The following is a 57,671-nucleotide window of genomic DNA, read 5'->3' as shown; positions in this document are numbered from 1 at the left end:
TTATTTTAATATATTTAATTATGGGCATTAATATTTATGTATCAATAAATTTGAATTAATATAGATAATAGATTAAAATATACATATATCATTGGCATATAGGAGGTAATAATGGATATAGATTCACTAAACCCCGCCCAAAAGGAGGCGGTTTTAAAAACGGAAGGTCCTGTACTTATATTAGCAGGTGCTGGATCAGGAAAGACAAGAGTTTTAACTACGAGAATAGCTCATCTTATGAAAAATAAAGGAGTACATCCTAGTAATATATTAGCAATAACATTTACAAATAAAGCTGCAAATGAAATGAAGGAAAGAGTTGAGGAAACTATAGATTCAGATGTTAAAGACATGTGGATAACAACTTTCCATTCATGTTGCGTTAGAATGCTTAGAAAAGATATAAATAGAATCGGATATAATAGATCATTTGTAATATATGATAGTTCTGATCAAGTTACCTTAGTTAAGGATTGCTTAAAAGAGCTAAATCTTAGTGATAAGACATTTGAACCTAAAGTAGTTATAAGTTATATATCAGGAGCTAAGGATAAACTATTGACTCCAGAACAGTATAAAGATATGCATAGAAGTGATGCAAGAATGAGTAAGATTGCAGCCGTGTATACTTTATATCAAGATCGACTAAAAAGAAATAGTGCCCTAGATTTTGATGATTTAATAATAAAAACTGTAGAGTTATTAAAGAAAGAAGAAAGTGTACTAGCATATTATAGAAACAAATTTAAATATATAATGGTTGATGAGTATCAAGATACGAGTAAGGCCCAATATGAGTTTATAAAGCTTTTAGCAAAAGAACACCAAAATATCTGTGTTGTTGGAGATGATGACCAAAGTATATATGGTTGGAGAGGTGCAGATATAAGAAATATATTAGAGTTTGAAAGAGACTATAGTGATGTTCATGTTGTAAAGTTAGAACAAAATTATAGATCTACTCAAGTTATACTAGATGCTGCTAATACTGTTATTTCTAATAACATAGAAAGAAAAAGAAAAAAACTTTGGAGTGAACAAAAAGAAGGTGAAAAGATAAAGATTCAAGTTAATGCAGATGAAATTGAAGAGGCTGATTTTGTTGCAGATAGTATATGGAAAATACATGAGAAAGAAAATAAGCCATTTAAAGATTTTGCAGTATTATATAGAGCCAATGCACAAGCACGTGCCATAGAGGATGCTTTAAATAGAAGTCAGATACCATATAACATATATGGAGGAACTAAGTTCTATGAAAGAAAAGAAATAAAGGATTTAGTTGCATACTTAAGAGTTCTTCAAAATGTTCAGGATGATATATCTTTAAAAAGAATAATAAATGTTCCTAAGAGAGGTATTGGGCTTAGAACTATAGAAAAAATAGAGGATAGAGCAAGTTTAAAGCAAGAAAGTATATTTTCTGTACTTTTAGATGTTGATACTAACTCGGATATATCTACAAAGGCTAGAGCTAACATAAATGGGTTTGTAGATTTAATAGGTACACTTAGAGTAATAAAAGATGCATATTCTGTGAGTAAGCTTATAGAAAGAGTGTTAGATGTTACAGGATACCTAGATGAGTTAGAAAAAGATAAAAGCGAAGAATCTCAAGATAGAATAGACAACTTAAAAGAGTTTATATCTATTGCTATAGAATTTGAAAATAGTAGTGAAGAAAAAGATTTAGAAACATTTTTAACTAATGTTGCTCTTACTTCTTCAGAAAGTGGAGAAGAAGAGGATGATAGAGTTTCTCTTATGACTATACATACATCAAAGGGACTAGAATTCCCAGTTGTATTCTTAATTGGTATGGAAGAGGGGTTATTCCCTATCTCAAGAGCCGTAAGATCTATGAGTGAATCTGATATAGAAGAAGAAAGAAGACTTTGTTATGTTGGGATAACTAGAGCTAAAAAAGAGTTATATATGACACTTACAAAGAAAAGAACTCTTTATGGAAAAACTAATCCATCTATACAATCAAGATTTATGGAAGAGCTTCCTCAAGAATGTATAGAAAAACTTAATGAAGAAGTGCATGAATTAAGTTACTCTAAAGCGAACTACAATATACTAGATAAATATAAGCAAAAATATATGAAATCTATGAATAAAGCTAGTGTAGCAACAAAAGTAAATGCTACTATAAAAGAGAGTAAGCCTGAATCTAATGTTGATGATATTAAATTGGGATCTAAGGTGCATCATCCTAAGTTTGGTGTAGGAACTGTTGTATCAGCTTCTGGATCAGATTTGACGATTGCATTTAATAATCAAGGAATAAAGAAAATAAATAAAGAGTATACAACATTAGACTTGCTATAAATTTTAAGGGGGATTGAAAAATGAATTCAAATGAATTTGCAAGAAACTTAATAGGATTTATACACAATAGTCCAACAGCTTTTCACTCAGTAGAAACGTCTGAAGAATTATTAAAATTAAATGGATTCGAAAGATTAGATTCTAGAGAGAGATGGACTTTAAAAAAAGGTGGAAAATATTATACTACTAAAAATTCATCAGCTATAATAGCATTTACAGTAAATTCAGAAGATGTTAAAGAAGATGGTTTTAGAATAATTGGGTCACATTCAGATTCGCCTGCTTTTAGGATAAAGCCAAATCCAGAAATGGAAGTTGAGAAAACTTATTTAAAATTAAATACAGAGTGCTATGGTGGTCCTATATTAAATACATGGTTAGATAGACCTTTAGCTATAGCAGGTAGAGTAGTTTTAAAAGGAGACTGTGCCCTAAGACCTATTGAGACATTAGTAAATATAAATAGACCTATCTGTATAATACCTAATCTAGCAATACATATGAATAGAGAGGTTAATGATGGATTTGCTTTAAATAAACAAAAGGATATGTTACCTTTAGTAGGATTATTAAATGATACTTTAGAAAAAGATAATTTCTTAGTTAAGACTATTGCTAAGGAATTAGGTCGTAAAGTAGATGATATTATAGACTTTGATTTATTTTTATATGAATATGAAAAAGGCATGTTAATAGGTGCAAATGAAGAAATGATATCTTGTGGTAGATTAGATAATTTATCAATGGCTCATGCGAGTTTACATGCTCTTATAAATTCAAAAGGATCAAAAGGAATAAATGTAGTAGCTGTATTTGATAATGAAGAAGTAGGAAGTTCCACTAAACAAGGAGCTGATTCAAATATGTTGATAAATGTATTAGAAAGAATTTCTATATCTTTAGGTCAAGATAGAGAAGACTTCTTTAGAAGTTTATATTCTTCATTTATAATATCAGCAGATCTTGCACATGCTGTTCATCCAAATGTACCTGAAAAGCATGATCCAACTAATAGACCTGTTATGGGGAAAGGTCCAGTTATAAAAATAAATGCAAATCAGGCTTATACAAGTGATAGCCAATCTATAGCTGTATATAAAGCTGTATGTGAAAAAGCTGGTGTAAACTGTCAAGAGTTTGTTAATAGATCTGATGTAAGAGGTGGAAGCACTATAGGTCCTATATCATCTACTCATATAGATATACCATCAGTTGATGTTGGTAGTCCGATACTGTCTATGCATTCTATAAGGGAATTAGGATGTGTAAAAGACCATATGGATATATATAAGACGTTTAAAGTATTTTATGAGTTATAAAATATAATTTATATTACATTTATGGGGGATGTATAAAAGTATATAAACTTTTTACATCCCCTACAATTATTAATAAATTCAATTTATAAAAAATTAAAAGTTAGAATAGGAGTGATTCAATATGAAATTAGGCTTATGTTTAGCTGGAGGTGGAGCTAAAGGGGCTTTTGAAGCAGGAGTTATATATGGACTTTATGAAAGAAATTTAAAATTTGATGTTATAGCAGGTACATCGATAGGTGCAATAAACGGATATTACATATACACAGAAAATGTTAACAACTTAAAGGATATGTGGATAAATATTCAGACAATTGGTGAAAACGGTATCAAAATAGTTGATAACACTGTGGATAACTCTTTGGCAATAGACATCTTAAAATCATTAAAAAACAATTCAAATAGTAAAAGACCATTTTATGTTAATTATGTTAATATAAATAATTCAATAATGACAGAAAAAGTTGTAGATATATCTAAATTAAGCTATGAAGCGGGATTAGAGGCTATAAAATATAGTTCATTACTTCCATTTAGACCATCAAAAGATCTTAAACCTTCAGATCAATTTAAAAAGGATTTAGTAGAAGGTTTATATGATGGATACAATTTAGATGGAGGAATGTTAAATAATACATTATTAAAGCCTTTATTAGATGAAAATGTGGATAAAATAATAATAATAACTATGAACTTCGACTTTGAATTACCTGAATATATAAAATCAAACTATAAAAAAGAAAATATAATTATAGTTAAGCCGGATAAAGCATTTGAAAAAAATGCTACATTGAATTTTAATGGAGAATTTTGCAAACAAACATTTAATGATGGATATGAAATAGCAAAAAGATTAACTATTAATGTATAAAATTAATAAATAACTTGAAAATGTTGAATAAATTAGCGTATGTTAGTATAATAAAAAGGTTCTGATTTTGAAATAAAAAGTATGGAGTTGATATAAATTATGGCAACTAAGAGAATCGCTGTACTAGGTGGACCTAGATGTGGGAAGACAACATTAATACAACATTTATATGTTGAAATGAAAATAGCTGGATTAGATGTAGGATATGCTTTAGAATATTCTACTGAATATTTAAGAGATAAAGGAATGATCGAAACTATATCTGAACAGTATGGTATATATTTAGGTCAAAAAAAGATAGAGGATGATTTATCTGGATTTGATTATGCACTTACAGACTATGCTACATTTGTACCTTACATATATGGAAGATTCATGTTAGGTGATAGAAAAAGAACTAACAAAGAAATACAAATATTAAAAGATTTATACTGCTTAGCTCTAGAAGATATACAAAATTATGATATGATTGTATATGTTCCAAGACAGTTTGGATATGTTAAGGATGGAGTTAGATGGCAAGATGAAAGCATAGCTATTCAAATTGATGAGGCTATATTAAGCTTTTTAAAATCTGAAAATATAAACTTTGTAGAGGTTTCAGGATCTACAAAAGCTAGAGCTAAACAAATATTAGAATTATTAGATATAAACTATAATGAAACTGAATTACTAGATGAAAAAGATGAGAAATAAGCTACCAAAATAAGTAGCTTATTTTTGTGATTTTTTATTATTATTGGTATATAATAAAAAGAGAATATAAAACTAGTAAGAAAGGAAGTACATAAAATGGAAAATAAAAACCCAATAGTAACAATAGAAATGGAAAATGGAAAACAAATAAAAATAGAGTTATATCCGCATATAGCTCCAAATACAGTAAAGAACTTTGTATCTTTAGTACAATCAGGATTTTATGATGGATTAACATTCCATAGAGTTATACCTGGATTTATGATACAAGGTGGATGCCCTAATGGAACAGGTATGGGTGGACCAGGACATACTATAAAAGGAGAGTTTACTCAAAATGGACACACTAACAATCTAAGACATGAAAGAGGAGTTATCTCAATGGCTAGAACTATGGCTCCTAATTCAGCTGGATCACAATTCTTCTTAATGCATGCAAATTCACCACACTTAGATGGTCAATATGCATCATTTGGTAGAATAATAGAAGGTCTGGATGTTGTTGATGAAATAGCTTCTGTTAAAACAGATAGAATGGACAAGCCTCAAACTCCACAAGTAATGAAAAAAGTTACTGTAGAAACATTTGGAAAAGATTATTCTGACGTAGAAAAAATGTAATTAAATTAATTTATTTCAATATAGAATGAATTAAAACCTCAATAAGCATAACATAAAAAAGAGATTCTTAAATTTAAGAATCTCTTTTTATTTTTAGTATTTTAAATATAATTTATATATTCTTTTTAACAGATTCACTTAAATTTGGAACTAATTGTTTCTTTCTAGAAACAGCTCCTTCTACGAATACTCCTTGAGAAGCATTTACACCAAAAGCATCTGATATTAGTTTGTCTTCAGCTTTGTATATTAAATAAGAACCTTCTTTTATTATATCTGTTACTGCTAATAATAACATATCAAAATCAGTGCTATTTATATAACTTAAAAATTCATCTTGCTTATTAAGAACAGCATCTATGTCTAATGTGAACACTTGTCCTATTCCAACTTTTTTACCTTCCATATCGAATGGTTTAAAGTCCATATTTACTATTTCTTCAACTGTGAAACCATCTAAAGATGTTCCTGCTTTAAACATATCCATAGCATATTTTTCTATATCTACATTTACTATTTTGTTTAATTCTTCAACAGCTTTTTTATCCATTTCTGTAGTTGTTGGAGATTTGAATAATAATGTATCTGATAGGATAGCTGACATTAAAAGACCAGCTATTTCATATGGTATTTCAATATTATTTTCTTTAAACATTTGAGTTATTATTGTACAAGTACATCCTACAGGCATTAATCTCATTGATAAAGGTGTATCAGTTTTCATACCACCTAGTTTGTGATGGTCAACTATTTCAACTATTTCTGCATTTTCTAATCCATCTATACTTTGTCCGTATTCATTATGGTCAACTAATATAACATTAGCTTTTCCATCTAGTAATAAGCTAGCATCCTCATTGCATATATTTGATATAGAAGTTAATACAGTTGGAGCATCAACTTTAAAGTAATCTAAAACAAATTGAGCTTCTTTTCTAACATCTCCTAAAGCATAAGCTTTAGCTGTTTGTCCTAGTTTGTTTTTTAAGTATGTTAATGATATTGATGAACAGATTGAATCTGTATCAGGGTTTTTATGACCAAAAACTAATAAAGTCATTTTTAAGTCTCCTTTCATGTTTCAAAAATTTATGTATCAATTTTCTTTTTTATACAAATTAAAAACTTTACAATCGCAACTTATATTATATCAAAAGGAGGTAAAATTTTGCTACAAAAACGAAAAAAATTTAATAATAATAAATTAGTAATTCTATTTATATTTTTAGGTATCACTATAGGAGCTATATTATGTTCAGGAATGATATTTACTAAAAAACCACCTAAGGATACATCAAAAGTACTAAATACTATAGAACAAGTAGTAGAACTATCAACATCAAAATATAATTATAGTGATATTATAACCATTAAAAAAGATAAAAGTTTTAAAAATATAAAAATACCATTTACTGAAAAGTCATTTATTATAAAATACAATGGCATTATAAAAGGGGGCGTAAAATCTAAAGATATTAATATTATTAACAACACATCTAATTCCATAATTATAGAAATTGAAAAGTGTAGTATTATAGATCATTACATAGATGAAAGTAATGTATATGTATATGACATAAAAAATGCATTATTTAATAGAGTAGATGTAAATGAAGTTATAGAAGAATTATCTAATGGAAAGAAAGCTTATGAAAATAAAATTATAAAAGAAGGGTTCATTAAGGAGATAAAAGAAAGTACAACTAAAAGTCTAAAAAGTAGTTTAAAAGAATTAGGATATAAGGATGTTGAGATAAATTTTAAACAGTAAAAATAATACTATCTAGAATTTTCTAGATAGTATTATTTTTGTTTATATTAAAAGTAAATTTAAAAAATAATTTTAGAAAGATAAAAATTTAACGAAAAAGTGTTGACAAAAATTTAACGCAGGCATATTATATAAATATAGAGATTGTTAAATAACTAACATTGAAATAAATTAATAACGTCTTGGGAGGATTTGAAAATGAGTAAAGAAGCTAAAAAAGTAGTAAATATGGATATTAAAAAAGAATTAACAGCAGAAGAAAAGGTAAATATATTAGTAGAAAAAGCTAATAAGGCTAAGAATGAAATGCTTAAGTTAGATCAAGAAGCTGTAGATAAGATTGTTAAAGAAATGGCAAAAAAAGGCCTTGATAAACATATAGAGCTTGCTAGATTAGCTGTAGATGAAACTCAAAGAGGAGTTTTTGAAGATAAAGTAACTAAGAATATATTTGCAACAGAGTACATTTATAATAGTATAAAGTACAATAAAACTGTTGGAGTTATAGAAGAAAATGAAGAAGAAAATTATAAATTAATAGCAGAACCTATAGGGGTTATAGCTGGAGTAACACCAGTTACAAATCCAACTTCAACTACAATGTTTAAATCAATAATAGCTATGAAAAGTAGAAATCCAATAATATTTAGCTTCCATCCATCAGCTCAAAAGTCTTCATCTGAAGCTGCTAAAATAGTTAGAGATGCTGCGATAGCTGCTGGAGCTCCAAAAGATTGTATTCAATGGATAGAGGAACCTTCAATAGAAGCTTCAAATGCATTAATGAAAAATGATGGAATATCATTAATACTAGCAACAGGGGGACCTGGTATGGTAAAAGCTGCATACTCTTCTGGTAAACCAGCATTAGGAGTTGGAGCAGGTAACGTACCTTGTTATATAGAAAAGACTGCTGATATTAAGCAAGCGGTAAACGATTTAATACTATCAAAAACATTTGATAATGGAATGATATGTGCTTCAGAACAAGCAGTAATAATAGATGAAGAAATATATGATGATGTAGTAGATTTAATGAAAGCTTATAACTGCTACTTTGTAAATAAAGAAGAAAAGAAATTACTAGAAGGATTAGTTATAAATAAAGAAACTTGCACAATAAATGCTAATATAGTAGGTCAAAGTGCATATAAAATAGCTGAAATGGCAGGAATAAAAAATGCTCCAAAGGATGCAAAAATACTAGTTGCAGAATTAGAAGGAGTGGGATATGACTATCCTTTATCTAAGGAAAAATTAAGTCCAGTATTAGCTTGTTATAAAGTTAAAGGCTATAAAGAAGGAATAGAAAAATGCGTTGAAATGACGGAGTTTGGAGGTCTTGGACACTCTGCTGTTATTCACTCAAATAATGATGATATAATATTAGAATTTGGTAAAAAAGTTAGAACAGGTAGATTACTTGTTAATGCACCATCAACTCACGGTGCTATAGGAGATATATATAATGTAAATATACCATCATTAACGTTAGGATGTGGATCTATGGGTAATAACTCAACAACAGATAATGTATCAGCAGTGAATTTAATAAATGTTAAAAAAGTTACTATGAGAAGAAACAATATGCAGTGGTTTAGAATACCTGAAAGAGTTTACCATGAATTTGGTTCAGTAAGCTATTTAGAAAAAATGGCGGATACTAATAGAGTGATGATAGTTACAGATAGAATGATGGTTCAGTTAGGTTATGTAGATAAGTTAATTTACCATTTAAGAAAGAGAACTAATCCAGTAATGATAGAAGTATTTTCAGATGTTGAGCCAGATCCATCGGTAGAAACTGTATTAAATGGTGCTAATGTTATGAGACAATTTAAACCAGATACAATAATAGCATTAGGTGGAGGTTCAGCAATGGACGCAGCTAAAGGAATGTGGTTATTCTACGAAAATCCTGAAGTTGACTTTGATGACTTAAGATTAAGATTTATGGATATAAGAAAAAGAGTATTTAAGTTCCCTAAATTAGGAAGACAAGCGAAGTTGGTGGCTATACCAACTACATCAGGAACAGGTTCAGAGGTTACATCTTTTGCAGTTGTAACAGATAAAGTTAATAATGTTAAATATCCTTTAGCAGATTATGAGTTAACTCCAGATATCGCAATAATAGATCCAAACTTTGTGATGACTGTACCAAAATCTGTAACAGCAGATACAGGAGTAGATGTATTAACTCATGCTATAGAAGCTTATGTTTCTGTAATGGCAACTGATTACACAGATGCATTAGCAATAAAAGCAATAGAAATGGTATTTGAATATCTTCCAAGAGCATATAAAGATGGAAGCGACAGAGAAGCAAGAGAAAAAATGCATAATGCATCATGTATGGCAGGAATGGCATTTGCAAATGCATTCTTAGGTATAAACCATTCATTAGCTCATAAACTTGGTTCAGAATTCCATATACCACATGGTAGAGCAAATGCAGTTTTATTACCTTATGTTATAAGATACAATGCTACTAAGCCAACTAAGTTCTCTGCATTCCCTAAATATAAATCATTTGTAGCTGATAAAAAATATGCAGAAATAGCTAAGTATATAGGTCTTAAAGCTAATAATACTGAAGAAGGTGTAAATAATTTAATAGATGCTGTAAACAAGTTATTAACTGAATTAAATATACCTAAAACTATAGCTGAATGCGGAGTAAGTGAAAAAGATTTTATGGCATCAGTTGATAAGTTAGCATTAGATGCATTTGATGATCAATGTACTCCAGCTAACCCAAGATATCCATTAGTATCTGAATTAAAAGATATATACCTAACTGCATTTGGAAAGTAAGATAAAAGAGTAGGAAAAATTAGAATTTTCAGAAATAGAACTTGACTGAGAATATTTGATGTAATATACTTTGATTAAGTAAATAAAAATAAATAGGGGCCTATTAAGGCCCCCTTATTTATTTACATTATAATTCCAATTTTCTTTTACTAAAAACAACTTTTTCATAGTCGTTTTTAATACATATAATAGCATTAGAATGATCTACTTCGAAGTTTGCAAAAGCAGAAAATAAATCTATATCTCTCATAAAATGAACGGTCATTAAATTAGTAGATTTATTAAATCTTAAAATTATAGATCTAACAAAAGGAAATTGAATTCTAGAAGCAAATAAATCATTATTACTACAGTCTACGTCCACACTTCTGTAATTGATATCTATAAATAAATCTATATCTTCATCTTCTTCTCTTATAATTCTATATTCAAAATCTGAGTCTAAATTTAGGTTACCTATTTTAAGCATATAAACATCTCCTTAAAATTATTAGTTAATAAACTATTATACCCTAAAAAATTAATATATAAATAGAATATTTTTTATAGGAAAAAAGGAAATTATATTTACTTAAAATGTAGATTTTTTTATGAATAAAAAAAGAGCCTTCATCGGGGGAACGAAAGCTCATAAATGGGGGAGATTGAGTTAAATATTATTTATATATTACTATTATTACCTGAATGTGAAATTTTATAACAATAAAAATAAAAAAATCCCCCTAAAATTTATATTAGAGGGAAGGATCTATTTTTTATTTATAAACTTAGGTCCTAAGTATTTTTTTATATCTTCTTCTGGAGAAAAATCATCAATTAATATTTCTCTTCCACTATCTTCTAATATAACTAGAACTTCACAATCACCTTGTAAGAAAAATTTTCTAACTGTTTCTTCTCTTACTTCTCTAACTTTAGTTACATTTTTTTTCTTTTTCTCATAATCTTTTGTGTAGTAACTTTCCATCATGTTTATAACTTTAGTATATCTATTCATATAAAAGTACCTCCTAATAAGTTTCAAAAAAATATGTTATAATTATTGTTTGTATTAACTTAATAATTATAACAAGGAGTAATAATAATGGCTACCCTAAAAAAGATTGATATAAAAAAAGGAATTCAATTTGCAAGAGAAGTTAATTTATTTGATGAATTAAATAACATATATAACAATTTACCAAGTGGAGATTGTACAGGTTGTGGAAAGTGCTGTATGGAATCAGTAGGTACAAACTTAATTGAGTTTTTAAATATATATAACTATTTAGAAAACAATAAAGCCCTAAGAGATAAATGTTTAAACAAAGTAATAGATTATTACTTCTTAGAATATATAAAAAAGAGTTCATGTCCATTTAAAGATGAAAATAATAAATGTTTAATATATCAAGTTAGACCTTTGAATTGTAGAATTTATGGACATTGGACTAAAGAAGATTATAATTTGAATTTAAGCAATATAAACAATAAAAATAATGAATATTCTAGATTAATAAAAGATGAATATGGGTTTGAAATTAATGAAGAAGTAGTTAACTTTAAAATTAATTATTGTGAGGATTTTAAACCAGAAAATAGGTATTTAAAAAAATCTGAAAGATTAGAATTTGCTGACTCTCTAATGATACTTGATTCTAAGTTATACTCAAGTGGAGTTATAGATATAGAATTTAAAGATAGAGGAATAGTTGAATATTTTATAGAATCATTACTTTTTGAAAATGTAGCATATAATATAAAAATTAATGTTACCAAAGATGAAATGGTTAGAAATATAGCTTTAAAGAGATTAAAGTCAATTATATTATAAGGTGATTAAAATGAAGATAATCAATATAAAAGGGAACTCTTTTTTCGCAAGAGGCGGGACAAATACAGGTATCTATTTATTTGATGATAATAGTGCTTTAATTATAGATCCAGGACTTCCTGGAGTAAGACCAAGAAACTTAATGAAATATTTTGATGAAAATGGAATAATTCCAAAATGGATAATTAATACACATGAACACAATGACCACTATGGAGCAGGATATCAATTTAAAGAAAAATATAAAGATATAGTAAATATGTCTAGTGAATTTAGTAAGATTTATATAGATAACCCAGTATTATTTTCTTCTTATATAATGGGAGGGGAAACTAATGCTATATTTGACAAAATTCTATTGAATAAAAATATGGAACAAGTTAAAATTGATGAGGTTATAAAGGAAGGAAAAATTAATATAAATAATGAATATATAGAAGTGATAAGTTTGGTAGGACACACTATAGGATCTATAGGAATAATGACAAAAGATAAAGTATTATATTTAGGAGATACTTTAATAGGAGAAGAGCTTTTAAATAAGTTCGAATTACTTTTTTTATATGATATAGAAGAATATTTAAAGTCATTAGATAAAGTTAAATATCTAGACTTTGAGTATTGTGTTTTAGGACATTGTAAAAGACCTATAACAAAAGAAAGTACATTAGAGCTTATAAGTAAGCATGAGGAAAATGTAAATGAATATTTAAAACAAGTAAAGACTATAGCTAAAGAACCTAGCACACTAGAATACATATTAAAAACAATAATAAATGATAATGAATTAAGTTATAACTATAAAGAATATCACTTTTTTAGATCAACGCTAGTTGGAATGATAAGTTATTTAATTAAACTAGGTGATATTGATTGTCAATTAAAAAATGGAGACGTTCTTTATTATACAAAACAACTATAAATTATGTTAAAATATAGAAGTTGACAAATATGAAAACAAAGGGTGAGAAATAATGGAATACGAAAAGTGGGATAAGATACTTGTTCCTTATGAACACGCTGTAGAAGAACTTAAAGTAAAATTTAAAAATATAAGAAAAGAATTTCTAAAAAGAGGAGAGTATTCTCCAATAGAGTTTGTAACAGGAAGAACAAAAAAAATTTCGTCCATAATATCTAAAGCAAAACGATTAGATATTTTAGATATAGAAGAAATGGAAGATATAGCTGGGATAAGAATAATGTGCCAGTTTGTTGAAGATATATATACAATTGTCGAACTTATAAAATCAAGAAATGATATGGCGATTATTTATGAAAAAGATTACATAGCAAATTTTAAAGATAGTGGATATAGAAGTTATCACTTAATAATAAGATACCCTATAAATACAGCTCAAGGATATAAGGAAATTCTATGTGAAATACAGATTAGAACATTAGCTATGAACTTCTGGGCTACTATAGAGCATTCCTTAAAATATAAATATGAACATTATATACCAGAAGACTTAGCGATGAGATTAAGAAGAGCAGCTGATGCAGCATTTTTATTAGACCAAGAAATGAGTGAAATAAGAGAACATATAATGAAGGCTCAGGTTATGTATCAAGTTAAATCCATAACTGTAAGAGATGTTTTAGGCAAGATACAAGAGTTATATGACTTAGGTGAAACTCAAAAAGCTATTATTTATCAAAGAAGATTAGATCGAATTGATAATGAAAGGGATATAACTGAAATTATTGCCCTAAAAAGTGAAATAGATGCTTTACTTGAAGGGTATAATAAGAAAAGAAGAGGGTAAATCTCGCTTCTTTTTTTAGTTTTTAAATAGATATAGAAAGGAGATTGTTATGAGTTTATATGCAATAGGAGATTTACATTTTTCAACGGCAGTTAATAAACCTATGAATATATTTGGAGATAACTGGGAAAATCATGAAAAAAAGATAATAGATAGTTGGAATAGTAAAGTAAATAAAAATGATACTGTACTAATTGTAGGAGATACTTCATGGGGGATTAATATGGACGAAGCTACTTTTGACTTAGATATAATACATAATCTTCCTGGGGAAAAAATATATGTAAAAGGAAATCATGATTATTGGTGGACAACAGTAGCAAAGTTAAATAAGCTTTATGAAGATATGAGTTTTTTACAAAATAACTTTTATTCTTATAATGAATATGCCATATGTGGAACAAGAGGTTGGATATGTCCTAATGATGTAAAATTTACCGAAGATGATGAGAAAATATATAAAAGAGAAGCCCATAGGTTAAAGTTATCTTTAGATGCAGCAAAAAAAGCTGGATTTGAAAAAATAATAGTAATTACTCACTATCCTCCAACTAATGATAAGTTAGAACCATCTTTATTTACAGATATATATGAAGAATATAAAGTTGAAAAAGTTATATATGGACATTTACACGGTAAAGAATCATTTAAAATGGGATTAGAAGGCATAAGAGAAGGTGTTGAGTATAAATTAGTATCTTGTGACTATGTAGATTTTAATTTAGTAAAAATTATGGATTAATTAATAAAATATGGTAAATAATATAAGATATATTTAATCTAATATGAAAACCTTAGATAAAGGAGTTGTTAATGTGAGGTGGATATTAGTAATTCTAATCTTATATGTATTACCAATAGGTATTTTATTTAAAAATAAAGAGAGTTTTAAAAGAGCAAGTATATATGGTAGTATGTATACAGTTGTAGTTACTGTTATAGTTATAAGCAATATATATATAAGTACTTTAAACAAAATGGAAGTTTTCCTTAATAACAAATATACATTTGATGAAAAGTATGAAGCTAAATCTAACGAAAGCCATAAAGAAGAAATAAATAGAGAAAATGAAAATAAGAAAAATAAAGATAAAGTAGATATAAGTGTAAAAGAACAGAAAGATATTAAGGAAAATGAAAAAATTAAGGAAAATGAAGTTATATCCATAGAGCTAACGGATAAAGAAATTGTTAAGAACTTTAAAGAGGAAATTTATGATATAGAAAGGCAGGCACTAGTTCCTATGAGGGAGTGTATGCCTGATTTAAAAAATTTAAAAGTTAACCTTCAAACAATAAAAGATGCTAAGAAAGATGTTTCGTATGCTAAAAGTATGTGTGAAAAAGTTGTAAAAACCTATGAAGCTATGGATGTTCCAAAACTTAAAAATGAAGAAAATACAGCTATACTAAATGATGCTAAAAAATGTGTTCAAAAGGCATATATTTTAAGAGGAAAAGCTATGGACTGTGCACAAGAACTATTAAATAGCAAAAACTTAAAATATGTATCAGAAATTAAGGAATATTTAAGGCTATCTGATTTGGAAATTGAAAAATTTCTCAATAACATGAAGCAGTTATAAGACATAGGTTTTACGTGAAACAAAAAAGCTTGTATTTTTGCAAGCTTTTTTATTTTATCTACATATAATAAGAATGAGGGTATTTTGATTTATAATATTTATTATGATATAATATCTTAATTGTACGAATATAAAGGTATTACCTGGAGGTAGAGATTATGAAATTAAATATATGTATAGATATAGATGGAACAATAACAAATCCATATCATTTCATACCTTATTTAAATGATATGTATAATAAACAAATAACTGAAGCTGAATGTAAGACACACAAATTAGAAGAGTTATATGAAGTTGAATTAGACGATTTATTAAAATCTTTTCATACAGATTATATACATGCATATAAAGAAGCTAAATTAGTAGAAGGTGTAAAAGAAGTACTAAAAGACTTAAATGAAAATCATAATTTATATTTCGTTACAGCTAGAAGTGAGCATTTAGAAGATATAACAAAAGTATGGCTAAAAGAAAATGAACTAGGGCATATAGATGTACATTTATTGGGAAGCGACTATAAAGTAAATAAGGCAAAAGAATTAGAATGTAATATTTTTATAGAAGATAATCCGAGTAATGCTATACAATTAGCTCAAGAAGGGTTGACTGTATTATTAGTAGATAACAATTACAATAAAGACATTGATAATGAAAATATAATAAGAGTTAATACTTGGAATGATATAAAGGAGTTTATATCAACTTTAAAATAAAGCGTTAAATGGGGGGAGGTAAATAATTGAGAGAAGTAAAATTAAATATAAATAAAAATATTTTAACAGTAAAAAGTAAAGATATAGTTAGTGTTTTAAATGAACGAGAAGATTTTATAAGTGTACAAGATATATCTGAAAATATAAAAGAAGATAGCATAATGGCTTTTGACTGCAAATTAGATGATAGTATATTTTCAATAGAAGAAATAAATGATTTACTAGAAGAATTGGGAGAAGATGCAAAACTAGATGATATTCAAATTTTATTTGACGATGTAAGAGCTTTTGTAAAAGATGCAACGGATGAAATAGAATCTGACCTTAGAGAAAAATACTCTAATGATAATATAAGATGCTTCTTTAATGTTTATAGCGTAGATGAAACATTTACAGACTTTAAATTAGTATTTGTAATAAGCTTTAAAGAAATAGGAATAGCATCCTTAACTAGTTTAACTGAGATTCTAGGTAAAAAACAATTAAATGGATCATCTAAGTTTTATAGTTAATATAAAATAGACATTTTTAGGGATGTCTCAAAAGAATAAGTTTTGAGACTCCCTATTTTTATGTATTAAGTTAGATAGGTAAATTGTAATAATTAAAAATTAAAAGTATAATAATACCTATATTAAATAAGATTAAAATTAAAGAAAGGATGATGTATATGCCACAAATAAAAATAAGAGGAATAAATGAAAATGATATATGTAAAATAAGTGAAAAAATGATAGATGATTTAGTAGATGCAGTAAAATGCCCAAGAGACTACTTTGAAATAGAATGCATAAAATCAGTAGCTATAAGAGATGGAAAGATATCAGCTGTATATCCATTTGTAGAGGTAGCTTGGTTTGATAGAGGACAAGATGTTCAAGATACTGTAGCTAAAATAATAACTAATAGTATAAGAAACAATCTAGATGTAGAAAGTATGGACTTAGCATTTACTGTATTTGAAAAAGAGAAGTATTATGAAAATGGAGAGCATTTCTAAAAAGGTAGGTAACGTTTATGGCTAAAAAACAACGCTTAGATAAAATACTTTCAAATTTAGGATATGGAAGTAGAGCTGAAATAAAAAGAGATTGTAAAAAAGGATTAGTAACTGTTAATGGGAAAACTGAAAAAAATCCTGGACTGCAAGTGGATACAGATAAAGATGTAGTAGTATTTAATGGTGAGACTATAGAATACAAAGAATTCATATATTTAATGCTAAACAAGCCAGATGGATATATTTCAGCAACTTTTGATAAGTATGACCCTATAGTTCTTGATTTAATAGATTCTAAGTTTTTAGCTTTTGATCCATTTCCAGTAGGAAGATTAGATAAAGATACAGAAGGATTATTAGTTTTAACTAATGATGGAAAACTTACACATAGAGTTTTATCTCCAAAAGGTCATGTTCCAAAAACTTATTTTGCAAAAATAGATGGATTTGTAGATGAAACTGATGTAAAAGCTTTTAAAGAAGGTGTTGAATTAGATGATGGATATAAAACTATGCCAGCTAATTTAAGAATAATTGAAAGCGGAGAAACTTCTGAAATTGAACTTACTATACATGAAGGTAAGTTTCATCAAGTTAAGAGAATGTTTGAGAGTGTAGGTAAGAAAGTTACTTATTTAAAAAGATTATCTATGGGAAGATTGCATTTAGATGAAAATCTTAATTTAGGTGAATATAGAGAATTAACAGATGAAGAGATAAAACTTATAGAAGAAAGATAGTATTACACACGGAGGAAAAAATAGTGAAGAGAAGAGATATTATAGAATTTGAAGTTGATAAGATGGAGTTTGGTGGAACTTCTGTAAGTCGTCTAGGAAATAGAGACATATATATGAAAGGTGGAATAACGGGCCAAAAGGTAAAAGCTTCAGTTAAGAAAACTAGAAGTGGAAAAGCTGATGTAAAAATGTTAGAGCTATTAGAAAACTCACCATTAGAAACAGAGATTCCATGTAAACACTTTAATCAATGTGGAGGATGTAGTATTTTATCAGTTCCATATGAAAAGCAAATTGAAATAAAAGAAAGACAAGTTATGGACTTATTTTTAGAACAAGATATATTTGGATTTAACTTCCAGGGGATTGAACGAAGTCCAAAAACAAAAGAATATAGAAATAAAATGGAGTATACATTTGGAGATGAAATGAAAGATGGACCTTTAACTTTAGGTCTGCATAAAAAAGGTAAACATATTGATATTATAACTGTTGATGGATGTTTCTTAGTTGATGATGACTTTATAAAAGTATTAACTTCAACAGTTGAATTTTTCAATGAAAAAAAACTTCCATACTATAGAAATATGAGCCATAAAGGTTATTTAAGAAATCTTGTTGTTAGAAAAGGTATAAATACTAATGAAATGATGGTAAATATAGTTACATCATCTCAAGAAGATTTTGATATGACAGAGTATAAGGAGATGTTACTAAATTTAGATTTAAAATGTGAATTAGTAAGTATACTTCATACTATAAATGATGGATTAGCTGATGCTGTTAATTGTGATGAATTAAGAGTTTTACATGGAAGAGATTATATACAAGAAGAACTTTTAGGACTTAAATTTAAAATATCTCCATTCTCGTTCTTCCAAACAAATACAAAAGGTGCAGAAGAATTATATAAAATAGCTAGAGAGTTTGTTGGAGAACATAATAATAAAGTTATATTTGATTTATACAGTGGAACTGGGACAATAGGTCAAGTAATGGCTGAAAAAGCTAAGAAAGTATATGGTATAGAGTTAATAGAAGAAGCTGTAGAAGCTGCTAATAAAAATGCTAAATTAAATGGATTAACTAATTGTGAATTTATAGCTGGAGATGTAGCTAAAACAGTAAATAAGTTAAAAGCTAAACCAGATATAATAATAGTAGATCCACCAAGACCTGGAGTTCATAAGGATGCGATAAGAGATATAGCTGGATTTAATTCTAAGGAAATAGTTTATATATCATGTAATCCAAAAACATTAGTATTAGACTTAGTAGAATTCAAACATTATGGATATGAGGTAGAAAAGGTTAAGTTAATGGATATGTTCCCAAATACTCCTCATGTTGAAACTGTAGTAAAATTAAAGCGTGTAAGAGACTAGAAAAATTTTATAATCGTAAATTTTATATAAACATAAAGATATAGACGCTCTAATTGAGCGTCTTTTTTTATTTAAAATTAGTTTATACTCATTGATGCCAATACATTATTAGCACTATTGCCAGTATTTAAGACATCTTTTACACAGTCTAAACTTATACTTACTATATTATCAACTGCAGTAGTTGTGAAATAACCTATATGATGAGTAAATAACACATTTTCCATATTTAATAATTTTTTTATTTGAGGATCAGTAAGGTCATGATGAGGTATTACTTGATTTAAGAAGGCACCTTCAGTTTCAAATGTATCTAAAGCCGCACCAGCTATGATACCGTTTTCCAAAGCTTCGATTAAATCATCTGTATTAATAATTCCACCTCGTCCAGCATTTACTAAGTAGGAATTTTTTTTCATAAGCTTTAAATTATCTTTGTTTATCATATGTTTTGTTTCTTCTGTAAGAGGAGTATGTAGGGATACAACATCAGATTCTTTAAGAAGATCTTCTAAGGTATCTTTATAAGTCAAAATATCTTTTAAGGATTCATTTTCATAAGCATCAAAAGCTATAACATTTGCACCTAAGCCCTTGAATAATTTAGCAGCAGTTGAACCTATTTTACCTGTACCAACTATACCGACTGTAATAGATCTAACCTCTCTAGCTATTAGATTTGCTGACCATCTAAAGTCACCAGCATGAACATTTCTGTATATAAGATGCATATTTCTAAGTAGATTCATAGTCTGAGTTACAGCAAGTTCTGCTACTGAGTTTGGAGAATAAGCAGGTACGTTTGTTATAATAAGATCGTTTTTAACAGCTTGGTCTAGATCAATCATATCAACTCCAGCTGTTCTAGAAGCTATTTGTTTTATTCCAAATTCCTTTAATTTTTCATATACTATTGGTTCATTAATTAAATTAGTTTGTTGGATTGAGATTCCATCATAACCTTTGGCTTTATCAACGGTTAATGAGGATAAACCTTCTTTAATTGTATCGACTTGAATATTATTTTCATTTTCCTCAATCCACTTTGATATTGCAGGCAATTCATGTTCACGTGCACTAAACATCAATATTTTCATATAAAGCCTCCTTGTTTTTCAATAGACAAGCTATTATACAATTAAAAAAGTAATATAAAAAATAGATACTATAACAGTATATTTATATGATTAGCTTATCTATTAATTATTAAAAATAAACATAGCTACAAAGGGCATATTAAAAATTAAAAAATTAACTAATAATATGCCTTGATGATTAAATCATAGCATGCAATTGTTAATTATACAACAATATAAATTTATCATTTTAATAAAATGTTATTATTTTTAGACTTAGATAAAATTTAAAAATACGTAAATCATTGCATTATGCAAGAGTAGTGTTGGATTTTGCAATAAAAATAAATTTTAATAATATCTGTGATTCGAAAAAGAAACACATTAAAATGTGTAAAAATTAACGATTTAAAAAGAAAAATAAAAGTTGGCACGATAAATGCTTAACAAAATATAGTATCAAATAAAATTTCAATTCAAAATTTATAAAAATTATTTTAAAAAATTCTTAGTTACTAAATTCAAATTATAAAATTTACAATTTATAGGAGGTTCAGTTATGGATAATAGAGCATTACTAAAAGGTGTTAGAGTTGTTGAATTATCAAGCTTTGTAGCGGCGCCTTGTTGTGCCAAATTACTTGCAGATTGGGGAGCAGAGGTAATTAAAATCGAACCACTAGGTGGCGATGGCATAAGAGTTATGGGTGGAACTTTTAAATCTCCGTGTACTGATGATGAAAATCCAATGTTTGAATTAGAAAATGGAAATAAAAAAGGTATAAGTGTAAATGTTAAAACAAAAGAGGGAGTTGAAATACTTCACAAGCTCCTATCTAAATCAGATATATTTGTAACAAATGTAAGAGAGAAAGCTCTTGCTAAGATGGGGCTTACTTATGATCAATTAAAAGATGATTTTCCAGGACTTATACATGCTCATATTTTAGGATATGGAGAAGAAGGTCCATTAAAAGATAAACCAGGATTTGATTATACAGCATATTTTGCTAGAGGTGGGGTAAGTCAATCCCTTATGGAAAAGGGAACTTCACCATGTAATACTGCTGCTGGATTTGGAGATCACTATGCAGGAATATCATTAACAGCTGGTATATTAGCAGCTCTTTATAAAAAACAAATTACAGGTGAAGGTGATAGAGTAACAGTAAGCTTATTCCATACTGCACTTTATGGAATGGGAATGATGATTACAACATCTCAATATGGAAATGAAATGCCTATATCAAGAACAGAACCAAACAGTCCACTTATGACTACTTACAAGTGCAAAGATGGCAAATGGATACAACTTGCTTTAATTCAATATAATAAGTGGCTTCCAAAATTCTGTGAAGTTATAAACAGACCAGAAATAATGAAAGATGATAGATTTAATGATATAAAAGTAATGCCAATGCATGTTGATGAAATGGTAAAAATAGTAGAAAAAGCAATGCTTGAAAAAACATTAGATGAATGGTCAGCTCTATTAGAAGAAGCAGATCTTCCGTTTGAGAAAGTTCAAAGTTGTGAAGATATCATTAATGATGATCAAGCTTGGGCAAACGATTTTCTATTTAAAACTACTTATGAAAATGGAAATGAAGGTGTGTTAGTAAACGGACCAGTTAAATTTAAAACTATGGGCATTAAGGAATACGAGCCAGCACCTAGACTTGGTCAACATACCAAAGAAGTTCTTAAATCTATAGGATACACAGAAGAAGAAATATTAGATATGGTTAATTCTCAAGCTATTAAATTAGATGATGCAAAAGAACTAGTCTAGAGATATAAAGGGGAGACTAAAAAATGTACACAATGGGATTAGATATAGGATCAACTGCATCTAAAGGAATCATCTTAAAAGATGGGAAGGAAATAGTAGCTTATTCTACAATACCCTCAGGTACAGGAACTAGCGGTCCAGCTAGAGTTCTTGAAGATTTGTATAAAAAACTTAGTATAACAGAAGATGATATAAAAAATACTGTAGTAACTGGATATGGTCGTATGAAATATGCAAATACTCATAAACAAATAAGCGAGTTAAGTTGTCATACTAAGGGTGTAAAGTTTTTGATACCTACAGTAAGAACTGTGATAGATATTGGAGGGCAAGATGCTAAGGCACTTAAGTTAGATGAAAATGGGATTTTGTTAAATTTCTTGATGAATGATAAGTGTGCAGCAGGTACAGGCAGGTTTTTAGATGTAATGGCAAAAATTGTTGAAGTAGACGTATCAGATCTTGGAGATATATCTATAAAATCTAAAAATGAAGTATCTATAAGTAATACTTGTACAGTTTTTGCTGAATCAGAAGTTATATCACATTTGTCAAATGATATAGCAATAGAAGATATAGTTGCAGGAATTCATACATCAGTTGCTAAAAGAGTCGCAAGCCTTGTAAAAAGACTTGGCGTGAAGGAAGATGTAGTAATGGTTGGGGGAGTTGCAAAAAATTCAGGGGTTGTTAAAGCTATGGAAAAAGAATTGGAAACTAAAATTATAGTTCCTGACATACCTCAACTTACAGGAGCCTTAGGAGCAGCTATATATGCTTATAATGAAATAAAAAAATAATGGTAAAGAGGGATGAAAATGTCTGAAAAAAAAGATGCTAAAACAGTAATTAACGAGCTCTTAGCTGAGCAGTATGCAAATGCTTTTAAAGCTAAAGAAGAAGGTAGACCAGTTGGTTGGGCTACTTCAGTATTTCCACAGGAATTAGCAGAAGTATTTGACTTAAACTTATGTTATCCAGAAAATCATGCAGCAGGAGTAGCGGCGAAAAAAGAATCCTTAGATTTATGTGAGAGAGCAGAAGCTAAAGGATATTCTATAGATTTATGTGCTTATGCTAGAGCCAATTTTGGATTTTTAGAAAAAGGAAAAAGTGATACTTTAAATATGCCTACACCAGACTTTTTGCTATGTTGTAACAATATATGTGATCAAGTTATAAAATGGTATGAAAATATATCAAAAGAATTAAATATTCCTATGATTATGATAGATGTACCTTTTAATAATGAAGATCATGTTACAGATGAAAGAGTTGAATACATTAAAGCACAGTTTGAAGAAGCAATAAAAGAGCTTGAAAAAATATCAGGCAAGAAATTTGATCCTAAAAAATTTGAAGAAGTAATGAAGATATCAGCAGAAAACGGTAGACTTTGGAAATATTCAATGAGCTTGCCTGAAGGATCAGACCCATCTCCAATGAACGGATTTGATTTATTTACGTATATGGCAGTAATAGTATGTGCTAGAGGTAAAAAAGAGACTACTGAAGCATTTAAAATTTTAATAGAAGAATTAGAAGAAAATAAGAAAAATAAAATATCTACATTTAGAGGAGAAGAAAAATACAGAATAATGATGGAAGGAATACCTTGCTGGCCTACTATAGGTTTTAAAATGAAAACACTAGCAAAATATGGAGTGAATATGACAGGTAGTGTTTACCCACATGCTTGGGCACTTCAATATGAAGTTAATGATCTTGATGGAATGGCAAGAGCTTACAGTGGAATGTTTAATAATGTTAACTTAGATAAAATGACCGAATTTAGAGTGAACTCTTTAAGAGATGGTAAATGTGATGGAGCTTTCTATCATATGAATAGAAGCTGTAAACTTATGAGTTTGATTCAGTATGAAATGCAAAGACAAACTGAAGAAATTACAAAAATACCATCAGCTGGGTTTGATGGAGATCAAGCTGATCCTAGAGCATTTACTAAAGCTCAATTTGAGACTAGAATACAAGGTCTAGTTGAAGTTATGGAAGAGAGAAAAAATCTTAATAGAGGTGAAATATAATGGAATCTATTTTAGCAACAATGAAAGAAGCTGTTGAAAATCCAAATGAAGCTGTAAAAAATTTTAAAAAAGATACTGGAAATAAAGCTATAGGTTGTTTTCCTGTTTACTGTCCAGAAGAAATAATTCATGCAGGAGGTATGCTTCCTGTAGGAATATGGGGTGGACACACTGAATTAGATTTAGCAAAACAATATTTTCCAGCGTTTGCATGTTCAATAATGCAATCATCTTTAGAATTTGGTCTTAAAGGAGCTTACAACGAACTTTCAGCTGTTATAATACCAGGAATGTGTGATACATTAATTTGTTTAGGCCAAAACTGGAAAGTTGCAGTTCCTAAAGTGCCTTATATAGCATTGGTATATCCTCAAAATAGAAAATTAGAATCAGGTGTGAAATATCTAGTAAATGAATTTAAAAATATTAAAAAAGAGTTAGAGAAAATATGTGGTCATGAGATAACAGAAGAGAAATTACAAGATAGTATAGATGTTTACAATGAGCATAGAAAAGTAATGCAAGAATTTGTAGCATTATCTCCTAAATATCCAGAAACTATAAAACCTTCAGTTAGAAACTTAGTTATAAAAAGTGGATTCTTCATGAGAAAAGAAAAGCATACTGAATTAGTTAAAAGTCTTATAGCTAATCTTAAGAAAATGGAAACTGAAGAATGTATGGGAAGTAAAGTTATACTTACTGGGATTTCATTAGACTCAAAAGATATTTTAGATATTTTAGAAGAAAACAATATAACTGTTGTTGGAGATGATTTAGCTCAAGAGTCTAGACAATTTAGAACTTTAGTGCCAGAAGGAAAAGATGCTTTAGAAAGACTTGCAAGACAGTGGTCAAACATAGAAGGATGTTCATTAGCTTATGATCCAGAGAAAAAGCGTGGATCTATGATAGTGGATGAAGTAAAAGCTAAAGGTGCAGATGGAGTAATATTCTGTATGATGAAGTTCTGTGATCCAGAAGAATACGATTATCCAGTGGTTAAAGGAGATATTGAATCAAAAAATATACCTACATTATATATAGAGGTAGATCAACAAACATCAAATAATGAGCAAGTAAGAACTCGTATTCAAGCCTTCTCTGAAATGCTTAGCTTCGCCTAAATTTATATTTGCAACAATCGAAATCTATATAATCACTATTTATAAAGATTTCGTTTTTATAATATCTCATATCAAAAATATTAGAATATAAAAATGGAGGAGAATATGATATTTAATAAAGAGCAAGAACTTTTAAGAAAAGCTGTAAGAGATTTTGTAAGCAGAGAAATGGCAACTTTACCAGAAGAAATTGATAAAACTGGAGAAATGCCTAGAGAATTATTAGATAAAATGGCTCAAACAAAATATACAAGTGTTACTATACCTCAGGAATATGGGGGAGCAGGTGCTGATTACGTATCATATGCAATAATCATGGAAGAACTTAGTAGAAGATGTGCATCCACTGGAACTTATGCAACTGCAGCAGCATCTTTAGTATCACTGCCAATACTTAACTATGGGACTGAAGAACAAAAACAAAAATATTTAAGAGGTATCGCATCAGGTGAAATGATAGGTGCTTTTGGGTTAACAGAACCAGGAGCAGGATCTGATGCTTCGGCTCAACAAACAACAGCAGAACTGGATGGGGATTATTATATATTAAATGGAAGAAAAACATTTATAACTAATGCACCTATATGTGATTTTGCCATAGTAATTGCAGTTACAGATAGGTCAAAAGGATTAAAGGGAACAACGGCATTCATAGTAGAGAGTAATTTGGAAGGATTTTCTCATGGAGCGCATGAAGACAAAATGGGTATTAGGGGAACTCAAACTTCAGATCTAATATTTGAAAATGTTAAAGTACCTAAAGAAAACTTATTAGGAAAAGAAGGCATAGGATTTAAAATAGCAATGAAAACTCTTGATGCTGGTAGAATCGGAGTTGCAGCTCAAGCTTTAGGAGTTGCTCAAGGTGCCCTTGATGAAGCTATCAAATATACAAAAGAGAGAGTTCAATTTGGTAAAACTCTTTCTAAATTCCAAAATACTCAGTTTACTCTAGCTGATATGGAAACAAAGGTAAATGCCGCTAGATGGTTAGTTTATGATGCAGCACAAAAGAAAGATGCTGGAATGAATATGACTAAAGAGTCAGCTATGGCTAAATATTATGCAGCAGAAATAGCTAATGAAGTTGCTTATAAAGCCCTACAATTACATGGTGGATATGGATTTATAAAAGATTATCCAATTGAAAGAATATATAGAGATGCAAGAATAATGTCTATATACGAAGGTACTTCAGAAGTTCAAAAAATGGTAATCGCTTCAAGCATTTTAAAATAAACTAAACCTTTAAAAATATTTTATACTAGTTAAATGGAGGTAAAGACTTTGAAAATATTAGTTTGCGTAAAACAAGTTCCAGATACTAATGAAGTTAGAATAAATAAAGAGACGGGAACTCTTATAAGAGATGGGGTTCCAAGTATACTAAACCCAGATGATGCAAATGCATTAGAGGAAGCTTTAAAATTAAAAGATATACATGAAGGATCAACAGTAACCGTAATAACTATGGGACCGCCTCAAGCTGATTTTATGCTTAGAGAATGTTTAGCCATGGGAGCTGATGAAGCTATACTTCTTAGTGATAGAGCATTTGGAGGAGCTGATACTTGGGCTACTTCAAATACAATTGCAGCAGGAATTAAAAAAATTGGAGACTATGATATAGTATTTGCTGGAAGACAAGCGATAGATGGAGATACTGCTCAAGTTGGTCCACAAATAGCTGAAAAACTTGATATACCTCAAGTTACTTATGTGCAAAAATTCTCCATAGATGGGGATACAATAACGGTACAAAGACAATTAGAGGATGGATACGAAGTAATTAAAGTTAAAAAACCTGTTCTTTTAACAGCTGTTAAAGAATTAAACGAACCAAGACATATGTCTGTTGATAAAATAGTAAAAGCTTTTAAAACAGATATAAAAGTTTGGACAATAGATGATTTAGATGTAAATAAGGATGAAGTTGGACTTAAAGCATCGCCAACTAAAGTATTTAGATCATTTACACCAGAGCCAAGAGGTAAAGGTGAAATACTTAAAGGTAATCCAGAAGAAATTGTGAATACAGTACTAGTAGGATTAAAACAAAAGCACATTATATAAGTTGGAGGTTAAAATGGATACAAAAATAAATGAAACTATAAAAGACTTTAGCTCATACAAAAATGTTTGGGTATTTGCAGAACAAAGAGATGGGGTAATCACACCTGTTGTAATAGAATTGCTTGGAGAAGGTAGAAAATTAGCTGATGAAGTGGGAGTTAAACTTTGTGCAATATTATTAGGTAAAGATGTAGATTATATGGCAAAAGAACTAGTTGATTATGGAGCGGATATAGTTTATACAGCAGATGATATTTTATTAGAAAACTTTACAACTGATGCTTATACAAAAGTCATATCTGATGCAATAAATGAATTAAAGCCAGAAATAGTACTTTATGGAGCTACACACATAGGAAGAGATTTAGCTCCAAGAATAGCTTCAAGAGTAAACACTGGGCTTACTGCAGATTGCACTAAACTTGAAATAGATAAAGAAGATAAAAAATTAAAACAAACTCGTCCAGCTTTTGGTGGTAATATAATGGCTACAATTATATGCCCTAACAATAGACCTCAAATGTCTACAGTTAGACCAGGGGTTATGGAAAAAGCAGAAAAAAATAGTTCAAAAAGTGGAGAAATAGTTCCTTTACCATTTAATTTAACTAAAGATGATATAAGAGTAGAAGTAGTTGAAACTGTAAAAATAAAAAAAGATTTAGTATCTTTAACTGATGCAAACATAATAGTATCTGGAGGCCTTGGAATAGGAGGACCAGAAGGATTTGAAATGTTAAAAGAATTAGCAGATAAATTAGATGGGGTTGTAGGGGCATCTCGTGCAGCTGTTGATGCTGGGTGGATAGACCATTCATATCAAATCGGTCAAACTGGAACGACTGTTAAACCGAACCTTTACATAGCTTGTGGTATATCTGGAGCTATACAACATTTAGCAGGTATGCAATCCTCTGACTTTATTATAGCTATAAATAAAAATGAAACAGCTCCTATATTTGATATAGCAGATTATGGAATAGTTGGAGATGTAAAAGAGATAGTTCCACTATTTATTGAAAAATTAGATAGTGTAGATGATTTGATTGAATTGGTTAATGTGTAAATTATAGTAAATTTAAAATACTTGGATAGATTTTATATTTCATAGAAACCCTAACTTAAATAATCCTTATATATAATATTAATATTATATATAAGGATTATTTTATTATTATAAGATTCATCTGATATTAACTATATAAAACAAAATAAAATATATATAATTCTACAAAACATAAGATTTAATAAAAAATTAACAGCAATTATAAATTAAGTATTTTTAAATGCTATAATATTATTGTATAGGAAAGTCAATTTTTATGTTTCAACAGTGAATTTAACTTACTAAATAAGGAAGGGCTGAAGAAAGTGTACAATGATTTTAGAGGCTTTATCAATCACTTAGAGAATCCTGCAATTTTATGCAAGGAAAATGGTGAAATACTAGAATTTAATTCGCAAATGAAAAATATTTTGAAATTTGTAGATGTGGACAAGCCATCAAATATAGCTGATTTAGATAGTACATTTAGTAATAAAGATAGTTTTTCAAATAATAGAAAAAATATAAGACTTAGAGACTTAAACATATTTGTAGATATTTATCCTGTTAGAGACTGTAAAAATGAAATACAATATATCTATTTATTTGAAAAAACTATGATAACGGATAATATTGTTGAGGACATAATTGAGCATATAGATGAGGTTGTAGTTATATTTAATAAAGATGGTGTTATAGAAAAAATGAATAGCTTATGCGATGAAATACTTCCATTTAAAAGAAAAGATGTTTTAGGGAGAAGTATTGATAAGTTAGTTTATATGGGGTTAGTAGAAGAACCAATAATACTTAATATGCTAGAGGTTAAGAAAAAAACTTATAAAAATATAGTCTATCCTGGGGGAAAAGTAATAGCATATACGGCAGTTCCTATATTTGATAATGAGGAAAATGTAAAAGGTGGGGTATTAACAGGAAGGGATATTTCTAGAGTTATAAACTTAGAATCGCATACTAAGCATAATGGAATAGAAACTAGTTCAGAGTATATAAGCAAAAGTAAAGTTATGGAGAACATAAAAAATTTAGTAAAAAGAGCAGCTGCATCTGATTCAGCAATTTTTATAACTGGGGAATCTGGAGTGGGTAAAGAAATAGTAGCTAGAACAATATGTAAATACAGTCCCAGAAGAGACAAACCTTTTATAGCTATAAACTGTGGGGCAATTCCTAATGAATTACTAGAATCTGAGTTTTTTGGATACGAGGAAGGTGCATTTACTGGAGCCAAAAAATGTGGGAGAAAAGGTTTATTTGAACAGGCAAATGGAGGGACTATATTCTTGGATGAGATAGGGGAATTACCACTTCAAATGCAAAAAAAATTACTTAGAGTTATACAAGAAAATACAGTAACTAGGGTTGGTGGAAGTAAACCAATTAAAATTAATGTAAGATATATAAGCGCTACTAATATATCAAATGAGGATTTACATGATAATTTTAAATTTAGACAAGATTTATATTATAGACTTAGTGTAATACCTATAAAAATACCTCCACTTCGAGAAAGAAAGGAAGATATTGAGCCTTTAGTTGAACATTTCTTGAGTTTATACAATGATAAATACAATAGAGATGTAAAGATTTCTCCTCAGGTTATGAATTTACTAAATAGTCATTCTTGGCCTGGCAATATAAGAGAATTGAAGAATATTATTGAAAGATTTATAGTACTATCAGTTAAAAATACTATAGGAGAAGATGAGTTTAATATGCTTAAAAATTTAGATGATACATCTAGGGAAAGAACTTTTGAACTGCCTATAGTGGTAAATGGAATTGTGAATTTAAATGAAGCATATAAAATAGTAGATCAAATAATTATACCTAGAGCTATAGATAGATATGGCTCAATTACAAAGGCATCAGAACAGATAGGTATAAATTCATCTACTATACATAGAAAAATAAAGAGTGGATATATAAAACTTTAAATAAAAAAAGCTATCTCAGGTGAGATAGCTTTTAATTTATATTAAGCTTTGTTTACAGAACCGAATAATTCCATTTTTTCTTTTACAATTGATTTTATAGATTCGAATCCTGGAGCAAGAAGCTTACGAGGGTCAAAACCTTTGCCTTGTAAGTCTTTTCCTTCTTCTATATATTTACGAGTTGCAGCAGCAAAAACTAATTGACACTCAGTGTTAACATTTATTTTAGATACACCTAAAGAGATAGCTTTTTGTATCATATCAGCAGGTATACCAGTTCCACCGTGTAAAACTAGTGGCATATCACCTGTAGCTTTATTTATTGCTTCTAAAGCATCAAAGTTTAATCCAGCCCAGTTTTTAGGATATTGTCCATGTATGTTACCTATACCAGCAGCTAACATATCAACTCCTAAGTCAGCTATTAATTTACATTCGTTAGGATCTGCTATTTCACCAGCACCAACAACTCCATCTTCTTCTCCACCTATAGAACCAACTTCTGCTTCTACAGATATTCCTTTAGCGTGAGCTATATCTATTATTTCTTTTGTTTTAGCTATATTTTCTTCTATAGAGTAGTGAGAACCATCAAACATAACAGAAGAGAATCCTGCTTCTATTACTTTTTTAGCTCCCTCGTAACTACCATGGTCTAAATGTAGAGCAACTGGAACAGTTATATTTAATTCTTCTAACATTCCATTAACCATACCAACTATAGTTTTATATCCTCCCATATACTTACCAGCACCTTCAGATACCCCTAATATAACTGGAGAATTGTTTTCCTGAGCAGTAAGTAAAATTGCTTTAGTCCATTCTAAGTTATTGATGTTGAATTGACCAACAGCATACTTACCTTCTCTAGCTTTGTTTAACATTTCTTTAGCTGAAACTAACATATTAAAAACCTCCATAAGAAAATTAACCTTTAACGACTTTGTTAAAAAGTTATGTATATATCTAATGCATATTATACCCTAAAAAAAGAAAAATGAAAATAAAATATTAAATTAGATTTACACTTTAGATTTATACTAATATTAAAATATAGTCTAATAAAATATTTAAATATTTCGAGAATTTATTATTTAAGTAAACAATTTGGTATACTTAAAGTAGGAAATATTGTATATTATATAAGGTAAAATAGTAATTAAGCACATTCTCATATAATCTATGGCCAAGGAGGGAATATATGTATAGAATTGTAAAAAGCTTTAATAATAACGTTATTTTATGTATAGAAGAAGGGAAAAATAAAGAGTGTATACTAGTAGGTAGTGGAATTGGATTTAAAGCATCTGTAAATTCCATATTTGATAATGTAGAAAAGATTGAAAAAATATTTGTTATAAATGAAGAGCGATATAAAAGTTTAGAGGAATTATACGATACAATTAATCCAAGCTATATTGGAGTTGCAACTGAAAGTTTATCTACATTAGATGGTAGTATCGAACTTGATATTAATAACAAATCTCACATGGCCTTACTAGATCACTTAGTGTTTGCTATAGAAAGATATTATGATGATATATGCCTGGAAAACCAATTCAAAGCAGAATTAAAAGCCTTATATGAATATGAGTGGGAGTTAGCTAAAAAAATAGTAGATTTTATTAATAAATCTTTAGGGATAAATCTTACAGAAGATGAAGTTGCTTTTGTAACTATGCATATAAATGGAATATTAAATAAAACTAAGGCAGTAGACAGTGCAAAACAAGCTGTAATAATAAAAGAATCAATTGATTTTCTGGAGAAGGAACTAGATATAAGAATAAGCAAAGATTCAATTTATTATAATAGATTGATAATTCACCTAAGATTAGCTATAAATAGAACGGTCAAAGGGATATATGAGGAAAACATGCTCCTAGAACATATAAAAGAAAAGCTTAGCAATTCATTTAATATATCAAAATTATTATGTGAATATTTAAACACAAATCATAATATAGAATTAAATGAAGGTGAGATGGGATTTATAGCATTACATATAGATAGATTAATGACAAAAACTATGTAGAAAAAAGTCGGGAAAGTGTTTACAAGGAATAATTTGCATGATATAATTTAAATATACAATAAATAGCGTGTTACTGGTAAAGCAGGCAAGAGCTAAGATATTTTTATTTTGACGTATTATTTTATAATACGCAAAATATGAATATTTTAGCTCTTTTTTATTTATCATAGTAATAACATATGTGATTTTAAAAATTTTTAAATTAAATATCTTAGAATTAAATAAGGAGGAATTATAATATGCTTCAGTTTTTACAAAGAATAGGTAAAGCTATAATGCTTCCAATCGCAGCATTACCTGTTGCAGGTATTTTACTTGGAGTTGGTGGAGCTTTACTTAATATAGCAGCATTACAAAATGCACCAGCTATATATCAACCTCTTATAGGGTTTGTATCAATTCCAGCAGTTACTGTAATATTAAAAATAATGCAAGGAGTAGGAGATATAGTATTTGGAAACTTACCACTTCTATTTGCAGTAGGTACAGCTGTAGGTCTTGCTAAAGAAGACAAAGGTACATCTGCACTTGCTTCAGTATTTGGATTCTTAATAATGAATCAAGTTATAAGTGTATTATTAGGATTAGGAGTTACTCAGTTAGGTGTTATAACACCAGATAATACTCCGGCTCAATATGCAACATATGTAACTACTACATTAGGTATACATACACTTAATATGTCAGTATTTGGGGGTATTATAACAGGTATAGTTACAGCTACATTACACAATAAATACTATAATATACAATTACCTCAAGTTATAGGATTCTTCTCAGGATCAAGATTTGTTCCAATAGTAGTTTCTATAGTTATGGCAATTGTAGGTGCTCTACTAGCATATATATGGCCATTTGTTCAAGATGGAATAGCATATATAGCATTAGGTGTTAATAATGCAGGCGTAATAGGAACATTTTTCTATGGACTTATTGAAAGAGCTTTAATACCATTTGGATTACACCATGTATTCTATACACCATTCTGGTTTGGTTCTTTTGTTGATGGACATGTTTTAATAGATGGAGCTTGGCAAACTGTTCAAGGTGCTAACTATGCGTACTTTGCTCAATTAGGAAGTATGCAAGATTTAGTAGGAGCATCTCCAGAGACTATGGCGAAAATAGTTTCAGGAACAACAAGATTTATGGCCGGTAAATTCCCATTCATGATGTTTGGATTACCAGCAGCAGCATTAGCTATGTATCATACAGCAGCACCAAGTAAGAAAAAAATTGTAGGAAGTTTATTATTATCAGCAGCAGTTACATCTTTCTTAACTGGTATAACAGAACCTTTAGAGTTCACATTCTTATTTGTTGCACCAGTTTTATATGGAGTTCACTGTATACTTGCAGGTATATCATTCTTATTAATGGATTTATTAAATGTATTTATAGGAATGACATTCTCTGGAGGGTTTATAGATTTCTCACTATTTGGGATACTTCCAGCAGGAGCAGGAGTACCAACTAATTGGTTAAGAGTTATAATGGTTGGAGCTGTATATGCAGTAGTTTACTACTTCTTATTCAAGTTCTTAATACTTAAGTTTAATTTAAAAACTCCAGGTAGAGATGAGAATGAAGAAGAAACTAAGTTATATACTAAAGCTGACTATCAAGCAGGAAAAGGTGCTAAAAGTGGAAATAGTGAAATAGAAGAAAATGCACCATATGTTTTAGAAGCATTAGGTGGATCTGAAAATATAGTTTCAGTAGATGCATGTATAACTAGACTAAGAGTAGAGGTTAAAGATACAACAAAAGTTGAAAAAGATAAATTTAAATCATTAGGAGCAGTTGGTGTTATGGAAGTCGGTAAAGGTATACAAGTAATATATGGAGCTAAAGCTGATGCATATAAACAACAAATAAATAAAATTTTAGGAAAATAAATTTAAGGTCTTAAAGTAAAATACTTTAAGACCTTTTTCTATAAATTAATATAAAATCAATATATTACCAAAAGACAATTATAATATTTTTTTATTATATTCAAACAATAATATATACAATTGTCTAGGAGGAATATATTATGTATAGATTTAAAAAATTTATATTTTATATAAGTATTAGCACTTTAGCTATAATATTTCTTTTTATTGTGATAGGCACACAATATGAAAGTAAAATAGATTTAAAAAATTTAAAGACTTCAATAATTCAAGGATTTAAGAGTGTAAGAATTAAAGAGGAAAAATATAAATTAAATTATGATGGTATTACATTTGCGATTAATATGCCTATAGTAGAATATGAAGATAAAAATATAGAAAGGTATATAAATACGTATATAAGGAAAAATGTAAATCAATTTATTAATTTAAAAAAACAACAAAGAGATATTTCTTCAAAGCATGATGATGTAAAGGTAAAAGTAAATTTTCACACAGCCTTTGAAGATAAAAATTTATTGAATATTATAATATATAAGGATATATATATAAAAGAAAAGAATTATGAGAGAGTAAAAGATAGTTATGTTTTTGATTTAAAAACTGGACAAAGAGTATATATAGATAATTTCTTGAAAAATAATGAGGATTATAAACATATTTTAGAAAATTATATACTTAATAAAATAGATAAAAATAAAATAGATATAAATAAGAATAAAATTACTATTAATAAATATACCAACTATTATATAACAGATGAAGGAATAGGAATATACTTTAACCCATACCAAATAAGTAAAAGAAAAGAAATATATGAATTTAAAGTACCATCTACAGTTTTTATAAAAAAAGTTAAAACCTTGAAGACAAGTCCCATAGTGGCACAAGTAGATACTCAAACTATAACAAAAAATAATGATTATATTAACAGCATTGTAAATATTCCAATAGTTTTAACAGATAACAAATCCATTGAAAAAAATATAAATGATACTATAAAAACAGATATAATGAAATCTTATTATGCTGTTGAAGAAGATGCTAAAAATTATCTTTCTAATACTCCAAAAGAGTATATACAACCATATATATATAATGTTAATTTTGATGTAAAAAAAAATAGTGATAATATGTTGAGTATACTGGTTAAATATTATCAATTTAGTGGTGGAGCACATGGAATGTATGAAAATAAATCTTATAATATTTATATGAAAGATGGTAAATTTTTAGAGTTAAAAGACTTTTTTAAAACTAACTCAGATTATAAAAAAGTTATAAATGATGAAATAAGAAATCAAATAAAGAATAAGAAAGACCAAGTATATGGCTTTAAATCTATATCAGATAAACAGAAATTTTATATCGAAGATGATAATATAGTAATATATTTTGATTTATATGATATAGCTCCATTTGCAGCAGGGATACCTGAGTTTAAAATAAATATAAATCAAATAAGTCATATATTAGATGAAAAATATATAGATATATTTAAATAGCGTAGTATTTTACTACGCTATTTAAATATTTTTTATTATATTGTTGGATTTAGCGATGCTATTTTTGTAACAGCTACATAAATTCTAGAAAGCTCATACCATGTTTTAAAATCTACAACACCACTTTTAGGTAAACCGAATATTCCTTGAAACTCTTTTATGGAGTTTGCTAGAGCATCACCAAATATACCATCTTCTCTAACTTTTGGTATTGCAGGATATGCATTAGATATGGCATTTAATTGATTTTGAACTGTTTGTACATCCTTACCTTTAGAACCTATTTGTAGAACTTCTCCAGGAAAAGAAACAGGAACACCACTAACTACAGGAGCTTTTTCAAAAACTATTCCCTCTCCATAAAAAGACCTTAAAATTTCTTCATAACTAAGACCTTGGTCTCCTAAATCTTTACTTCCCCATTGTGTCATTTGCCCAGGACATTGAGATTTTACACCATCACAGTACTGAGCTAGCAGAGGTTGCCTAGCTGTAGGAGGTCTTTTTATAAAGGTATTAAAAATTTCATCTACTACAACACTGATGGTATCAAATACATTTCTTTCATGTATATATTTATGGTCAAAAGCAGTTGTTGATGTGATTGTAAAATTATAGCCCTTACTTCTATACCACTCTGTAAATACCCTGTTTAATGTAAAAGATATTATTGCAATAATATTAGCAAAAATAGTTTCTGTTGGCCATGTTGAATATATTTCAGAAGACGCTACATTTTTTATATAGTCTTTAAAGTAAACCCAGTAGTTAGGCGCATTTTTATCTTCTGGCATGCCATCATGTACAACTACAAACTCTGGGACAACCGGATTATCTAAAACAACGAAGCCTGTTGGAGGAGGCAATGGTTTTAAGTCACTTTCAGGTATTTTAGGAGGGTAGTTTCCCCATAAAGTATGAGCACCTATATCTATTATTATCTCATTTTGTCTAGAATACGATCTGCGACTTCTTTGTCTTGGATTCATTCGTATACCTTGCTGAGCTATTACTGTAGCTAAAACTTGGGTTCCATTTATTATGATTGTTTCGTATCCATCCTTTATAACTTCGACTACGTACTGGCTATAAGGTCTGACATCACTTGGTTGCTGTGAGTATATTAAGTCGGGAGCTGCTAAATTTAGACCAATTACTTGACCAGATATATCAGTTTTTAAATTTGTATAAATTGTGCTAGCAACTGTATTATCATCACCCATTGAATATATATTTACGGTAGCATCAGCTATAGGGAAGTTATTAGTACTATCTACAACACTTACAGTTAAAAAACCATCTTGCATAAAAAAACTCCTTTCTATAAATAATGTCTATATCAATATATAGTATGAAGAATTATATTATTTTGTTAAGAGATTTGGAAATAATATATAAAGCATTAACTTATTAAAAAAGAAAGGTAAGTATTTTTATGAAATTAGATTTATTAATTATAGCAATAGCTCCTAGTTTGGCTTTCTTAATATGGATATATATAAAAGATAAATATGAAAAAGAACCAATAAAATTTTTAATTAAAGTATTTTCTATTGGGGCATTGATAAGTATACCTGCAATAGCTATAGAAGATTTTCTTATTAAAGTTTATATAAATAATGAATATATATATTTAATTTATATATCTTTTATAGTGGCAGCCCTAACAGAAGAATTTTTAAAATATATTGTTCTTGTAAGTTGTGTATTAAATAGTAAATACTATACTGAAAAACTTGATGGTATAGTTTATAGCGTATTTTTAACATTAGGATTTGCAACTATAGAGAATATAATTTATATATTTGGAGAGAGCTACTTAAGTGTATTAGAGCTTGGATTAAGCAGAGCTTTAATTTCTATACCTGCTCACATAATGTTTGCAATAACCATGGGATATTACTTATCTATATACAAGTTTAATAAAGACAATAAAAAGAAAAAAAGGATATATTTATTTAAAGTTTTATTTTTTCCAGTATTATTTCATGGAATTTTTGATTTTTTATTAATACTAGAGGCTAATTGGTCTACAGTTTTATTTTTAATATACTTAGTATATTTATGGAAAATAAATTTAGATAAGCTAGATAAATATACAGATTATGCAAGAAAAAGATTTATAAGAAGAAAAAGGAAATTAATTAAAAAATAATCATGTAATAGGAGTGGTTAAATGAGATATATAAATAGAAGTCAAGAATTAGTAATATGTAAATTTTTACAAAGATATGATTATGATGGGGTTTTAGATATATTAATAGAAGCAGATATAGAAAGTGGAGATTTATATACTTTACTAAACTCATGTAAGTATGCTACAAATTTTGATTTTAAAAATGCTCTAAATCATGCCAATAATTTAAGTGAAGTTATGTTAGAAAGAAAAGAAATTAAAAATCTTATAATTAATTTGAAAAATTTAAATAATGGTGAACCAGAAGATATTTTATCTGAATTGATAGAAAATATAAAGATACAAATAGTCAATGAAGAATATATAGATTTTTTGGGTAGATTATATAGATTAAAAGAGGCATTATTTAAATATATATTTGTAAATACGAAGGAAGGTAAAAAATATAAGGTTTCAATGCATGGGAATATGGTATCTAAGAAAAATATACTATACACTCTTAAAAAGAAGTATAATATATATAATGGAAATCTAATACATGGTGTAACTCAATATATAAAGCGATATCTTAAGCAAACTAAAAGAATGGACAAGGTATTAGAAATACTAAATGGAGAAAGACTTGAAAACTTAATTAGATTAAGAAATGAAAGTCCTGTAGGACATGGATTTAGAGGTGTAAGTAAAGAAGATATTGAAGAGATATATGGAAGTCCCATGGAAGTTGTACATGATTTGATTAAGGCCTGTGAACTTTTAGACTTAGGAATAAATACTAAAAAGTATGAACATATAAATGATATTATCATAGAGCTTTTATCAAAATATGTAGAGTATAGAGGAGATGATGAATTTGAGTAAGAATTTTAAGAAAGAAATAATAGAGTGGACCAAAATAATTGTTGCATCGATAGCAATAGCATTAGTAATAACTCACTTTGTTAAACCAACATTAGTCCAAGGGACATCTATGTACCCTACACTTGAAGAAAAAGATTATTTAATAATAAATAGAGTTGCTTATAATAATAATGAGCCTAAAAGAGGGGATATAATAGTATTTAAAACAGACTTAATTCAGGCTAATGGAAAGGAAAAAGACTTGGTTAAGAGAGTTATAGCAGTACCAGGAGACCATATAAGAATAATAGATAATAAAGTTTATTTAAATGGAAAGCTTCAAAATGAATCATATGTCCATGGAGAAAAAACAGAAGGTGATATAGATATGACTATACCAAAAGGATATGTTTTTGCTATGGGAGATAACAGAGAAAATAGTATGGATAGTAGAGACCAGCAAGTAGGTCTTGTGAACGAAAAAGATATAATGGGAAAAGTTATTATAAGATTGCTACCGTTTGATAAGATAGGAAAAGTTTCTTAAGGTAAATTATGAGATTTGGAATATCTGCACTAGTTCACGAGATAAATAAAGCTATTGAAATCTGTAAAAAAAATGATTTTATAAATCATATAGAAATAGGAATTGATAACTTATACGAATGTAAAGCTGTACTAAATTATATTGAAGAATTTAAATCAAATGACATAAGTATCGGTATACATCTACCTATGGAACTTAATACATGTGAAAATATTGAGTATATAAGAAATTCTTGGGTTAAATATATTGAAGAATTTAAAGAAAAATTAAATCCTTTAGATATAAAATATTTTAATATTCATTTAGGATATGTTATAAAAACTAGATTTGATAAAAATAAAAATAAATATCTAGATAATACTGTTGATTTTATTGAAAAAATAAATGTACCTAGTAAAGTTTTTATAGAAAACACGTATACTAAAGGAGGAGATATTTGCAATATAGGAACAACGGTAGATGAATTTGAATATATATTTAATAATATAACTAGAAAAAATACAGAGTTTTGTTATGATACTGGTCACAATTTAATAAATAGTGATAAGTATATAGATAAGCTAAGAGAAAAAATAAATTTAGTTCATTTAAGTGATAATAATGGAATTAATGACTCTCATGATAGTATAGGAACAGGAAAACTAGATTTAGAAGAAGTTAGATACTTAATAAATTTAAAACCTGAATTTATTGTACTGGAAGTTAGACATGAAAATATAAACGAATCAATTAAGATAATAGAACGATTTATATAATATAAATCGTTCTAAATTTATAATACAAAGAATTATAATCAGGAGGAAATTTTATGTGTGTTTTAGACATAAAGGTAGATGGTAAATTATATCAATATGAAAAAGGGGTAAGTTTAGAAACTATAGCTACAGATTTAAAAGATAATTATAAGGGTATAATCACATTAGGTAAAATAAATAATAAACTAAGAGATTTAAAAACAGAGATAGAAGAACCTTGTGATATTAAATTTATTGATACAACAAATGAAGATGGTATGAGAGTTTATACTAGAACTTTAGCTTTAATATTTATAAAGGCATGTGAAGAGATTTATCCAAATACTGAGGTAACAGTAGAACACTCACTATCTAATGGATTGTATTGTGAAATTAAAAATAAAAAAAATGAACTTACTGACAAGGAAGTTGAGTTTATAAAAGATAAAATGCAAGAGATTATAAAAAGTAATATAGATATTGAAAAAATTGTAACAAATAGGGAAGATGGAATTAAAATTTTTACAGAAAATAATATGCATGCAAAGGCAGAATTACTTAGATACAAAGAGTATGATGATGTTAAATTATATAAATGTGGTAATCATATAAATCATTTTTATGGATATATGTTACCTTCTACAAACTGGGTAACTGTATTTGATATAAAAAAATGGCAATCTGGAGTAGTTATATTAGGACCAAGTAAAAATAGTAGTAATAGTCCTGTAAAATTTATACCTCAACCTAAGTTATCAAGTATATATAAAGAAGCAGAAACATGGTCAGAGCTTATAGGTATAGATAAAGTTATAAGTTTAAATAAAGCTATAACTGAAAATAAATATGGAGAGATAATTAGAATAGTAGAGGCACTACAAGAGAAAAAAATATCTCAAATAGCTGATATGATAAAGGAGAACAACAAACGAGTTGTATTAATAGCAGCTCCATCTTCTTCTGGGAAGACAAGTTTTGCACATAGATTATCTATTCAATTAAAAGTTGATAATTTACATCCTGTACCTATATCATTAGATGATTACTTTGTTGATAGAGAAGATACACCTTTAGATGAATTTGGAAATTATGATTTTGAATCTATCTATGCTATAGATTTAGATTTATTTAATAGAGATTTAGAGAAATTACTTAGAGGAGAGGAGATACATCTTCCTAAATTTAACTTTAAAACAGGGAAAAGAGAGCTTAGTGGAAAAAAATTAAAAATAACAAAAGATCAACCAATTATATTGGAAGGTATTCATGCTTTAAATCCTATGTTAACGCAAAGCATAGCAGATAAAGATAAATTTAAAATATATATAAGTGTTCTTACACAAATAAATTTAGATAATCATAATAGAATACCTACTACAGACTTAAGACTTATAAGAAGGATAGTTAGAGATTATAACTTTAGAGGATATAGTGCAGAAAAAACTATATTAAACTGGGGATCTGTAAGACGTGGAGAAGATAAAAATATATTCCCGTATCAAGAAGAAGCAGATATAATGTTTAATTCAGCATGCTTATATGAATTAGCTATATTAAAAAAATATGCAAAACCTCTTTTGGAAGAGATAGATAGCAATAAAGAAGCTTTTATAGAAGCTAATAGAATTCTTAAGTTTTTACAATATTTCATTGAGCTAGATGATGAACTAGATATACCACCAACATCTATAATAAGAGAGTTTATAGGTGGTAGTAGAATAGTTGATTAAGCTTGAAATCCTGGGAGATTGACATGAACCCAGGATTTTTTGTATTATATTAATATTGACGAGGTAACGATATAAAAAAGATAAGGAGGAATTGTTCATGGAAAACGTATTAGAGCAGATACTTGAAGAAAATAGGAAGTATACAAATTATGGACATGTTGCAACATACATACCAGAGCTAAAAAATGCAAGGCAAGACGATCTTGGAATTTGTATGATTGATATGAATAATGTTATACATACTGCTGGAAGTTATAATAAAAAATTTACCATACAAAGTATATCAAAACCAATAATATTGGCTTTAGTTTTAAGTGAAAATGATTGGGAATATGTATTTTCTAAGGTTGGAATGGAGCCGAGCGGAGATCCATTTAACTCTATAATGAAATTAGAAACTAATAATACAAAAAAACCTTGTAATCCTATGATAAATGCTGGAGCTATAGTTACGACATCTATGATAAAAGGGGAAACATTAGCTGAGAGAGAAGAGAAAATGTTGAACTTTTTTAAAAAGTTAGCGAAGAACGACAATTTAAAAATTAACTATGATGTTTATGAATCAGAAAAAGCTACGGGTGATAGAAATAGAGCTATGGCATATCTTTTAAAAAATGATGGATTCATAGAAGGTGATGTTGAAGAAGTATTAGATTTATATTTTAAACAATGTTCAATAGAAATAGATTGTGTAGACTTAGCAAGAATGGGTGTTAATCTAGCATCTTATGGACTGGATATTGAAACAGGTGAAAGGCTTATAGACGAAAGAATTTCTAGAATAGTAAAAACATTTATGGTAACTTGTGGTATGTATGATGCATCGGGAGAATTTGCAATAAAAGTAGGTATTCCTGCAAAATCAGGAGTAGGTGGAGGAATAATGGCGTCTGTACCTAAGAAGATGGGAATTGGAATATATGGACCTGCTCTAGATAAAAAAGGAAATAGTATTGCTGGTATAAAAATTCTTCAAAACTTGAGTGAAAAATACAAAATAAATATATTCTAAAATAGAGAATTTTTTGACAATTACCACTGTATACTATATAATTATCTATATAATTAAATACTTTTATGGGTGGTGGGGGAATGAAAGAAGTTTTAGTACTTAGAGATTTAGAGTGTATAAAAGCTATTGCACATCCAAAGAGAATAGATATATTAAAAGCATTCAAGGCAACTCCATTATCAGCAAAACAACTATCTCAATTATTAGATGAACCTCATGCAAAAATAAATTATCATATAAAAACTTTATATAAAGTAGGCGTTCTAGATTTGGTACAAGAGAAAGTTAAATCAGGAATTGTTGAGAAATATTATTATCCAAGAGCTAAACATATAGTTATTGGAAAAAAGGCTTTGAACTTTAGCGATGATACAGATAATATGGATATAGGGGACATATGTATATCTAAGTTTGAAAATATGAGTAATTCTTTTTATAAAGCAATAGAGGAGAATGCCATAGATGATGAAAATATAGCTAATTACAATCAAGTAGCTTTAAGCAAAGATGAAATTAAAGAATTGGTAAAGACTATGGATTTAAAGATAAAGGATATTATATCTAATAGGAAACATGAAGACTCGGAAAGAAAATATGATTTATCTCTAGTCACAATACCGTTAGAAGAAAAATGTAGAGCATAAAGTATCAACAAATATGTTGATACTTATTTTTTTGGGTATATTAAATACAACTAATATAATTTTACAGGAGGCAAATGAGTGATAGTAATAGGACCACATATATCGATATCAAAAGGGTTTGCAAAAGCAGCTCAAACAGCTGTTAATATAGGAGCAAATACTTTTCAATTTTTTAGTAGAAATCCAAGAGGAGGAAACTCAAAAGCTTTTGATGAAAAAGATATAATGAAGTTTCAAGAGATAAGAAAAGAAAATAATTTTGGGCCATTATTAGCCCATGCACCATATACTATGAATTTGGCTGGGGCTAAAGAAGAAGTTTATGAATTTGGAAGAATGGTAATAAAAGAAGATATAAAAAGAATGGATTCAATCGGAATAGAGTATATGTGCTTTCATCCGGGAAGTCATGTAGGTTCGGGAGTGGAAGTTGGAAGTGATAAAATTGCAAATGCTTTAAATGAAGCGATAACCGGAGATGAAAATATAACTATATTACTAGAGACTATGTCTGGTAAAGGGACTGAGATAGGATTTACATTTGAACAAATAAAAGAAATAATAGATAAGGTTGAACATAATGAAAAACTAGGTGTCTGCTTAGATACATGTCATATATTTTCAGCAGGTTATGATATAGTAAATAATTTAGATGAAGTAATAGATGATTTTGATAGAATTATTGGACTAGATAAATTAAAAGCAGTACATCTTAATGACAGTATGATGCCTTTTGGTGCAAAAAAAGATAGACATGCATGCATAGGAGAAGGAGAAATAGGGCTTGAAGCTATAATAAGTTTTATTACACATCCTAAGTTAAAACATTTACCATTTTTCTTAGAGACACCACTAGAAGATGAAGGTCATAAAAGAGAAATAGAGATGATAAAAGATATCATAAAACAAGTAGAATAATATATAATATAGTTAGATGCAAGGCGATATTTTATAAAAATAAAATATCGTCTTAATTTTATAATAAAAGGGGGATTTTATGAGAGTTTTAGGAAAAACTAATTTGAAAATTAATAGAATTGGATTTGGGGGAATACCAATACAAAGAGTAACTCAACAAGATACAAATAAAATTATAGATGAGTTAATTAACCAAGGTATAAATTTTATAGATTCAGCACGAGGATATACTGTAAGTGAAGAGTATATAGGAAATGCAATAGAAGGTAAAAGGGATAAATTCATACTAGCTTCTAAAAGCATGTCAAGAACATATGAAGACATGCTAAAAGATGTTGATATTACTCTTAAAAATTTTAAAACAGATTATATAGATTTATATCAATTACATAATGTGAAATCAGATGAATATGAAAATATATTTAATGATAATATGGCCTATAAAGCTCTTTTAGATTGTAAGAGTCAAGGTAAAATTAAAAATATAGGAATAACTAGCCATAGTATAGATACAATAAAGAAAGCAGTAAGAGATGAAAAATTTGATACAATTCAATTTCCATATAATATAGTAGAAGATCAAGCTGATGAAATATTTAGAGAAGCTCATAAAAGAAATATAGGTACAATAGTAATGAAACCTTTAGCAGGAGGAGCTATAAATAATGCTAAATTAGCTATAAAATATATATTGTCAAAGGAATATATAGATGTAGCGATTCCGGGAATGGATAGTGTTGATCAAGTATTAGAGAACATATCTGTACTAGAAAACTTGGATATAGATAAAGAAGATGAATTAAAAATAGAAGATATAAGAAGTCAGTTAGGTAATAGATTTTGCAGAAGATGTGAGTATTGTATGCCATGTCCAGTTGGAATAAATATCCCTATGAATTTCTTACTAGAAGGATATTATAGTAGATATAATCTAAAAGAATGGTCAAAAGAGAGATATAATAGTTTGGATATTAAAGCAAGTGATTGTGTAGAATGTGGTAAATGTGAAAGTAAGTGTCCGTATGATTTACCGATTAGAGAAATGTTAAAAGAGGTAACTGAAAAACTTGATTAATAAAAAATTAAGCGCCTCTAATTAGAGGTGCTTTATATTTTAAATTATAATTTAGAAATAGTATAATCTACTTTATATTTAGATAAAGGATATAACTCTATTTCAACTCTAGGATTTTCTTTATCGATGAAATCGAATAAAAGAACAGGTTTTAATTGTTTATCATTTTTTATAATACCACTTTTTTCTATACCATCGCAGATACTTTTAGGATAGTTATGTAAATCTCCCATTCTTTTATTTGGGAAATATAATTTTAAAATAGTAATTAAATCTTCTTCTATACAAGGACCGTCATATTGTGTATTTATATATCCAGCAATCATATTTTCATAAGCTAAATACTTAGAATGTTTACCTTTAGAAGGCATCCAGGATTGTCCGTGTATATTATGAAGTTTAAAGTTAGATTTACTTATAGGTCTACCTGGAATTACGAGTTTTATCAATGATATCACCATCCTTTATACTTTAGTTATTATAAGTCTAAACACAAATTAATGAAAGGAAAAATTTATGAATAGCAGAAAATTAAAAAATTATTGTGAAAAAATTGGGATAAAAACAGTGGGGATAGCAGGAGTAGGACCATACTATGACCTAGAAAAAATAATATTAGAAAGGGATACTAAAGGATATATTACTGGAATGGAGGAGCCGTCTATAGAAAAAAGAATAAATCCTAGGGTTACTATGGAAAATGCAAATTCTATAATAGTATGTGCTTTCCCTTATTATACTTCAGATTACAAGGATTCAAATTTATCAAAGTATTGTTATGGAAAGGATTATCATTTAGTTGCAAAATCAAAGCTAGAGGAAATTGCAAATTATATAAAAAGTGAAGTAGAAGACTTTGAATATATGGTATTTGCTGATAATGGACCATTAGTAGATAGGTATTTAGCTAAAATATCTGGGATTGGATATTATGGAATAAATAACAATATAATAACTGATGAATTTGGGTCATATGTTTTTATCGGATATATAATAAACAATTTTAAATTTGAACTAGATGAGGTTAACATTAAAACTTGTAAACAATGTGGTGTATGCCAAACTGCTTGTCCTGGTGGTGCTATATTAGGTAATTTTAATTTTAATCCTAAAAATTGTTTATCATATATTACTCAGAAAAAAGAAGAATTAACTAGTGAAGAGATAGAAGCTTTAAGAAGAGGGTATAAAGTTTTTGGATGTGACATATGTCAAGAAGTATGTCCTCATAATAAATGTATAGAAAAAACTACTATAGAAGAATTTCACAAGGATATAAAAATTAATTTGGATAAGGATGAGATATATAGTATTTCAAATAAAGAATTTAAAAGAAGATATAATGATAAAGCATTTAGTTGGAGAGGTAGAAAAATAATACAAAGGAATATGGAGATTTTAGATAAATAAAACTTTTAACTTGTACAGTTAGAAGTTTTTTATTTTTTACTTAACATTTAGATGAGTTAAAACATATTATAGTAAAAAGAAATTGAAAGGGGGATGAATATGTTAAAGTATTCTAATACCTCAGAACTAGAGGGGTTAAAAACAATTATAGGTCAAGAAAGTGCAATAAAAGCTATGGAGCTTGGACTTAAAATAGATAATTCTGCATATAACATATTTGTAGCTGGAGACAGTGGGACAGGAAAAACGACTTATGTACTTAATGCTTTAAAATCTCATGCTAAAGAAAAAGATGAACATAAAGATTGGTGCTATGTATATAATTTTGAAAATAATAGAGAGCCAATAGCTATATCAATGCAAAGAGGGATGGGAAAATTATTTAAAAAAGATATGGAAAAGTTAATTGAGACACTACTTGATGAGCTTAAAGATGCTTTTGAAAGTGAAGATTTTGAATTAGCTAAAAATGAATTACTAGATGATTATGAAATAGAAAAAGATGCTCTTATACAGCAAATAAAAAAATATGGAGAAGAAAAAGGATTTAAATTAAAAAGCAGTAAAGTTGGAATGATATTTACTCCTGTAGATGAAGATATAGATACAACTACAGAGGAGTTTTATAAAATAAAAAAAGAGCTTGAAAATGCTGCCATACAGGTTGCTTATAAAATTAAGGATATAGAAGAAGAAGCTAAAGAGGCTCTTTTAGACTTAGAATACGAAATAGGTAAATTTGTAGTAAGTCCTCACATAGATAGTTTAATAGAGAGATATGGAGGATTTGATAAAGTCACTAAATACTTAGAAGATACTAAAAATGATATATTAGAGTATGTTTATTTATTCTACATGGATGAAGAGGATTTGAAAGATAAGTATGATAAAGAACATTTTACTAGATATAAGGTAAATCTATTAGTTGATAATGGGTTAGATCAAGAACAAGCACCTGTTATTTTAGAAATCAATCCAAGTCCAGCTAATTTGTTTGGAAAAGCAGAGTATGAGTACTATAATGGAACTGTAAAAACAGACTTTACTAAATTATTGCCAGGAGCTTTTCATAAAGCAAATGGAGGATATTTAGTTTTATATGCTGAACAGTTATTAAGATATAATCTATCTTGGGACATTTTGAAAAAAACTATACAACAAGGAGAAATAACATTAGATACTCAGACCGCTATAAGACCTGAAAAAATACCTGTAAATGTAAAGGTTATATTAATAGGGAGTAATTATATATATAATTTAATGTATAATTATGATTCTGAATTTAATAAATACTTTAAAATATTTGTAGACTTTGATAATGAAATGAAAAAAGATATAGAGAATGAAATGAGGGTAGCTAAATTTATATCATCGTATTGTAAAGAGAAGAATTTAAAACATTTTACTTATGAAGGAGTTCAACAAATCATAAAATATAGTACGAGAATAACTGGAGATAAAGAAAAGTTATCTACTAATTTTAACAAGATAGTTGAAATATTAGTTGAAGCCGATGCATATGCAGATATAAGAGGAGCTAAACTAGTAGATAAAGAAGATGTCTTAAAAGCTATAAGAGAAAGAAGAGAAAGGTTTGGAAAGATAGAAAGAAAAATGGATGAATCTTTAGAAAAAGGATTTACACTTATATCAACTAAAGGTTCTAAGGTTGGAGTTATAAATGGATTGTCAGTTCTTAATATGGGGGAATATTCATTTGGTAGACCTTCAAGAATAACAGTTACAACTGCTCCAGGAAGCAATGGTATAGTTAATATTGAAAGAGAAGTTGAAATGAGTGGGCCTATTCATAGTAAAGGTGTTTTAATTTTAACTGGATTTTTATTAGAAAGTTTAGCGCAAGAATTTCCTCTATCATTGAATGCTAATATATGTTTTGAACAAAACTATGGAGGTGTAGATGGAGATAGTGCTTCTGGAGCTGAATTATATGCTTTATTATCATCGTTAAGTGATGTTCCTATAAAACAAAACATTGGAGTTACAGGTTCAATAAATCAAAAAGGTGATATACAGGTTGTAGGAGGAATAACTGAAAAAGTAGAAGGATTTTATTTTGCTTGCAAGAAAAAAGGATTAACTGGAAATGAAGGTATAATTTTACCAAGAAATAATCTTAGAAATTTAATTTTACTAGAAGAAGTAAATCAAGCAATAGAAGATGGAATATTCCATATTTATCCTATAGATAGAGTTGAAGAAGCAATTGCTATTTTAACTGATAAAACTTTTGATGAAGTTAAAGATTTAGCTTTGAAAAAATTAAAAAAATATTATGATTTAGATAAAAAATAGAAAAAAGGTAGTACATCTAATAACTAGATGTACTACCTTTTTTTATTTAAACTTCAATATATTACAAAAAAATAACTTAAATAAAATATATATATTGATATGATTTGATAAATACTATAATTAAATAGATGATAATATGACATGAAATAATTTTAAATTGTTTAAACAGTATAATAATTTGTTATATATTACTATAGAAGAATTTTGATGAGGGGGAAAATAAAATGGCTAAAGCTAAAGTAAAGAATAGAAAAAATATAAAAATAATATTAGATATATTAGAAGAAACTTATCCAAATGCAAAATGTGAATTAAACTATACAACACCTTTTGAACTATTAATTGCAACTATATTGTCTGCTCAATGTACAGATGTTAGGGTAAATAAGGTAACTGAAGAGCTATTTAAAAAATACAATAAACCAGAAGACTTTGCTAAGCTTAGCACAGCTGAAATAAGTGAAGAAATAAAAAGCTGTGGATTATTTAAAAGTAAAGCTCAAAAAATAAAAGAAACTTCTGTTTTGATATGTTCTAATTATGGAGGCGAAGTTCCTGGTAATATGGAAGAATTAATAAAACTACCTGGAGTAGGAAGAAAGACTGCAAACGTAGTATTAAGTAATGCATTTGGAGTAGATGCAATAGCTGTAGATACTCATGTTTTTAGAGTTGCAAATAGAATTGGCTTAGTAAAAACTGATACTCCAGAAAAAACTGAATTTGAACTTATGAGAGTATTACCTAAAAAAAGATGGTCGTTGGCACACCATTTAATAATATTTCATGGAAGAAGAATGTGTAAAGCAAGAAAGCCTGAATGTGGAATATGTCCATTGACAGCTTTTTGTGATTACTACCAAGAAGGGAAGGAATAAAGTTGAAGAGACAAAAAATATATTTTCTATTAATAATATCTGTATTATTTTATTTAGGACAATCTAACGAAGTTTATGCAATTGGTGAGGAAGGTAAGATATACAAAAACATATATATTGAAAATATTGATGTCTCAGGATTAACGAAAAAAGAAGCTATAAAAAAATTAAATAAAGAAATATATATAAGTGATAAAATTAATTTGATATATGATAAAAATATTTATGAGTTAAAATTAAAAGATATAAATTTTAATTATAAATTAGAAGAAGCTATTAACAATGCTTATGAGTTTACTAGAAAAGATAATTTCTTACAAAACATAAAAACAAAATTTAACCTAAGTTTTGGAAAAAGGAGAAATTTAAATTTAGAACCTGTTTTTAATGATGAAAAATTAGATTTATATATAAATAACTTATGTAGTAATATAAATATAGAACCTAAAAATGCAAATATTAAGGTTGAAAAAAATCAATTCAATATAACTAATGAAATAAATGGAATTAGTGTGGATAGTAAAAAATTATTTGAATTAATAAAAGAAGAACTAATTAGCAAAAGTTATAAAGATATTCAAATTCCTATAAATATTATATATCCTGAGTATAATCATGAAAACTTATCTAAAATAAATACAGTTTTAGGAAGATTTGAGACAGAGTTTAATGCGAAAAATTTAAACAGAGTTAATAATATAAAGGTTGCTGTTAACAATGCAAGTAATATATTATTAAACTCAAAAAAAGAATTTTCTTTTAATGAATTTATAGGGAAAAGAAGTGTGGATAGAGGATTTAAAGAAGCTCCTGTGATAGTTAATGGAGAATTAACTTCAGGTATGGGAGGAGGCATATGTCAGGTATCTAGTACTATTTATAATTCAGCTTTATATGCAGGATTAGAAATTGTACAAGCTAGAAACCATAGTATTCCTAGTGGATATATACCAAAAGGAAGAGATGCGGCTGTATCTTATGGAAATATTGATTTAGTTTTTAAAAATAATTATAATAACTCTGTTTTAATAGAGAATAAGGTTGAGGGAAATAAAATTATTTCAACTATATATGGAAATGAATCAGATAAAAAACAAATTGATATAGATACTGATATTTTAGAAACTATCGAGCCTAATACTAAAATTAAAGATAGTGATTCTATAGATGAAGGTAAAAGCAAGGTCGAGAGCAAAGGAAGAAAAGGATATAAAGTTAATACTTATAGAGTTTATAAAAATATAGATGGACAAATTGAGAAAAAAGAATTTATAAACGAAAGTTATTATCCTCCTAAAGATAAAGTGATAATAAAAGGAACTAAGAAGAATTCTTATAATATAGATACAACTAATTTAAAAATAATCTAAATTCTATTTAAAGGATTTAGATTATTTTATTATTAAAAGTGTTTATAAATTGAAAGATTTGATATAATTATTTTTATAAAGTACTAAGGAGGATTTTTTATGTCTTTAAATATAGTTTTAGTAGAGCCTGAAATACCACAAAATACAGGTAATATAATAAGAAGTTGCGCAGCTACAGGTACAAAACTTCACTTAGTAAGACCACTAGGATTTAGCATGGAAGATAAGTATCTAAAAAGAGCAGGATTAGATTACTGGGATTTAGTAGACATACAATATTATGATAGTTTTGATGAAGTTAGAGAACAAAATCCAGATGCAAAGTTTTTTTATTCAACAACAAAAGCAAAACAAACTCATTCAGATGTTGAATATGAGGATAATTCATTTATAGTATTTGGAAAAGAAACAAAAGGGCTACCAGAAAGCCTTATAATGGAAAATTTAGATACAGCTATAAGAATACCTATGGTTGATATAGAAAAAGCTAGATCACTTAATTTATCTAACTCAGTAGCTATTGTTTTATTTGAAGCTTTAAGACAAATAGGATACCCTAATTTAAGATAAAGTATACACTAATTAAATAAAATACAAATCAAAAAGAAGGTAAGAAATCTAATTATGATTAAGAAATTGATTTCCTATCTTCTTATTTTTTTATATTGTATACATTAAATGAATAAAAAAAGTGTACGAAATTGAAATTTAATGTAGAAAATATTTTATATATAGTGTAAAATCAAGTTAAGAAATCATAAGCTATATTTATTAGGAGGTAATTATGAAGTTTAAAAAGTTCTTATCTTTAGGTTTAGTAGCAATACTATCAGGGTCGATGCTAGTAGGATGTGGAGGTCCATCTAAAGATTCAGGGAAGAAGGATAATTTAAAAGTAACTATGATAACAGATGTTGGTGGAGTAAATGACCAATCTTTTAACCAAAGTGCATGGGAAGGATTACAAAAAGCTGAGAAAGATTTTGGTATAAAAGCTAATTATATAGAATCTAAGCAGGAATCAGACTATGCTACTAATGTTGAGACAGCAGTAGATCAAGGTGCTGATTTAGTAATAGGGGTTGGATTTAAATTAGAAAAAGCAATAGGGGAAGCTGCTAAGGCATATCCAGAGGAAAAATTCGCATTAGTAGATGCTAATTTCGGTGGAAATCCTCCTGCTAATGTAGAAAGTATAATGTTTAATGCTCAAGAATCTGCTTACTTAGTAGGATTAATAGCAGGTAAAATGACAGAATCTAAAAAGGTAGGATTCGTTGGAGGAATGGAAGGTCCATTAATAGAGACTTTTGAAGTTGGATATGAAGCAGGAGTTAAAGCTGCTAATCCAGATGCTGAAGTAGTTGCTCAATACGCTAACAACTTTGCTGATCCAGCAAAAGGTAAATCTATAACAAATCAAATGATATCTAATGGGGTAGACATAGTGTTCCATGCGGCTGGAGACACAGGTAACGGAGTTATAGAGGCTGCAAAAGAAGCTGGTAAAAAAGCTATAGGTGTTGATAGAGATCAAAATAATATTGCTCCAGAAACTGTAATAAGTTCAGCTATAAAGAGAGTTGATGTTGGGGTTTATAATACAGTTAAAAGTTTAGTTGATGGTTCATTTGAAGGTGGAACAGTTGTAACTTACGGATTAAATGAAGACGGGGTTGGAATTGCTCCTACTACAAAAGAAGATGTACAACCAGATGTATTAGAATTTGTTAATAAACAAGGTGAGAAGATAAAGAATGGGGAAATAAAAGTTCCAGCTACAAAAGCTGAATTAAAAGAATCTCAAAAATAGTAAAAAAGGCTAGTTTTAACTAGTCTTTTTTTTATGCAAAATAATAAAAAAGTAAATTTTCTAAATATTAAATAAGTTTAATAATTAGTAAACTAACCAAAAATTCATCATAATGAAAATGTTTTTAAGTATAAAATGAGTGAAATAAACTACAAAAAAACACATAAATACATAAAAAACTACAAAAAAGTATGATGAATAAATAAAATATTATGTACTATTTAGTAAAATTAAATTGTTATAAGGAAAAATTTTTAGTATAATAAAGTTGGCAGATGACAAATAAGGAGGGTAAAAATAAACTATGACAAATGGTAATGTAGATTACAGTCAAAAAGTTGTAGAAATGAAAAATATAACTAAAAAGTTTGGAAACTTTACAGCTAATGATAATATAAGTTTGACTGTGCATAAAGGCGAAGTCCATGCTCTTTTAGGAGAGAATGGGGCAGGAAAGTCAACATTAATGAATATATTATATGGATTATATCATCCTACTTCAGGAGAGATATATATAAATGGGAAAAAAGTTGATATGGCAAATCCAAATGTTGCTATATCTCATGGTATAGGAATGGTACATCAACATTTTATGTTAGTGCAACCTTTTACAGTTGCTCAAAATATAATATTAGGAACAGAGCCAACAAAAGGTATAGGGGAAATAGATATAAAAAAAGCAACTGAAGATGTACTTGAAATTTCTAAAAAGTATGGGTTATATGTAGATCCAAATGCTAAGGTGGAAGATATAACAGTTGGTATGCAACAAAGAGTAGAAATATTAAAAGCTTTATACAGGGGAGCGGACATATTAATACTAGATGAACCTACAGCTGTGCTTACACCTCAAGAGATAAATGAGCTTATGCAGATAATAAGGAATTTAACTAAACAAGGAAAATCGGTAATAATAATAACTCATAAGTTAAAAGAGATAAAAGCAGCTGCAGATTACTGCACTATAATAAGAAGAGGAAAGTATATAGGAACGGTAAAGGTATCTGATACAACAGAAGATGAACTAGCATCGATGATGGTAGGTAGAGAGGTAACATTTAAGGTTGAAAAGAAAGAGCCTGTTATAGGGAAAACAGTGTTAGAAATTAAGAACTTAAAAGCTAAAGATAGCAGAAAAGTTCAAGTGCTTAATGAATTGTCATTAGAGGTAAGAGCTGGAGAGATATTAGGAATAGCAGGGGTAGATGGAAACGGACAATCAGAATTAGTAGAGGTACTTACTGGACTTAGAAAAGCTGATTCAGGAAGTATTAAAATAAATGGAGAAGAAATTTTAAATGATAAACCTCTTAATATATTCAAAAAAGGTATAAAAAATATACCAGAAGACAGACATAAGAGAGGTCTTATACTTGATTTTACAGTTTCAGAGAATATAGTACTTCAAAGATATAAAGAACCTAAATTTTCGAAAAATGGGATATTAAAAAAAGATGCAATAGAAAAACATGCAGAAACTATAATTGAAGAATTCGATGTAAGACCTACAGATTATACTTTAAAAGCTAGAGCATTATCGGGAGGAAATCAACAGAAAGTAATAATAGGTAGAGAGGTTGATAATATAAGAGTAGATAGACAAAAAACTAAAAAGTCACAACTACTAATAGCAACTCAACCAACTAGGGGTCTAGATGTAGGAGCTATAGAGTTTGTTCATAAAGCTCTTATAAATCAAAGAGATGCAGGAAATGCAGTTTTATTAGTCTCATTAGAGCTTGATGAAGTTATGAATGTAGCAGATAGAATAGCTGTAATTTATGAAGGTAATATAGTTGGAATTGTAGATGCAAAAGATGCAAATGAAAATACTCTAGGATTTATGATGGCAGGAGGTGCAGAAAATGAGTAGCAACACTAATATAAAAAAGAAAATATCTTTAAGCAATAATACTATACTATTTTCTGTTATATCTATACTTCTTGGATTAATTGTAGGAGCTATAGCACTTATGATAGCAGGATTTGATCCTATAGAAGCTTATTCAGTTATGATTGATGGGATAATAGGAAAACCAAAATATATAGCGTGGACTATTATTAAATCTACACCTCTTATATTAACAGGTCTTTCAGTGGCTTTTGCATTTAAGACGGGACTGTTTAATATAGGTGCAGAAGGACAATTTATAGTTGGAGCTTTGGCTGCAACATTAGTGGGATATGGAGTTCAATTGCCTGCTATAATACACATACCTCTTACACTAGCTGTAGCTGCATTAGCAGGAGCTTGTTGGGGTGGATTTGCAGGGTTCTTAAAATCTAAATTTGGGGTTAATGAAGTTATATCCACTATAATGTTAAACTGGATTGCTTTTTATTTAAATAACTATATGGTAATGACACCTTGGTTAAGAGAAGGTAACAGTGAAGCATCTCATTTAATAAATGATAGTGCTAGTATAAGTATAGATTGGTTGACAGGACTTGTAGGACCGGCGACTAAAGTTAACTGGGGAATTATAATAGCAATAATATTAGTAATATTAATAGCATTTATATTAGCGAAAACAACTTTAGGATATGAATTAAGAGGAGTTGGATTTAATAAATTCGGAGCTGAGTATGGTGGGATAAACGTACAATCTTCTATATTTAAGTCAATGGCTATAGCAGGTGCGTTAGCTGCATTAGCAGGAGCTATACAAGTTATAGGTGTAACTCAAGGTATAACGGTATTAGCAGCTCCAGAAGGAAATGGATTTGATGGTATTGCAGTAGCTTTAATTGCTAATAGTAACCCAATAGGAGTTATATTCTCTGGATTATTATTTGGAGGATTAAAGTATGGAGGAACAAAGATGCAAACTATACAAGCTCCATCAGAAGTAATAAATATAGTTATAGGTTCTATAGTTTATTTTATAGCTTTAAGTAGTGTCGTAAGAATGTTATTTGTAAAATATATAAATAAAAGAAAGCAAGGGGGAACTGAATAATGGAAGATATAGCTTTAATTTTAAGCACCACATTAATGTACTCTACTCCCCTTATATTTACAGCATTAGGTGGAGTTTTATCAGAGAATTCAGGAATAGTTAATATAGGATTAGAGGGAATGATGACTATAGGAGCATTTGCAGGAGCAGCTGCAGGGTATTTAGTTGGAAACCCTTGGATAGCATTTTTAATTGGTGGATTAGCAGGAGGATTATTTGCTTTAATACATGCAATAGCAACCGTAAGTTTTAATGCAGATCACACTATATCAGGGGTTGCTATAAATCTACTTGCACCAGGAGTAGCTTTATTTACCTCAAAGATATTATTCGATGGGGCAACAATGACTCCTACTATAAGTATGGAAGATAAAATGCCAAGACCTTTAAATGGTTTATTTCCAGATGGTGGCATATTAAATACTATATTTAATACTTATGCTACGGTGTTTATAGCGTTTATATTAGTTGCTGTAGTTTGGTATATTTTATATAAAACTAAATTAGGATTGAGAATAAGGGCGGTTGGAGAACATCCAGGCGCAGCAGATACATTAGGGATTAATGTAGCTCGTGTAAGATATATTGCAGTTATAGCATCAGGGATACTAGCCGGATTTGGAGGAGCATCTATGAGTTTGGCAATAGTATCATCATTTAGACCTACACTAATATCAGGGCAAGGGTATATTGCTATGGCGGCTGTTATATTTGGTAAATGGAGACCTCAAGGGGCTATGGGAGCTTGTTTATTGTTTGGATTCTCTACAGCTTTAGCTGTATTCTTTGGAAATCCAGAACTTCCATTTAGTATAAATGAAAACTTACTATCTATGATACCATATGTAATAACATTAATTGTACTTGTTTTATTTATAAAAACTTCAAAAGCTCCAACAGCTCTTGGAACTTCGTATAAAAAGGGAGAGAGATAAAAATGATAGCATTTGCTATCATTTTTTTTATTTTAATATATTTAATATAATTTAAAATATATTATTATATTTTTAGCATAAAAATATAAACTATTAAAATAAAGAGGAAGGGAACATGAAAATATCATATAATGAAGAATCTTTTATAATTGATGAAGATTTATGTCTAGCTATGGTAGATAAAAGAATTACTTGCGATATGGAAGAAGAATTAAAAAAGAGAAATATACAAATAATAAAAACTATAGAATGTAAAGAATGCTATGATGCTATAAAATATCATCCCGATATTAATGTATGTAATTTAGGCGGGGGGAATATAGTAGTATCACCAAATACATATGAATATTACTATAA

At 28.4% G+C, this 57,671-nt stretch carries 54 protein-coding genes (1 of these 54 only partly in view); 47 read left to right on the top strand and 7 right to left on the bottom strand.

The window, feature by feature from the left end; all coding sequences use genetic code 11:
- Positions 1–111 precede the first annotated feature (111 nt).
- The 5 genes from pcrA to ATCC9714_RS14780 all read left to right on the top strand — a co-directional run bounded on the left by pcrA (position 112) and on the right by ATCC9714_RS14780 (position 5,841).
- Complete coding sequence (pcrA, locus tag ATCC9714_RS14800; protein WP_021127635.1) at positions 112–2,334, top strand: DNA helicase PcrA; 2,223 nt, start codon at positions 112–114, stop codon at positions 2,332–2,334.
- A gap of 20 nt (positions 2,335–2,354) precedes the next feature.
- On the top strand, positions 2,355–3,653 hold the full coding sequence (locus ATCC9714_RS14795; protein WP_057574374.1) for a M18 family aminopeptidase: 1,299 nt from the start codon (positions 2,355–2,357) through the stop codon (positions 3,651–3,653).
- A 121-nt stretch (positions 3,654–3,774) separates the two neighbouring features.
- Positions 3,775–4,524 (top strand): patatin-like phospholipase family protein, encoded by a 750-nt coding sequence (locus tag ATCC9714_RS14790; RefSeq protein WP_057574376.1) that lies wholly within the window; start codon positions 3,775–3,777, stop codon positions 4,522–4,524.
- A 99-nt stretch (positions 4,525–4,623) separates the two neighbouring features.
- Complete coding sequence (locus ATCC9714_RS14785) at positions 4,624–5,220, top strand: AAA family ATPase (RefSeq protein WP_021127638.1); 597 nt, start codon at positions 4,624–4,626, stop codon at positions 5,218–5,220.
- Between the two features lie 96 nt (positions 5,221–5,316).
- Positions 5,317–5,841, top strand: a complete 525-nt coding sequence (locus ATCC9714_RS14780) for a peptidylprolyl isomerase (protein ID WP_021122249.1) — start codon at positions 5,317–5,319, stop codon at positions 5,839–5,841.
- 112 nt (positions 5,842–5,953) lie between these two features.
- On the opposite strand, the gene ATCC9714_RS14775 is transcribed toward ATCC9714_RS14780, so the two are convergent.
- On the bottom strand, positions 5,954–6,901 hold the full coding sequence (locus ATCC9714_RS14775) for a manganese-dependent inorganic pyrophosphatase (protein WP_021127640.1): 948 nt from the start codon (positions 6,899–6,901) through the stop codon (positions 5,954–5,956).
- A gap of 108 nt (positions 6,902–7,009) precedes the next feature.
- Between ATCC9714_RS14775 and ATCC9714_RS14770 the strand changes: the two genes are divergently transcribed.
- Both ATCC9714_RS14770 and adhE read left to right on the top strand, forming a co-directional pair.
- Positions 7,010–7,612 carry a DUF4230 domain-containing protein gene (locus ATCC9714_RS14770; RefSeq protein WP_021127641.1) on the top strand — a complete coding sequence of 201 codons (603 nt, stop codon included), beginning with the start codon at positions 7,010–7,012 and terminating at the stop codon, positions 7,610–7,612.
- Positions 7,613–7,810: 198 nt separating this feature from the next.
- Positions 7,811–10,429 (top strand): bifunctional acetaldehyde-CoA/alcohol dehydrogenase, encoded by a 2,619-nt coding sequence (adhE, locus tag ATCC9714_RS14765; protein WP_057574378.1) that lies wholly within the window; start codon positions 7,811–7,813, stop codon positions 10,427–10,429.
- Positions 10,430–10,556: 127 nt separating this feature from the next.
- Here the strand turns inward: adhE and ATCC9714_RS14760 are convergent, their stop codons facing one another.
- Both ATCC9714_RS14760 and ATCC9714_RS14755 read right to left on the bottom strand, forming a co-directional pair.
- Complete coding sequence (locus ATCC9714_RS14760) at positions 10,557–10,898, bottom strand: hypothetical protein (RefSeq protein WP_021122255.1); 342 nt, start codon at positions 10,896–10,898, stop codon at positions 10,557–10,559.
- A gap of 279 nt (positions 10,899–11,177) precedes the next feature.
- Positions 11,178–11,426 (bottom strand): hypothetical protein, encoded by a 249-nt coding sequence (locus tag ATCC9714_RS14755; protein WP_057574380.1) that lies wholly within the window; start codon positions 11,424–11,426, stop codon positions 11,178–11,180.
- Positions 11,427–11,513: 87 nt separating this feature from the next.
- On the opposite strand from ATCC9714_RS14755, the gene ATCC9714_RS14750 reads away from it, so the two are divergent.
- From ATCC9714_RS14750 to rlmD, 10 genes are all read left to right on the top strand, one after another.
- On the top strand, positions 11,514–12,242 hold the full coding sequence (locus ATCC9714_RS14750) for a YkgJ family cysteine cluster protein (RefSeq protein ID WP_021122256.1): 729 nt from the start codon (positions 11,514–11,516) through the stop codon (positions 12,240–12,242).
- A gap of 10 nt (positions 12,243–12,252) precedes the next feature.
- The gene (locus tag ATCC9714_RS14745) at positions 12,253–13,164 is read left to right on the top strand and encodes an MBL fold metallo-hydrolase (RefSeq protein WP_057537310.1); all 912 of its coding nucleotides are present in this window, start codon (positions 12,253–12,255) and stop codon (positions 13,162–13,164) included.
- A gap of 52 nt (positions 13,165–13,216) precedes the next feature.
- Positions 13,217–14,011 carry a GTP pyrophosphokinase gene (locus ATCC9714_RS14740; RefSeq protein WP_057574383.1) on the top strand — a complete coding sequence of 265 codons (795 nt, stop codon included), beginning with the start codon at positions 13,217–13,219 and terminating at the stop codon, positions 14,009–14,011.
- A gap of 49 nt (positions 14,012–14,060) precedes the next feature.
- Positions 14,061–14,753, top strand: coding sequence for a metallophosphoesterase (locus ATCC9714_RS14735; protein WP_057542392.1), 693 nt, complete (start codon positions 14,061–14,063; stop codon positions 14,751–14,753).
- A gap of 73 nt (positions 14,754–14,826) precedes the next feature.
- A complete protein-coding gene (locus tag ATCC9714_RS14730) occupies positions 14,827–15,597 on the top strand; it encodes a hypothetical protein (protein ID WP_057545701.1) in 771 nt (256 codons plus the stop codon).
- A gap of 158 nt (positions 15,598–15,755) precedes the next feature.
- Complete coding sequence (locus ATCC9714_RS14725) at positions 15,756–16,313, top strand: 5' nucleotidase, NT5C type (RefSeq protein WP_021122264.1); 558 nt, start codon at positions 15,756–15,758, stop codon at positions 16,311–16,313.
- Positions 16,314–16,339: 26 nt separating this feature from the next.
- Complete coding sequence (locus ATCC9714_RS14720) at positions 16,340–16,825, top strand: hypothetical protein (RefSeq protein ID WP_054631328.1); 486 nt, start codon at positions 16,340–16,342, stop codon at positions 16,823–16,825.
- Between the two features lie 158 nt (positions 16,826–16,983).
- The gene (locus ATCC9714_RS14715; RefSeq protein ID WP_021122266.1) at positions 16,984–17,313 is read left to right on the top strand and encodes a DUF1904 domain-containing protein; all 330 of its coding nucleotides are present in this window, start codon (positions 16,984–16,986) and stop codon (positions 17,311–17,313) included.
- 17 nt (positions 17,314–17,330) lie between these two features.
- Positions 17,331–18,053: a pseudouridine synthase gene (locus ATCC9714_RS14710; protein WP_057545702.1), complete on the top strand. Its 723-nt coding sequence runs from the start codon at positions 17,331–17,333 to the stop codon at positions 18,051–18,053.
- Positions 18,054–18,076: 23 nt separating this feature from the next.
- Positions 18,077–19,438 carry a 23S rRNA (uracil(1939)-C(5))-methyltransferase RlmD gene (gene rlmD, locus ATCC9714_RS14705; protein ID WP_057545703.1) on the top strand — a complete coding sequence of 454 codons (1,362 nt, stop codon included), beginning with the start codon at positions 18,077–18,079 and terminating at the stop codon, positions 19,436–19,438.
- A gap of 77 nt (positions 19,439–19,515) precedes the next feature.
- Here rlmD and ATCC9714_RS14700 read toward each other — a convergent pair whose 3' ends face one another.
- A complete protein-coding gene (locus tag ATCC9714_RS14700; RefSeq protein WP_054629529.1) occupies positions 19,516–20,535 on the bottom strand; it encodes a D-2-hydroxyacid dehydrogenase in 1,020 nt (339 codons plus the stop codon).
- Between the two features lie 538 nt (positions 20,536–21,073).
- Between ATCC9714_RS14700 and ATCC9714_RS14695 the strand changes: the two genes are divergently transcribed.
- The 8 genes from ATCC9714_RS14695 (at position 21,074) to ATCC9714_RS14660 (ending at position 30,554) form a co-directional block, all read left to right on the top strand.
- Positions 21,074–22,306, top strand: a complete 1,233-nt coding sequence (locus ATCC9714_RS14695) for a CaiB/BaiF CoA transferase family protein (protein ID WP_057545704.1) — start codon at positions 21,074–21,076, stop codon at positions 22,304–22,306.
- A gap of 23 nt (positions 22,307–22,329) precedes the next feature.
- Entirely contained in the window at positions 22,330–23,106 is a 777-nt protein-coding gene (locus ATCC9714_RS14690; RefSeq protein ID WP_021127657.1) for an acyl-CoA dehydratase activase, read from the top strand.
- 18 nt (positions 23,107–23,124) lie between these two features.
- Positions 23,125–24,351, top strand: a complete 1,227-nt coding sequence (gene hadB, locus ATCC9714_RS14685; protein ID WP_021127658.1) for a (R)-2-hydroxyisocaproyl-CoA dehydratase subunit alpha — start codon at positions 23,125–23,127, stop codon at positions 24,349–24,351.
- Positions 24,351–25,478: a (R)-2-hydroxyisocaproyl-CoA dehydratase subunit beta gene (gene hadC, locus ATCC9714_RS14680; protein WP_021127659.1), complete on the top strand. Its 1,128-nt coding sequence runs from the start codon at positions 24,351–24,353 to the stop codon at positions 25,476–25,478. Before hadB ends, hadC begins: the two co-directional genes overlap by 1 nt.
- Before the next feature lie 105 nt (positions 25,479–25,583).
- Positions 25,584–26,717 (top strand): putative isocaproyl-CoA dehydrogenase AcdB, encoded by a 1,134-nt coding sequence (gene acdB, locus ATCC9714_RS14675; protein WP_057545705.1) that lies wholly within the window; start codon positions 25,584–25,586, stop codon positions 26,715–26,717.
- A gap of 48 nt (positions 26,718–26,765) precedes the next feature.
- Entirely contained in the window at positions 26,766–27,551 is a 786-nt protein-coding gene (etfB, locus tag ATCC9714_RS14670) for an electron transfer flavoprotein subunit beta (RefSeq protein ID WP_021127661.1), read from the top strand.
- 13 nt (positions 27,552–27,564) lie between these two features.
- Positions 27,565–28,617 carry an electron transfer flavoprotein subunit alpha/FixB family protein gene (locus ATCC9714_RS14665; RefSeq protein ID WP_057545706.1) on the top strand — a complete coding sequence of 351 codons (1,053 nt, stop codon included), beginning with the start codon at positions 27,565–27,567 and terminating at the stop codon, positions 28,615–28,617.
- 305 nt (positions 28,618–28,922) lie between these two features.
- The gene (locus ATCC9714_RS14660) at positions 28,923–30,554 is read left to right on the top strand and encodes a sigma-54 interaction domain-containing protein (protein ID WP_057545707.1); all 1,632 of its coding nucleotides are present in this window, start codon (positions 28,923–28,925) and stop codon (positions 30,552–30,554) included.
- 41 nt (positions 30,555–30,595) lie between these two features.
- On the opposite strand, the gene fba is transcribed toward ATCC9714_RS14660, so the two are convergent.
- A complete protein-coding gene (fba, locus tag ATCC9714_RS14655) occupies positions 30,596–31,459 on the bottom strand; it encodes a class II fructose-1,6-bisphosphate aldolase (RefSeq protein ID WP_057545708.1) in 864 nt (287 codons plus the stop codon).
- Positions 31,460–31,755: 296 nt separating this feature from the next.
- Between fba and ATCC9714_RS14650 the strand changes: the two genes are divergently transcribed.
- The 3 genes from ATCC9714_RS14650 (at position 31,756) to ATCC9714_RS14640 (ending at position 35,992) form a co-directional block, all read left to right on the top strand.
- Positions 31,756–32,589, top strand: coding sequence for a PRD domain-containing protein (locus tag ATCC9714_RS14650; protein WP_021122289.1), 834 nt, complete (start codon positions 31,756–31,758; stop codon positions 32,587–32,589).
- 239 nt (positions 32,590–32,828) lie between these two features.
- Entirely contained in the window at positions 32,829–34,487 is a 1,659-nt protein-coding gene (locus ATCC9714_RS14645) for a PTS transporter subunit EIIC (protein ID WP_054629535.1), read from the top strand.
- A 140-nt stretch (positions 34,488–34,627) separates the two neighbouring features.
- Positions 34,628–35,992 carry a DUF3298 domain-containing protein gene (locus tag ATCC9714_RS14640; protein ID WP_057545709.1) on the top strand — a complete coding sequence of 455 codons (1,365 nt, stop codon included), beginning with the start codon at positions 34,628–34,630 and terminating at the stop codon, positions 35,990–35,992.
- A 35-nt stretch (positions 35,993–36,027) separates the two neighbouring features.
- On the opposite strand, the gene sleC is transcribed toward ATCC9714_RS14640, so the two are convergent.
- A complete protein-coding gene (gene sleC, locus ATCC9714_RS14635) occupies positions 36,028–37,299 on the bottom strand; it encodes a spore cortex-lytic germination protein SleC (RefSeq protein WP_054629537.1) in 1,272 nt (423 codons plus the stop codon).
- Positions 37,300–37,427: 128 nt separating this feature from the next.
- Between sleC and ATCC9714_RS14630 the strand changes: the two genes are divergently transcribed.
- From ATCC9714_RS14630 to ATCC9714_RS14590, 9 genes are all read left to right on the top strand, one after another.
- Complete coding sequence (locus ATCC9714_RS14630) at positions 37,428–38,147, top strand: PrsW family intramembrane metalloprotease (protein WP_057545710.1); 720 nt, start codon at positions 37,428–37,430, stop codon at positions 38,145–38,147.
- A 21-nt stretch (positions 38,148–38,168) separates the two neighbouring features.
- On the top strand, positions 38,169–38,990 hold the full coding sequence (locus ATCC9714_RS14625) for a hypothetical protein (RefSeq protein ID WP_057545711.1): 822 nt from the start codon (positions 38,169–38,171) through the stop codon (positions 38,988–38,990).
- Complete coding sequence (lepB, locus tag ATCC9714_RS14620) at positions 38,977–39,516, top strand: signal peptidase I (protein WP_409339670.1); 540 nt, start codon at positions 38,977–38,979, stop codon at positions 39,514–39,516. Before ATCC9714_RS14625 ends, lepB begins: the two co-directional genes overlap by 14 nt.
- An 8-nt stretch (positions 39,517–39,524) precedes the next feature.
- Positions 39,525–40,271: a sugar phosphate isomerase/epimerase family protein gene (locus ATCC9714_RS14615; protein WP_054629539.1), complete on the top strand. Its 747-nt coding sequence runs from the start codon at positions 39,525–39,527 to the stop codon at positions 40,269–40,271.
- Between the two features lie 53 nt (positions 40,272–40,324).
- A complete protein-coding gene (locus tag ATCC9714_RS14610; RefSeq protein ID WP_057545712.1) occupies positions 40,325–41,980 on the top strand; it encodes a nucleoside kinase in 1,656 nt (551 codons plus the stop codon).
- A gap of 97 nt (positions 41,981–42,077) precedes the next feature.
- Positions 42,078–42,995 carry a glutaminase A gene (glsA, locus tag ATCC9714_RS14605; RefSeq protein ID WP_054629541.1) on the top strand — a complete coding sequence of 306 codons (918 nt, stop codon included), beginning with the start codon at positions 42,078–42,080 and terminating at the stop codon, positions 42,993–42,995.
- Between the two features lie 80 nt (positions 42,996–43,075).
- On the top strand, positions 43,076–43,639 hold the full coding sequence (locus ATCC9714_RS14600; protein WP_038293301.1) for an ArsR/SmtB family transcription factor: 564 nt from the start codon (positions 43,076–43,078) through the stop codon (positions 43,637–43,639).
- A 78-nt stretch (positions 43,640–43,717) separates the two neighbouring features.
- Entirely contained in the window at positions 43,718–44,557 is an 840-nt protein-coding gene (locus tag ATCC9714_RS14595; RefSeq protein ID WP_057545713.1) for a deoxyribonuclease IV, read from the top strand.
- 79 nt (positions 44,558–44,636) lie between these two features.
- The gene (locus ATCC9714_RS14590) at positions 44,637–45,632 is read left to right on the top strand and encodes an aldo/keto reductase (RefSeq protein WP_057545714.1); all 996 of its coding nucleotides are present in this window, start codon (positions 44,637–44,639) and stop codon (positions 45,630–45,632) included.
- Between the two features lie 44 nt (positions 45,633–45,676).
- On the opposite strand, the gene ATCC9714_RS14585 is transcribed toward ATCC9714_RS14590, so the two are convergent.
- Positions 45,677–46,081: a RusA family crossover junction endodeoxyribonuclease gene (locus tag ATCC9714_RS14585; RefSeq protein WP_038293303.1), complete on the bottom strand. Its 405-nt coding sequence runs from the start codon at positions 46,079–46,081 to the stop codon at positions 45,677–45,679.
- Positions 46,082–46,148: 67 nt separating this feature from the next.
- On the opposite strand from ATCC9714_RS14585, the gene queG reads away from it, so the two are divergent.
- The 10 genes from queG to ATCC9714_RS14535 all read left to right on the top strand — a co-directional run.
- Entirely contained in the window at positions 46,149–47,042 is an 894-nt protein-coding gene (gene queG / locus ATCC9714_RS14580; RefSeq protein ID WP_021122314.1) for a tRNA epoxyqueuosine(34) reductase QueG, read from the top strand.
- Positions 47,043–47,141: 99 nt separating this feature from the next.
- Positions 47,142–49,358 (top strand): Lon protease family protein, encoded by a 2,217-nt coding sequence (locus tag ATCC9714_RS14575; protein WP_055340724.1) that lies wholly within the window; start codon positions 47,142–47,144, stop codon positions 49,356–49,358.
- 224 nt (positions 49,359–49,582) lie between these two features.
- Positions 49,583–50,236, top strand: a complete 654-nt coding sequence (gene nth, locus ATCC9714_RS14570) for an endonuclease III (protein WP_021127679.1) — start codon at positions 49,583–49,585, stop codon at positions 50,234–50,236.
- Between the two features lie 2 nt (positions 50,237–50,238).
- A complete protein-coding gene (locus ATCC9714_RS14565; protein WP_057545715.1) occupies positions 50,239–51,606 on the top strand; it encodes a VanW family protein in 1,368 nt (455 codons plus the stop codon).
- Between the two features lie 99 nt (positions 51,607–51,705).
- Complete coding sequence (gene trmL / locus ATCC9714_RS14560) at positions 51,706–52,176, top strand: tRNA (uridine(34)/cytosine(34)/5-carboxymethylaminomethyluridine(34)-2'-O)-methyltransferase TrmL (protein ID WP_021122322.1); 471 nt, start codon at positions 51,706–51,708, stop codon at positions 52,174–52,176.
- A 214-nt stretch (positions 52,177–52,390) separates the two neighbouring features.
- Positions 52,391–53,419, top strand: a complete 1,029-nt coding sequence (locus ATCC9714_RS14555) for a BMP family lipoprotein (protein ID WP_021127681.1) — start codon at positions 52,391–52,393, stop codon at positions 53,417–53,419.
- A gap of 304 nt (positions 53,420–53,723) precedes the next feature.
- Positions 53,724–55,292 (top strand): ABC transporter ATP-binding protein, encoded by a 1,569-nt coding sequence (locus tag ATCC9714_RS14550; RefSeq protein WP_057545716.1) that lies wholly within the window; start codon positions 53,724–53,726, stop codon positions 55,290–55,292.
- Complete coding sequence (locus tag ATCC9714_RS14545) at positions 55,285–56,379, top strand: ABC transporter permease (RefSeq protein ID WP_054629548.1); 1,095 nt, start codon at positions 55,285–55,287, stop codon at positions 56,377–56,379. Before ATCC9714_RS14550 ends, ATCC9714_RS14545 begins: the two co-directional genes overlap by 8 nt.
- Complete coding sequence (locus tag ATCC9714_RS14540) at positions 56,379–57,314, top strand: ABC transporter permease (RefSeq protein ID WP_021127684.1); 936 nt, start codon at positions 56,379–56,381, stop codon at positions 57,312–57,314. Before ATCC9714_RS14545 ends, ATCC9714_RS14540 begins: the two co-directional genes overlap by 1 nt.
- A gap of 115 nt (positions 57,315–57,429) precedes the next feature.
- Positions 57,430–57,671, top strand: partial view of a DUF6873 family GME fold protein gene (locus ATCC9714_RS14535; protein WP_021127685.1) — the beginning only. 523 nt of this gene lie beyond the right edge of the window; 242 of the gene's 765 nt are visible here — the first part of the coding sequence; the start codon lies at positions 57,430–57,432; the stop codon falls past the right edge of the window.

This window comes from Paraclostridium sordellii (assembly GCF_000953675.1).
GTDB classification, from domain to species: domain Bacteria; phylum Bacillota; class Clostridia; order Peptostreptococcales; family Peptostreptococcaceae; genus Paraclostridium; species Paraclostridium sordellii.
The sequence above is the reverse complement of the archived record's forward strand: the minus strand, read 5'-3'. Positions and strand labels throughout refer to the sequence as shown.

What these genes read in the sequence shown, in the direction of transcription:
- pcrA (WP_021127635.1), top strand. Translation starts at nt 112, where the DNA reads ATGGATATAGATTCACTAAACCCCGCCCAAAAGGAGGCGGTTTTAAAA.
- ATCC9714_RS14795 (WP_057574374.1), top strand. Translation starts at nt 2,355, where the DNA reads ATGAATTCAAATGAATTTGCAAGAAACTTAATAGGATTTATACACAAT.
- ATCC9714_RS14790 (WP_057574376.1), top strand. Translation starts at nt 3,775, where the DNA reads ATGAAATTAGGCTTATGTTTAGCTGGAGGTGGAGCTAAAGGGGCTTTT.
- ATCC9714_RS14785 (WP_021127638.1), top strand. Translation starts at nt 4,624, where the DNA reads ATGGCAACTAAGAGAATCGCTGTACTAGGTGGACCTAGATGTGGGAAG.
- ATCC9714_RS14780 (WP_021122249.1), top strand. Translation starts at nt 5,317, where the DNA reads ATGGAAAATAAAAACCCAATAGTAACAATAGAAATGGAAAATGGAAAA.
- ATCC9714_RS14775 (WP_021127640.1), bottom strand. Translation starts at nt 6,901, where the DNA reads ATGACTTTATTAGTTTTTGGTCATAAAAACCCTGATACAGATTCAATC.
- adhE (WP_057574378.1), top strand. Translation starts at nt 7,811, where the DNA reads ATGAGTAAAGAAGCTAAAAAAGTAGTAAATATGGATATTAAAAAAGAA.
- ATCC9714_RS14760 (WP_021122255.1), bottom strand. Translation starts at nt 10,898, where the DNA reads ATGCTTAAAATAGGTAACCTAAATTTAGACTCAGATTTTGAATATAGA.
- ATCC9714_RS14755 (WP_057574380.1), bottom strand. Translation starts at nt 11,426, where the DNA reads ATGAATAGATATACTAAAGTTATAAACATGATGGAAAGTTACTACACA.
- ATCC9714_RS14750 (WP_021122256.1), top strand. Translation starts at nt 11,514, where the DNA reads ATGGCTACCCTAAAAAAGATTGATATAAAAAAAGGAATTCAATTTGCA.
- ATCC9714_RS14745 (WP_057537310.1), top strand. Translation starts at nt 12,253, where the DNA reads ATGAAGATAATCAATATAAAAGGGAACTCTTTTTTCGCAAGAGGCGGG.
- ATCC9714_RS14740 (WP_057574383.1), top strand. Translation starts at nt 13,217, where the DNA reads ATGGAATACGAAAAGTGGGATAAGATACTTGTTCCTTATGAACACGCT.
- ATCC9714_RS14735 (WP_057542392.1), top strand. Translation starts at nt 14,061, where the DNA reads ATGAGTTTATATGCAATAGGAGATTTACATTTTTCAACGGCAGTTAAT.
- ATCC9714_RS14725 (WP_021122264.1), top strand. Translation starts at nt 15,756, where the DNA reads ATGAAATTAAATATATGTATAGATATAGATGGAACAATAACAAATCCA.
- ATCC9714_RS14715 (WP_021122266.1), top strand. Translation starts at nt 16,984, where the DNA reads ATGCCACAAATAAAAATAAGAGGAATAAATGAAAATGATATATGTAAA.
- ATCC9714_RS14710 (WP_057545702.1), top strand. Translation starts at nt 17,331, where the DNA reads ATGGCTAAAAAACAACGCTTAGATAAAATACTTTCAAATTTAGGATAT.
- ATCC9714_RS14700 (WP_054629529.1), bottom strand. Translation starts at nt 20,535, where the DNA reads ATGAAAATATTGATGTTTAGTGCACGTGAACATGAATTGCCTGCAATA.
- ATCC9714_RS14695 (WP_057545704.1), top strand. Translation starts at nt 21,074, where the DNA reads ATGGATAATAGAGCATTACTAAAAGGTGTTAGAGTTGTTGAATTATCA.
- ATCC9714_RS14690 (WP_021127657.1), top strand. Translation starts at nt 22,330, where the DNA reads ATGTACACAATGGGATTAGATATAGGATCAACTGCATCTAAAGGAATC.
- hadB (WP_021127658.1), top strand. Translation starts at nt 23,125, where the DNA reads ATGTCTGAAAAAAAAGATGCTAAAACAGTAATTAACGAGCTCTTAGCT.
- hadC (WP_021127659.1), top strand. Translation starts at nt 24,351, where the DNA reads ATGGAATCTATTTTAGCAACAATGAAAGAAGCTGTTGAAAATCCAAAT.
- acdB (WP_057545705.1), top strand. Translation starts at nt 25,584, where the DNA reads ATGATATTTAATAAAGAGCAAGAACTTTTAAGAAAAGCTGTAAGAGAT.
- ATCC9714_RS14665 (WP_057545706.1), top strand. Translation starts at nt 27,565, where the DNA reads ATGGATACAAAAATAAATGAAACTATAAAAGACTTTAGCTCATACAAA.
- fba (WP_057545708.1), bottom strand. Translation starts at nt 31,459, where the DNA reads ATGTTAGTTTCAGCTAAAGAAATGTTAAACAAAGCTAGAGAAGGTAAG.
- ATCC9714_RS14650 (WP_021122289.1), top strand. Translation starts at nt 31,756, where the DNA reads ATGTATAGAATTGTAAAAAGCTTTAATAATAACGTTATTTTATGTATA.
- ATCC9714_RS14645 (WP_054629535.1), top strand. Translation starts at nt 32,829, where the DNA reads ATGCTTCAGTTTTTACAAAGAATAGGTAAAGCTATAATGCTTCCAATC.
- ATCC9714_RS14640 (WP_057545709.1), top strand. Translation starts at nt 34,628, where the DNA reads ATGTATAGATTTAAAAAATTTATATTTTATATAAGTATTAGCACTTTA.
- sleC (WP_054629537.1), bottom strand. Translation starts at nt 37,299, where the DNA reads ATGCAAGATGGTTTTTTAACTGTAAGTGTTGTAGATAGTACTAATAAC.
- ATCC9714_RS14630 (WP_057545710.1), top strand. Translation starts at nt 37,428, where the DNA reads ATGAAATTAGATTTATTAATTATAGCAATAGCTCCTAGTTTGGCTTTC.
- ATCC9714_RS14625 (WP_057545711.1), top strand. Translation starts at nt 38,169, where the DNA reads ATGAGATATATAAATAGAAGTCAAGAATTAGTAATATGTAAATTTTTA.
- lepB (WP_409339670.1), top strand. Translation starts at nt 38,977, where the DNA reads ATGAATTTGAGTAAGAATTTTAAGAAAGAAATAATAGAGTGGACCAAA.
- ATCC9714_RS14615 (WP_054629539.1), top strand. Translation starts at nt 39,525, where the DNA reads ATGAGATTTGGAATATCTGCACTAGTTCACGAGATAAATAAAGCTATT.
- ATCC9714_RS14610 (WP_057545712.1), top strand. Translation starts at nt 40,325, where the DNA reads ATGTGTGTTTTAGACATAAAGGTAGATGGTAAATTATATCAATATGAA.
- glsA (WP_054629541.1), top strand. Translation starts at nt 42,078, where the DNA reads ATGGAAAACGTATTAGAGCAGATACTTGAAGAAAATAGGAAGTATACA.
- ATCC9714_RS14600 (WP_038293301.1), top strand. Translation starts at nt 43,076, where the DNA reads ATGAAAGAAGTTTTAGTACTTAGAGATTTAGAGTGTATAAAAGCTATT.
- ATCC9714_RS14590 (WP_057545714.1), top strand. Translation starts at nt 44,637, where the DNA reads ATGAGAGTTTTAGGAAAAACTAATTTGAAAATTAATAGAATTGGATTT.
- queG (WP_021122314.1), top strand. Translation starts at nt 46,149, where the DNA reads ATGAATAGCAGAAAATTAAAAAATTATTGTGAAAAAATTGGGATAAAA.
- ATCC9714_RS14575 (WP_055340724.1), top strand. Translation starts at nt 47,142, where the DNA reads ATGTTAAAGTATTCTAATACCTCAGAACTAGAGGGGTTAAAAACAATT.
- nth (WP_021127679.1), top strand. Translation starts at nt 49,583, where the DNA reads ATGGCTAAAGCTAAAGTAAAGAATAGAAAAAATATAAAAATAATATTA.
- trmL (WP_021122322.1), top strand. Translation starts at nt 51,706, where the DNA reads ATGTCTTTAAATATAGTTTTAGTAGAGCCTGAAATACCACAAAATACA.
- ATCC9714_RS14555 (WP_021127681.1), top strand. Translation starts at nt 52,391, where the DNA reads ATGAAGTTTAAAAAGTTCTTATCTTTAGGTTTAGTAGCAATACTATCA.
- ATCC9714_RS14550 (WP_057545716.1), top strand. Translation starts at nt 53,724, where the DNA reads ATGACAAATGGTAATGTAGATTACAGTCAAAAAGTTGTAGAAATGAAA.
- ATCC9714_RS14545 (WP_054629548.1), top strand. Translation starts at nt 55,285, where the DNA reads ATGAGTAGCAACACTAATATAAAAAAGAAAATATCTTTAAGCAATAAT.
- ATCC9714_RS14540 (WP_021127684.1), top strand. Translation starts at nt 56,379, where the DNA reads ATGGAAGATATAGCTTTAATTTTAAGCACCACATTAATGTACTCTACT.